The sequence below is a fragment of the Dryocola boscaweniae genome (genome assembly GCF_025215095.1).
Classification (GTDB): Bacteria; Pseudomonadota; Gammaproteobacteria; order Enterobacterales; family Enterobacteriaceae; genus Dryocola; species Dryocola boscaweniae.
Window position 1 is genome coordinate 172345 of record NZ_JALHAP010000081.1, and the last position, 57671, is coordinate 230015.

48 protein-coding genes (2 of these 48 only partly in view) are annotated in these 57671 nt (G+C 51.7%); 32 read left to right on the forward strand and 16 right to left on the reverse strand.

The features are described 5' to 3' along the window. A protein-coding gene (gene gorA / locus MUA00_RS16380; protein WP_271124092.1) for a glutathione-disulfide reductase crosses the window boundary here: on the reverse strand, nt 1–1008 show its 5' portion. 345 nt of this gene lie to the left of the window's left edge; 1008 of the gene's 1353 nt are visible here — the first part of the coding sequence; it begins with the start codon at nt 1006–1008; its stop codon lies beyond the left edge, outside the window. 324 nt (nt 1009–1332) lie between these two features. Between gorA and MUA00_RS16385 the strand changes: the two genes are divergently transcribed. Then, nucleotides 1333–1938, forward strand: a complete 606-nt coding sequence (locus MUA00_RS16385; protein ID WP_271124255.1) for a bactofilin family protein — start codon at nt 1333–1335, stop codon at nt 1936–1938. 5 nt (nt 1939–1943) lie between these two features. On the opposite strand, the gene MUA00_RS16390 is transcribed toward MUA00_RS16385, so the two are convergent. Then, entirely contained in the window at nt 1944–2786 is an 843-nt protein-coding gene (locus tag MUA00_RS16390; RefSeq protein WP_271124093.1) for a 23S rRNA (adenine(2030)-N(6))-methyltransferase RlmJ, read from the reverse strand. Between the two features lie 169 nt (nt 2787–2955). On the opposite strand from MUA00_RS16390, the gene prlC reads away from it, so the two are divergent. After that, a complete protein-coding gene (gene prlC, locus MUA00_RS16395; RefSeq protein ID WP_271124094.1) occupies nt 2956–4998 on the forward strand; it encodes an oligopeptidase A in 2043 nt (680 codons plus the stop codon). Nucleotides 4999–5006: 8 nt separating this feature from the next. Beyond that, nucleotides 5007–5771, forward strand: a complete 765-nt coding sequence (gene rsmJ / locus MUA00_RS16400) for a 16S rRNA (guanine(1516)-N(2))-methyltransferase RsmJ (RefSeq protein ID WP_271124095.1) — start codon at nt 5007–5009, stop codon at nt 5769–5771. Nucleotides 5772–5888: 117 nt separating this feature from the next. On the opposite strand, the gene uspA is transcribed toward rsmJ, so the two are convergent. After that, nucleotides 5889–6326, reverse strand: a complete 438-nt coding sequence (uspA, locus tag MUA00_RS16405) for a universal stress protein UspA (RefSeq protein WP_121265023.1) — start codon at nt 6324–6326, stop codon at nt 5889–5891. Between the two features lie 331 nt (nt 6327–6657). Here uspA and uspB point away from each other — a divergent pair, with 331 nt between their 5' ends. Beyond that, complete coding sequence (gene uspB, locus MUA00_RS16410) at nt 6658–6993, forward strand: universal stress protein UspB (RefSeq protein ID WP_121265025.1); 336 nt, start codon at nt 6658–6660, stop codon at nt 6991–6993. Between the two features lie 217 nt (nt 6994–7210). Here the strand turns inward: uspB and pitA are convergent, their stop codons facing one another. Beyond that, a complete protein-coding gene (gene pitA, locus MUA00_RS16415) occupies nt 7211–8713 on the reverse strand; it encodes an inorganic phosphate transporter PitA (protein ID WP_271124096.1) in 1503 nt (500 codons plus the stop codon). A gap of 229 nt (nt 8714–8942) precedes the next feature. Between pitA and MUA00_RS16420 the strand changes: the two genes are divergently transcribed. After that, the gene (locus tag MUA00_RS16420; protein ID WP_271124097.1) at nt 8943–10145 is read left to right on the forward strand and encodes a BaiN/RdsA family NAD(P)/FAD-dependent oxidoreductase; all 1203 of its coding nucleotides are present in this window, start codon (nt 8943–8945) and stop codon (nt 10143–10145) included. A 71-nt stretch (nt 10146–10216) separates the two neighbouring features. Here the strand turns inward: MUA00_RS16420 and MUA00_RS16425 are convergent, their stop codons facing one another. From MUA00_RS16425 to tssF, 7 genes are read right to left on the reverse strand one after another with little or no spacing between them, the layout of a single operon-like run. Further along, nucleotides 10217–10708 (reverse strand): DcrB-related protein, encoded by a 492-nt coding sequence (locus tag MUA00_RS16425; protein ID WP_271124098.1) that lies wholly within the window; start codon nt 10706–10708, stop codon nt 10217–10219. A gap of 20 nt (nt 10709–10728) precedes the next feature. Then, nucleotides 10729–12528: an OmpA family protein gene (locus MUA00_RS16430; protein ID WP_271124099.1), complete on the reverse strand. Its 1800-nt coding sequence runs from the start codon at nt 12526–12528 to the stop codon at nt 10729–10731. Further along, nucleotides 12522–13868, reverse strand: coding sequence for a GlcNAc-transferase family protein (locus MUA00_RS16435; protein ID WP_271124100.1), 1347 nt, complete (start codon nt 13866–13868; stop codon nt 12522–12524). Before MUA00_RS16435 ends, MUA00_RS16430 begins: the two co-directional genes overlap by 7 nt. A 24-nt stretch (nt 13869–13892) precedes the next feature. Next, nucleotides 13893–14882 (reverse strand): fimbrial protein, encoded by a 990-nt coding sequence (locus MUA00_RS16440; RefSeq protein ID WP_271124101.1) that lies wholly within the window; start codon nt 14880–14882, stop codon nt 13893–13895. Between the two features lie 3 nt (nt 14883–14885). Then, nucleotides 14886–15971, reverse strand: coding sequence for a type VI secretion system protein TssA (locus MUA00_RS16445; RefSeq protein WP_271124102.1), 1086 nt, complete (start codon nt 15969–15971; stop codon nt 14886–14888). A 54-nt stretch (nt 15972–16025) separates the two neighbouring features. Next, on the reverse strand, nt 16026–17054 hold the full coding sequence (tssG, locus tag MUA00_RS16450; RefSeq protein ID WP_271124103.1) for a type VI secretion system baseplate subunit TssG: 1029 nt from the start codon (nt 17052–17054) through the stop codon (nt 16026–16028). Next, nucleotides 17051–18931, reverse strand: a complete 1881-nt coding sequence (gene tssF, locus MUA00_RS16455; protein WP_271124104.1) for a type VI secretion system baseplate subunit TssF — start codon at nt 18929–18931, stop codon at nt 17051–17053. The genes tssG and tssF overlap by 4 nt, the downstream gene beginning before the upstream one ends. Nucleotides 18932–19291: 360 nt before the next feature. On the opposite strand from tssF, the gene tssH reads away from it, so the two are divergent. The 21 genes from tssH to MUA00_RS16560 all read left to right on the forward strand — a co-directional run bounded on the left by tssH (nt 19292) and on the right by MUA00_RS16560 (nt 47176). Next, nucleotides 19292–21988: a type VI secretion system ATPase TssH gene (gene tssH / locus MUA00_RS16460; protein ID WP_271124105.1), complete on the forward strand. Its 2697-nt coding sequence runs from the start codon at nt 19292–19294 to the stop codon at nt 21986–21988. Nucleotides 21989–22065: 77 nt separating this feature from the next. After that, nucleotides 22066–22605: a fimbrial protein gene (locus MUA00_RS16465; RefSeq protein ID WP_271124256.1), complete on the forward strand. Its 540-nt coding sequence runs from the start codon at nt 22066–22068 to the stop codon at nt 22603–22605. Nucleotides 22606–22730: 125 nt separating this feature from the next. Beyond that, nucleotides 22731–23483, forward strand: a complete 753-nt coding sequence (locus tag MUA00_RS16470; protein ID WP_408639721.1) for a fimbrial biogenesis chaperone — start codon at nt 22731–22733, stop codon at nt 23481–23483. Between the two features lie 93 nt (nt 23484–23576). Next, nucleotides 23577–26195, forward strand: coding sequence for a fimbria/pilus outer membrane usher protein (locus MUA00_RS16475; RefSeq protein ID WP_271130468.1), 2619 nt, complete (start codon nt 23577–23579; stop codon nt 26193–26195). An 11-nt stretch (nt 26196–26206) separates the two neighbouring features. Continuing rightward, entirely contained in the window at nt 26207–26773 is a 567-nt protein-coding gene (locus MUA00_RS16480; RefSeq protein ID WP_456298739.1) for a fimbrial protein, read from the forward strand. 95 nt (nt 26774–26868) lie between these two features. Continuing rightward, entirely contained in the window at nt 26869–27390 is a 522-nt protein-coding gene (gene tssB / locus MUA00_RS16485) for a type VI secretion system contractile sheath small subunit (protein ID WP_271124109.1), read from the forward strand. 21 nt (nt 27391–27411) lie between these two features. Further along, nucleotides 27412–28911, forward strand: coding sequence for a type VI secretion system contractile sheath large subunit (tssC, locus tag MUA00_RS16490; protein ID WP_271124110.1), 1500 nt, complete (start codon nt 27412–27414; stop codon nt 28909–28911). 179 nt (nt 28912–29090) lie between these two features. After that, nucleotides 29091–29576: an Hcp family type VI secretion system effector gene (locus MUA00_RS16495; RefSeq protein WP_271124111.1), complete on the forward strand. Its 486-nt coding sequence runs from the start codon at nt 29091–29093 to the stop codon at nt 29574–29576. A gap of 137 nt (nt 29577–29713) precedes the next feature. After that, nucleotides 29714–30250, forward strand: coding sequence for a type VI secretion system lipoprotein TssJ (gene tssJ / locus MUA00_RS16500; protein ID WP_271124112.1), 537 nt, complete (start codon nt 29714–29716; stop codon nt 30248–30250). Between the two features lie 3 nt (nt 30251–30253). Further along, the gene (tssK, locus tag MUA00_RS16505; RefSeq protein ID WP_271124113.1) at nt 30254–31600 is read left to right on the forward strand and encodes a type VI secretion system baseplate subunit TssK; all 1347 of its coding nucleotides are present in this window, start codon (nt 30254–30256) and stop codon (nt 31598–31600) included. Then, complete coding sequence (gene tssL / locus MUA00_RS16510) at nt 31600–32955, forward strand: type VI secretion system protein TssL, long form (protein WP_271124114.1); 1356 nt, start codon at nt 31600–31602, stop codon at nt 32953–32955. Before tssK ends, tssL begins: the two co-directional genes overlap by 1 nt. Nucleotides 32956–33002: 47 nt before the next feature. After that, complete coding sequence (tssM, locus tag MUA00_RS16515; protein WP_271124115.1) at nt 33003–36809, forward strand: type VI secretion system membrane subunit TssM; 3807 nt, start codon at nt 33003–33005, stop codon at nt 36807–36809. Between the two features lie 29 nt (nt 36810–36838). After that, the gene (locus tag MUA00_RS16520; RefSeq protein WP_271124116.1) at nt 36839–37528 is read left to right on the forward strand and encodes a T6SS protein Cts1T; all 690 of its coding nucleotides are present in this window, start codon (nt 36839–36841) and stop codon (nt 37526–37528) included. A 60-nt stretch (nt 37529–37588) separates the two neighbouring features. Beyond that, nucleotides 37589–39796, forward strand: coding sequence for a type VI secretion system Vgr family protein (locus tag MUA00_RS16525; RefSeq protein WP_271124257.1), 2208 nt, complete (start codon nt 37589–37591; stop codon nt 39794–39796). A gap of 90 nt (nt 39797–39886) precedes the next feature. Next, a complete protein-coding gene (locus MUA00_RS16530; RefSeq protein WP_271124117.1) occupies nt 39887–40153 on the forward strand; it encodes a PAAR domain-containing protein in 267 nt (88 codons plus the stop codon). Nucleotide 40154: 1 nt separating this feature from the next. Further along, on the forward strand, nt 40155–40997 hold the full coding sequence (locus tag MUA00_RS16535) for a TagK domain-containing protein (RefSeq protein ID WP_271130469.1): 843 nt from the start codon (nt 40155–40157) through the stop codon (nt 40995–40997). A gap of 17 nt (nt 40998–41014) precedes the next feature. After that, nucleotides 41015–41812, forward strand: coding sequence for a type VI secretion system accessory protein TagJ (locus MUA00_RS16540; RefSeq protein WP_271124119.1), 798 nt, complete (start codon nt 41015–41017; stop codon nt 41810–41812). Next, the gene (locus MUA00_RS16545) at nt 41799–42302 is read left to right on the forward strand and encodes a type VI secretion system baseplate subunit TssE (RefSeq protein WP_271124120.1); all 504 of its coding nucleotides are present in this window, start codon (nt 41799–41801) and stop codon (nt 42300–42302) included. Before MUA00_RS16540 ends, MUA00_RS16545 begins: the two co-directional genes overlap by 14 nt. Before the next feature lie 604 nt (nt 42303–42906). Further along, nucleotides 42907–43515: a helix-turn-helix domain-containing protein gene (locus MUA00_RS16550; protein ID WP_271124121.1), complete on the forward strand. Its 609-nt coding sequence runs from the start codon at nt 42907–42909 to the stop codon at nt 43513–43515. Nucleotides 43516–43675: 160 nt separating this feature from the next. Beyond that, complete coding sequence (locus tag MUA00_RS16555) at nt 43676–46492, forward strand: autotransporter outer membrane beta-barrel domain-containing protein (protein ID WP_271124122.1); 2817 nt, start codon at nt 43676–43678, stop codon at nt 46490–46492. A gap of 63 nt (nt 46493–46555) precedes the next feature. Next, complete coding sequence (locus tag MUA00_RS16560) at nt 46556–47176, forward strand: helix-turn-helix transcriptional regulator (protein ID WP_271130470.1); 621 nt, start codon at nt 46556–46558, stop codon at nt 47174–47176. A gap of 74 nt (nt 47177–47250) precedes the next feature. Here the strand turns inward: MUA00_RS16560 and MUA00_RS16565 are convergent, their stop codons facing one another. After that, on the reverse strand, nt 47251–48300 hold the full coding sequence (locus tag MUA00_RS16565) for an AI-2E family transporter (protein ID WP_271124124.1): 1050 nt from the start codon (nt 48298–48300) through the stop codon (nt 47251–47253). Between the two features lie 143 nt (nt 48301–48443). On the opposite strand from MUA00_RS16565, the gene MUA00_RS16570 reads away from it, so the two are divergent. Next, complete coding sequence (locus MUA00_RS16570; RefSeq protein WP_271124125.1) at nt 48444–49664, forward strand: MFS transporter; 1221 nt, start codon at nt 48444–48446, stop codon at nt 49662–49664. Here the strand turns inward: MUA00_RS16570 and MUA00_RS16575 are convergent, their stop codons facing one another. Both MUA00_RS16575 and MUA00_RS16580 read right to left on the reverse strand, forming a co-directional pair. Beyond that, complete coding sequence (locus MUA00_RS16575) at nt 49665–50237, reverse strand: DcrB family lipoprotein (RefSeq protein ID WP_271124126.1); 573 nt, start codon at nt 50235–50237, stop codon at nt 49665–49667. A 72-nt stretch (nt 50238–50309) separates the two neighbouring features. After that, a complete protein-coding gene (locus MUA00_RS16580; protein WP_271124127.1) occupies nt 50310–50975 on the reverse strand; it encodes a 7-cyano-7-deazaguanine/7-aminomethyl-7-deazaguanine transporter in 666 nt (221 codons plus the stop codon). 177 nt (nt 50976–51152) lie between these two features. Between MUA00_RS16580 and tusA the strand changes: the two genes are divergently transcribed. From tusA to MUA00_RS16600, 4 genes are all read left to right on the forward strand, one after another. Beyond that, the gene (tusA, locus tag MUA00_RS16585) at nt 51153–51398 is read left to right on the forward strand and encodes a sulfurtransferase TusA (protein ID WP_271124128.1); all 246 of its coding nucleotides are present in this window, start codon (nt 51153–51155) and stop codon (nt 51396–51398) included. 195 nt (nt 51399–51593) lie between these two features. Beyond that, nucleotides 51594–52577 carry a TRAP transporter substrate-binding protein gene (locus MUA00_RS16590; RefSeq protein WP_271124129.1) on the forward strand — a complete coding sequence of 328 codons (984 nt, stop codon included), beginning with the start codon at nt 51594–51596 and terminating at the stop codon, nt 52575–52577. A gap of 31 nt (nt 52578–52608) precedes the next feature. Further along, nucleotides 52609–53118 (forward strand): TRAP transporter small permease, encoded by a 510-nt coding sequence (locus MUA00_RS16595; RefSeq protein WP_271124130.1) that lies wholly within the window; start codon nt 52609–52611, stop codon nt 53116–53118. Nucleotides 53119–53135: 17 nt separating this feature from the next. Continuing rightward, a complete protein-coding gene (locus tag MUA00_RS16600; protein ID WP_271124131.1) occupies nt 53136–54422 on the forward strand; it encodes a TRAP transporter large permease in 1287 nt (428 codons plus the stop codon). A gap of 136 nt (nt 54423–54558) precedes the next feature. Here the strand turns inward: MUA00_RS16600 and zntA are convergent, their stop codons facing one another. Continuing rightward, complete coding sequence (gene zntA / locus MUA00_RS16605) at nt 54559–56760, reverse strand: Zn(II)/Cd(II)/Pb(II) translocating P-type ATPase ZntA (protein ID WP_271124132.1); 2202 nt, start codon at nt 56758–56760, stop codon at nt 54559–54561. Nucleotides 56761–56843: 83 nt separating this feature from the next. Continuing rightward, on the reverse strand, nt 56844–57470 hold the full coding sequence (locus tag MUA00_RS16610; protein ID WP_271124133.1) for a lysoplasmalogenase: 627 nt from the start codon (nt 57468–57470) through the stop codon (nt 56844–56846). Nucleotides 57471–57641: 171 nt separating this feature from the next. Between MUA00_RS16610 and MUA00_RS16615 the strand changes: the two genes are divergently transcribed. Beyond that, on the forward strand, nt 57642–57671 hold the beginning of the coding sequence (locus MUA00_RS16615) for a DUF2500 domain-containing protein (RefSeq protein WP_271124134.1). Its footprint extends 336 nt past the window's final position; the window shows 30 of its 366 coding nt (coding positions 1–30); its start codon is at nt 57642–57644; its stop codon lies beyond the right edge, outside the window.

Consider the following 57671-nt stretch of genomic DNA (forward strand, 5'->3'; position numbering starts at 1 on the left):
GAAGTCCAGATGCTCGTCCGGCTTATTGTTAAACAAGCGCTCGGACAGACGGCGGCCCGCAGCAACGGCGACAGGCGTCAGTTCCACCGCCCCGGTGTTATCGCCCACGGCGTAAATACCGGATACGTTGGTATTCTGGAATTTATCGACTTCAATGTAACCTTTGGCGTTGGTTTTCACGCCTGTAACAGCAAGGTTTAAATTATCCGTCGCAGGTTCGCGGCCAATCGCCCAGATCAGGCAATCTACCGTTTCTGAACGGCCATCTTCCAGATGCAGAGTCAGGCTGCCATCGGTATTTTTTTCAAGTGCTTTTGGCACCGCCTGGGTGTGCAGCGTAGGCCCTTCGGTGTCAATAACTTCCAGTAACGTTTCAACGATCAACGGGTCGAAAGTACGCAGCGGCGCGTGTTTACGCACGAACAGGTGGGTTTCAGAACCCAGCGCGTTGACCACGCCTGCGATTTCCACGGCGATATAACCCGCGCCAACCACGGCAACGCGTTTTGGCAGCGCTGGCAGCGCGAAGAAGCCGTCGGAATCAATGCCGTGCTCCACGCCTGGAATGTTCGGATGGCCTGGACGGCCGCCGGTGGCGATAAGAATATGGTCAGCGGTAATGGTTTCGCCATTCACTTCCACAGTGTGCGCATCAACAAATTTGGCAAAACCGCGGATCACGTCGACGTTGTTTTTGCCCAGCACGTTGTCATAAGAGGTATGGATACGGTCGATGTACGCGGTACGGCTGGCAATCAATTTATCCCAGTCGAAGTTATTCACCGTGGTATCAAACCCGTAATCAGGACCGTAGTTATGAATGGCTTCGGCGATTTGCGCCGCGTGCCACATGACCTTCTTCGGAACGCAGCCTACGTTCACGCAGGTACCGCCCAAATCTTTTGCCTCAATCAATGCGCATTTTTTCCCATACATTGCCGCACGGTTGATAGAGGCGATACCGCCGCTGCCGCCGCCAATGGCGAGGTAGTCATAATGTTTGGTCATCTGCAGGTTTCCATGAGTGAGAAAAATAATTGCCAGGATTGTAACGCGTTAGCTCACAAAGCCGCAAAGGGTGCTTCTATGGCTGTGATAGGGCGAGACTATTTCGAGGAAATATCTCAAATTAGGCCCTGAGAGATAGCGATTATATTGCGGTTGTATATAAACTGCTCATTCAGGACGTTTAGCGGCAGCAAAGGAAGGGGAAGCCTTATTTCCGTATCACCTATGAATGATCACCAAACCAAAAAAGATACTCTCTTATGGGGTGTCTGGCTGATCTGGGCTATTACGCTTGCCTGTTACGTATTCCATTGGTCAGCGGTGATGCTTATTACCGTCGTATCGCTATTTCCTGTCGTCTTACTTCGCCAGATAAAAATCAAACAAGGAAAGAATATGTTTAAAAAGAAAAATCAGGAGCTCGTTGGAAATAATATGTCTACTAACGCCTTAACAGAACACTCAGCCCCGGCGGCAGAAAGCGATAAGCATGTCGCTCCCCAATCTGCCCGTCGTTGTACGGTCGTGGCGCAGGGCACTCTTTTTACCGGCAACATTAATCTCGAAGGCGATATTCACGTTTATGGGAAAATCCTCGGCAATATCAACCTTACGAATGGCATATTGCACGTGATGCGCGATGGATTTATTGAAGGCGAATTTACCGCGCCCAATATTATTATTAACGGAAATGTTCAGGGAACCTGTATCGGCGAGAAAATAGAAATCCTCGAACACGGCGAAATGAATGGCTTGAGCCGCAGCGCTGCCTTCTCGATTCGCCCCGGCGGATGTTTTATCGGGCACTCAGAACGCCTGCCCGAGGCGCAGAGAGAAAAGGAACCAGAGCACATTTTTAAAATGAAGAAGAACCAGCAGGATATGGCCGTAGAAGACGCCACGGTTATCGCGCTGGTTCAGGGCGAATAGCGGATTTATTCTGGCACGATCCAACTCAGTGTCGTTGAACCGGTGCCTGCCGGGACCAGCGTTTTGTGCAGCCATGGCAGCACGTTTGCCATTTGCTGCTCAAGCTTCCACGGTGGGTTGATGACTATCATGCCCGAAGCCGTCATGCCGCGCTGATCGCTATCCGGACGCACCGCGAGTTCAATTTGCAGGATGCGACGAATGCCGGTTTCTTCCAGCTCACGAATCATGCGTTTAATTTGCTGGCGCAGCACAACCGGATACCACAGCGCATAGGTGCCGGTGGCGAAACGTTTGTAACCTTCGCTAATGCCTTTCACCACGTCCTGGTAGTCGGTTTTAATCTCATACGGCGGATCGATAAGAATCAGGCCACGACGGGACGCCGGCGGCAGTTTGGATTTTAACTGCATATAGCCGTCGGCGCGTTCAACGCGGGCACGATTGTCTTTCTGGAACTCAGAGCGCAACAGCGGAAAATCAGAAGGGTGCAGCTCGGTGAGTTGCAGGCTGTCTTGCTCGCGTAGCAGATGGCGCGCAATCAGCGGCGAACCCGGGTAGTAGCGCAACTGGCCGCTTTGGTTGAATGCTTTAACGGCGCTGATGTACGGCTCCAGCTCTTCCGGCAAATCGTCCTGCTGCCAGATGCGGGCGATGCCTTCGAGATATTCACCGGTGCGTTCGGCGTGTTCGCCGCTCAGTTTGTATCGGCCTGCGCCTGCGTGAGTATCGAGATAGAGGAACGGTTTCTCTTTCTCTTTTAAGGATTCAAGGATCAGGCTTTGAACGGTGTGTTTCAGTACGTCGGCGTGATTGCCGGCGTGAAAGCTGTGGCGATAACTGAGCATGGCTTGCAGGGTTTCCAAAAGACTAAGAAGGACTACGTAATCTGCACAGTATACAGCCTTATGCTTATCGCCTGGCATTGAAATTAACTACACTAAGCCTCATGTTAGTTAGATTGCCTTTGTAGCGCTAGCGGAGCGCTCAACTTATCGGATACCAGGAATCGCGCATATGACCAATCCATTGTTGACCCCTTTCGATCTGCCTCCTTTTTCCAGTCTGCTTCCTGAACACGTTGTCCCGGCCGTACAAAAAGCGTTGGATGATTGCCGCGAGAAAGTAGAAAGCGTTGTGGCGCAGGGCGCGCCTTACCGTTGGGAGAATCTCTGCCAGCCGCTGGCGGAAGTGGACGATCGCCTGGGCCGTATCTTTTCGCCGGTAAGCCATCTCAATTCCGTGCAGAACAGCCCGGAACTGCGCGAAGCTTACGAACAAACGTTGCCGCTGCTTTCTGAATACAGCACATGGGTTGGTCAGCACGAAGGTTTATATCAGGCATATCGTGATTTGCGCGACGGCGCTTACTACGCGGATCTGAGCGTTGCGGAGAAAAAAGCCGTTGATAACGCGCTGCGTGATTTCGAGCTTTCCGGTATCGGCCTGCCGAAAGAGAAACAAAAGCGTTATGGCGAAATCGCCGCGCGCCTGTCCGAGCTGGGTTCCACCTATAGCAACAACGTGCTCGACGCGACCATGGGCTGGACGAAGCTTATCACCGACGAAGCGCAACTTTCTGGCATGCCGGAAAGCGCGCTGGCGGCGGCGCGCGCCCAGGCAGAAGCAAAAGAGCAACAGGGCTGGCTGCTGACGCTGGATATCCCAAGCTATTTGCCAGTGCTCACTTACTGTGACAACCGCGAACTGCGTGAAGAGATGTACCGCGCTTATTCAACTCGCGCTTCCGATCAGGGGCCAAATGCGGGCAAGTGGGACAACACGCCGGTAATGGAAGAAATTCTGGCGCTGCGCCACGAGCTGGCAGAACTGCTGGGCTTTGGCAACTACGCGGAAAAATCGCTGGCGACCAAAATGGCGGAAAACCCGCAGCAGGTGCTGGAGTTCCTGACCGACCTTGCGAAACGTGCGCGTCCGCAAGGGGAAGCCGAACTGGCGCAACTGCGTGCGTTTGCGAAGAAAGAATTCGGCGTTGATGAGCTGGAACCGTGGGACCTCACTTACTACAGCGAGAAGCAAAAACAGCACCTGTACAGCATCAGCGACGAGCAACTGCGTCCTTACTTCCCGGAAAACCGTGTCGTGGCGGGCCTGTTCGAAGTGGTGAAACGTATTTACGGCATCACCGCCAAAGAGCGAAAAGATATCGACGTCTGGCATCAGGACGTGCGTTTCTTTGATCTATATGACGAAAAAGGCTCCCTGCGCGGCAGCTTCTACCTCGACCTGTATGCCCGTGAAAATAAACGCGGCGGAGCGTGGATGGACGACTGCGTCGGCCAGATGCGTAAAGCGGACGGCACGCTGCAAAAGCCTGTCGCTTACCTGACCTGTAACTTTAACCGTCCGGTGAATGGCAAACCTGCGCTGTTTACCCATGACGAAGTGATCACCCTGTTCCATGAGTTCGGCCACGGCCTGCACCATATGCTGACGCAGGTTGAAACGGCGGGCGTTTCCGGCATTAACGGCGTGCCGTGGGATGCTGTCGAGCTGCCAAGCCAGTTCATGGAAAACTGGTGCTGGGAGCCGGACGCGCTGGCGTTTATCTCCGGCCACTTCGAAACCGGCGAACCGCTGCCAAAAGAGCTGCTGGATAAAATGCTGGCGGCGAAGAATTATCAGGCGGCGCTATTTATTCTGCGTCAGTTAGAGTTCGGCCTGTTCGACTTCCGTCTGCATGCGGAGTTTAACCCTGAGCAGGGCGCGAAGGTGCTCGAAACTCTGGCGGAAATTAAAAAACAGGTCGCCGTGGTGCCAGGACCTAAGTGGGGGCGTTTCCCACACGCTTTCAGCCATATTTTTGCAGGCGGTTACGCGGCGGGTTACTACAGCTATCTATGGGCAGACGTGCTGGCGGCGGATGCCTATTCCCGCTTCGAAGAAGAAGGGATCTTTAACCGCGAAACCGGGCAGTCCTTCCTGGATAACATCCTGACCCGTGGCGGTTCTGAAGAGCCTATGGAATTGTTCAAACGCTTCCGTGGACGCGAGCCACAACTGGATGCCATGCTTGCCCATTACGGCATTAAGGGCTGAACTATTTCGTGAAAATCTGTTTATTAACTGAAACAGGCGCCGATTCCGGCGCCTTATCTCTTTTGAGCGCACGCTGGGGGCTTACGCATGACGAAGATGCGCTGATGGCGCTGGTGCTAACCCCTGAACATCTGGAACTACGCAAACGCGATGAGCCAAAACTTGGCGGCATTTTTGTCGATTTTGTCTCAGGTGCGATGGCGCATCGCCGTAAATTCGGCGGCGGGCGAGGTGAAGCGGTAGCAAAAGCCGTGGGGATCAAAAGCGGCTATCTGCCAAACGTAGTAGATGCGACGGCAGGGCTTGGGCGCGATGCTTTCGTGCTGGCGTCTGTTGGCTGCCGGGTGCGGATGTTAGAGCGTAACCCGGTAGTCGCCGCACTGCTTGATGACGGCCTGCGCCGTGGCTATCAGGATGTGGAAATCGGCGGCTGGTTGCAGGAGCGCTTACAGCTTATTCACGCTTCAAGCCTTACCGCGCTAAGCGATATCACACCGCGCCCGGAAGTGGTTTATCTCGACCCGATGTTCCCGCATAAGCAGAAAAGCGCGCTGGTGAAAAAAGAGATGCGAGTATTTCAGTCGCTGGTGGGGCCGGATGAGGACGCGGACGGACTGCTCGAACCCGCCCGTCGCCTTGCAACAAAACGAGTTGTAGTGAAGCGTCCGGATTACGCCCCCCCGCTTGGCGGCGTGGAAACCCATAATGCCGTTGTGACCAAAGGCCACCGTTTTGATATTTATTCCGGGACGGCAGACACAACGCTGGAGTAAAGAAATCTGTAGGGCGGATAAGCTTGCGTCATCCGCCGCTATTTTAGAAGGGCCGGCATTGTCAGGTGGATAGCGTTATCGCTTATCCACCCTACGATTTACCGAACAAAATTAAGCTTAATCTTCGTCTTCATCGCGCAGCGGCACAATCAGCATATCGATATGAACGGTGTTGATTAGCTGGCGTGCAGAAGACATCAGTTTGCTCCAGAAATCCTGGTGGTGTCCGCAAACCACCAAATCCATATCGTATTTTTTAATGGCGTCTACCAGAACCTGGCCCAGATCGCCGCTGCCGCTTAAGGTTTCGGTAATCGGATAACCGGCGCCGGTAGAGAGTTCGCTCAGCGCATGGTGAGTCTCTTCAGAGATGCGCTTTTGCATATCCCCCAGGTTAACGTCAATCAAGCCGGTGTAGAGATCGGAGTAATTTACATCGACATGAATCAGGGAAACCTTCGCGTTGTAAGGGCGGGCCATTGAAACTGCTTTTTCCACCAGCACCTTGCTCTCCGGAGAGAGATCTACCGCGATCAGAATGTGTTTGTAAGCCATAATGTTACTCCTTCCATAAGATGATCCCGTGCGTATTCGGATTCCAGCGTAAGGACTTCATATTGTAGATGATATTTCTACCCTATCCCGAATGATAAAAACCGTCAATGCGCCACCCTTTTAAACATTCAAGCCAAAAATGATGGCCGCTGCATTGATAATGATTAACGTAGTGGCGAAAAAATTAACGGATCTCCTACACTATTAAATAAGCCGTTCCGGAAAGCTTGTGTAAACCGGTGGCTTTTCTGATTGCTGAACTTTCTGTTGAAGTTTTCGGGGTGAGCGGTTGTCCTGGAGCGATGCTCTGTGGCTACGCCGGGAGGGGAACATGATCAGCACCGTTGCTCTATTTTGGGCGCTATGTGTAGTCTGTCTGGTGAATATGGCGCGTTACTACTCGTCATTACGTGCTTTGTTAGTGGTGCTTCGTGGATGCGATCCGCTGTTGTATCAGTATGTCGACGGCGGTGGGTTTTTCACGGCACATGGTCAACCCAGCAAACAGATTCGCCTGGTGCGCTACATTTACGCCCAGCGCTATCTGGATCACCACGACGATGAGTTTATCCGCCGCTGTGAGAGGCTTCGCCGTCAGTTTATGCTGACCAGCGCTCTGTGCGGATTAGTGGTCATCAGTCTTATCGGATTGATGATTTGGCACTAGGGTTTAAAAGCGATACATAAAAAAGCGGGCCAGTAAACTGACCCGCTTTTGTTTTATCTATTGTAGAGGTTTTGCGGTGGATGGCGCTTTCGCTTATCCACCCTACGATATTAGCAATTTTGTAGGTCGGGTAAGCGTTAGCGCCACCCGACATCAAACCCTTATTCGTAGGTCGGGTAAGGCGTCAGCCGCCACCCGACATACAGCCATCACAACATTAGATAAAGTGCAGTGAAATCCAGTACAGCGTGCCCGACAACAAAATCGAGACCGGCAGGGTGAAGACCCAGGCCATCAGGATATTTGTTACCGTCTTACGCTGCAGACCGCCGCCATCAACGACCATCGTCCCCGCAACGGAGGAAGAGAGCACGTGGGTCGTGGAAACCGGCATCCCGGTGTAGCTGGCAATACCGATGGAAACGGCGGCCGTCATCTGCGCGGACATACCCTGCGCATACGTCATGCCTTTCTTGCCAATCTTCTCACCAATGGTGGTCGCCACACGACGCCAGCCAATCATCGTACCGATGCCGAGCGCCAGAGCGACCGCCATGATAATCCAGATTGGCGCATACTCGATGGTATACAGCAGGTCGGTTTTCAGCTCTTTTAAGAAGCGTTTATCGTCCGGTGTGGTTTCCGGAAGACCAGCCGCTTTCTCTGCGGTATCGGAGATGCACAGCAGCAGACGACGCATGTGGCTGCGCTGTTCCACGCTCAGCTTATCGTAGCTGTCGATATTGCCCAGCAGCTCTTTGGCACGCTGTACGGCAACCATGGCGCGGCTTGCATCGCAGTGAAACTCTGCCGGTTTATCCTGGCCCTGAACTTCTTCCGGGGTAGGGATCGCCGGGTTGAGATCAACCACGTGTTTAATCGCATCGCCATGCTGCGCGTAGTATTGCTCAAGATGCGTGATGGCATCGCGAGTTCGGGCAATATCGTAGCCAGAAGCATTCATATTGACCACAAAGCCCGCGGGCGCCACGCCAATCAATACCAGCATGATCAGGCCAATGCCTTTCTGACCGTCGTTTGCGCCGTGGGAGAAACTCACGCCGATGGCGGAAAGAATCAGGGCGATACGCGTCCAGAATGGCGGTTTTTTCTTGCCGTCTTTTTTCTCGCGCTCAGCCGGCGTGAGGTGGATACGGCGACGCTTCTTGGTGCCGCTCCAGTAGCGACGTAGCAAAAAGATAAGGCCGCCCGCAATCACCAGACCCACGATTGGGGAGAGGATCAACGACATGAATATCCCAATGACTTTCGGGATATTGAGCGCATCGACCACGGAAGTACCGGTCATCAATGCGTTGGTCAAACCGATACCAATAATGGCACCGATAAGCGTATGGGAGCTGGAGGCCGGCAGACCAAAATACCAGGTGCCGAGGTTCCAGATAATAGCGGCCAGTAACATAGAGAACACCATGGCGAGGCCATGTGCGGACCCTACGTTCAACAGCAGGTCTGTTGGCAACATATGCACAATCGCATACGCCACGCTCAACCCGCCGAGCAGAACGCCGAGGAAGTTAAATACCGCAGCCATTGCCACCGCTAGTTGCGATCGCATTGCGCGGGTATAGATGACGGTTGCCACTGCGTTTGCAGTGTCATGGAAGCCGTTGATCGCTTCGTAGAAGAGAACAAATGCCAGAGCAAGTAATAACAAAAGCCCCGTATGCATATCGAGGCCGGCAAACAAATGTAGCATAGACGTTACGCCATTTTGAGGACATGAACGCGGCGCATTATGTAAGACAACGGCTTAATGCGCCAAGTGAAATATAGACTTTTCTTGATGCTTATCGTGTCGGCCTTAAACAAGGAAAAGATTTACATTTTGTTTTTCAATCACCTGCAATTGTTAATGCGCTTTAAGCTGGTGCGACCAGCGTTCGATCTTTACAATTCCCACCCTTAAGCATAGACGGGAGTCGGTCGTGGAAAAGTTTGATGCCATTATTATTGGTGCGGGTGCAGCCGGAATGTTTTGCGCGGCGATGGCCGGGCAGGCGGGCGGCCGCGTGTTACTTATCGATAATGGTAAAAAACCTGGCCGCAAGATCCTCATGTCTGGCGGGGGGCGTTGCAACTTTACTAACCTTTATACCGAGCCCGCAGCGTATCTGAGCCAAAACCCGCATTTTTGTAAATCTGCTCTGGCGCGCTATACCCAGTGGGATTTTATTGACATGGTCGGTAAACACGGTATTGCCTGGCATGAGAAAACCCTCGGCCAGTTGTTCTGCGACGACTCGGCGCAGCAAATCGTCGATATGCTGGTTGCGGAATGTGAGAAAGGCCAGGTCGCAATGCGCCTGCGTAGCGAGGTGCTGGGTATCGAGCGCACCGAAGAAGGATTTACTCTTAAGCTTAATGGCGAGGACGTTCAAACGGGGAAACTGGTGATCGCCTCCGGCGGCTTGTCTATGCCCGGGCTGGGCGCGACGCCGTTCGGCTACAGGGTTGCGGAACAATTTGGTTTGAAAGTGCTGCCAACGCGCGCGGGGCTTGTGCCTTTTACCCTGCATAAGCCGTTGCTGGAACAGCTTCAGGTGCTTTCGGGCGTTTCTGTTCCTTCCGTTATTACTGCGGAAAACGGCGTTAGCTTCCGTGAAAATCTGCTCTTTACCCACCGCGGCCTTTCTGGCCCCGCCGTGCTGCAGCTTTCAAGCTACTGGCAGCCGGGCGAGTTTGTTAGCGTTAACTTACTTCCGGACACCGATCTGGACGTATTTATTAACGAACAGCGTACAGCGCATCCGAATCAAAGCCTGAAAAATACGCTGGCTATGGTTCTGCCAAAACGCCTGGTTGAATGTTTACAGCAGCTCGCACAAATCCCCGATGTCACGCTTAAACAGCTTAATGGCCGCCAGCAAAGTGAGCTCCTTGAAACGCTGCAAAACTGGCGAGTTCAACCCAACGGCACCGAAGGTTACCGTACTGCGGAGGTGACGCTGGGCGGCGTGGATACGAACGAGTTAAGTTCACGCACCATGGAGGCCAAAAAAGTGCCGGGTCTCTACTTTATTGGCGAAGTGATGGATGTTACCGGTTGGCTGGGCGGCTACAACTTCCAGTGGGCGTGGAGTTCCGCCTGGGCTTGTGCGCAGGCTTTGGGGAATAGTGTCCAGAAATAATAAAGCGTGCCCGTAAACCGTAAAGCCGTGAACAGGCCTCAACCGAGGCCTGTTCACGGAAAAATACTCTGTCAGGGCTCAATATTTAACGAAGCTTCCTTCGGTACAAAGCTATTAATAATGCGCACGTAGTGTTTGCGCTGCGCTTCGGTAAAATCATTATTCGCCGCTAACGTAAAGACCACCAGCTTTCTTGAGTCGGGATTTAGCTGCGGGTGCCAGGGCAGGGTGATAATAGACAACACTTGTTTAACCCAGCCGCCGTCTTCGAGAAATTTATTGGCGGTTTGCAGCACCGGTAATTTCGCCGGGCCAATTTCATGCTTGAGATTTTTTCCTTCCACCTCAAAACCCGGCACAAAACGTTTCATTTTTTCCCACTGTTTTTCGCAAAAGTCATCTACGGTCTGATCTTTTTCCAGCGTGGCGCGGTTAATCATAATGTTATACGGATTGTTATCTTCGTCCCTGTAACGAAGAATATTGATGGACTGATCTTCCTGTGGGGTGATCGTCAGAAAGCTGCCTTCATTAATGGGGTATGTCACTGGTTGTTTGCTCATAATAAAATATCTCTTAATCCTTATTTGCCTTGCGTAGATAACGGAATGATTTCAACACGACGGTTTTGTGCACGTCCTTCCTGGGTATCGTTATTGGCTATCGGGCGTGAATTGCCCGCGCCTTCGATAATAAAATTGTCGACCGGTAAACCAGTGTGCTTAACCAGCCAGTCGCGAATGATCCGCGCGCGTTCGGTGGACAGTGCCCGGTTTACCGCTTCGGAGCCTGTGTTGTCAGAGTGGCCAATGATGAGAAATAGCTGCTCCGGTGCATGAACTATCTCCGAAACGATTTCCTTGAGTATTTCTTCGCTACCGGGCGCCAGGCTGCTGCTGCCTTTTTTAAACAGCGGCGCCGCGCCAGCCAGCCCATACCGCTTTGCCTTTGTCGCCTCGCTTTCTCTGACAAACATCCCGAAAGATTTCCGCTGGGTCAGCAGATTGAGCATGGTGTGGCTGAAGACGTAAGCGCCCCCTGCCAGACAAGCGAGCAGAGCCAGTATCGCGGCGATTTTCGGCCAGCGTCTGCGGGCCGGTTTTGGCGCTATGGGCGGTAGCGGCAGGGGGGATTGAGCTGATTCTGCGGTCATGAGCGGGGGAAGCTGGACGCTCGGCAACGGCGGCAGGGCAATCGAACCGGAAAGCCCCGGGAGAATGCCGTACTTTTCTGCAAGCCACCGGGACCAGGCTCCGTGACGGGTGAACCCTTGCCCATGATCGGCAATCGCCACGTCTGTAAGACTGAGTTGAGTACCGTCAAACAAGTTTTGCAGGGCGCTCATAATGCGGTTTTCGGCAAGCCAGGAAACAAGCATGCCGATGAGGGCGTGCCGCTGAATAGCGTGGATATCTTTGCTGTTATCGCGGGCTTTCAGCGTGCTAAGAAGACCGATGAGCCTGGTTTCCAGTTCTGATGGCGAAACCGGCGTGGCCGTCAGGTTTCCGCTCCAGATAGCCTGGTCAGGATCGTGCGAAGAGCGCTCCAGGCTCAGGCGTGTATACAGTCCCAGCATGCATGGCAGGCTTTCGGGTAAACGTGTGGAGGAAAGGGCGTACTGCCATGCGGCGATTTGTTCAATTAAAATCCCGTTTTTTTCAAATCCATCGGCAAGCAGCGGGAAAAAGGCAAGTATCCCTGCCTCGGTATGCTGCTCTCTGACATGAGCGATTCGTTTGGCAAGCGACGTGGCGTGCGTAGCGATAACCCAGACAATACCGTTGCCGTTACCTGTGGAAAGGTTGTTCTGGTTAAACCATTTACCGGCGAATGGACCAATAATAAATACTATAAGCCGTGGAGAAGCCGTCCGGGCTTCAGATTGTGGTACGGCTTCAAATTCTGATGGCTCAGAGTGAGCATCTTCCTGAGAAAAATAGCGTTCATGGCTCGCGGCGCGCAGCGAAAGCAATTCTTCAGTTTGCCCCTCCTGCTGTATCAACAGCGTTAGCAGTTGCCTGGCGCATCGGAAAAGCGTTTTACTGTTGGCATGCAGCAAAGGTTCGATTTGTGCGGCTAATGGCAGGTTATCTTCACTCGTGTTGTAGCCATAAAAGTAATGCACCAGAGAATAGCGTTGCCAGGATAAAGCATTATTCTGCTGCCTGTCGGTGAGCCTGATATCGAAATAGCGACACAGAGCCCGACACAGCGTCTCGCTCTCTTCCTGCGTGTGATCCTCTGCGATCAACTCTTTATGAAGCCGCTCTATAAGCGAGGTTAGCTTTAACTGAAAATCCGCCGGAGAAGGAATGATGCCGTCAAAAGAGATCAGGGTATCAATGCCGATTAGACGGCTAAAAATGGTTTCACTTTTCACCATCTTTTCTCCGTCACCGTTCCCCAGCCTGTGGTCGTTGACCACGGACAGATGCGAACGACTTCCGGCTTAACGGTGGAAGCCGTTTTAAATTCGAGAGGAATAACCCAGCCACCGTCCTGTGACCGGGATATAAAAGTTTCCAGTTCTTGCAGCGTAAACATGCGCTTGTACAGCAGCGTGTTTTGCTGGTTGTAAACGCTGAGATTCAGGCTGCTGGTTTCCGCTTCGCTGGGAAAATATTCCGCCTGCTTAAGCGTGATAGATTTTTTATACCAGGCATACTGGCGGCCGATCCAATCAGCTTCATCGGCGGGCGGATCGGCAAAAAAGGCCTGGAGGCTGGGCGCCATGACTTCAGGTAAGACCGTACCGTTTTTCAGGTGGATACCCGCCTGGTATTCAAACTGCCTTAAGGTTCGCTCATTGCCCAGCGTATAAGGCGCGAGGACGGCGGCGCTCTGCGCTTCCAGCCCCAGCAGCGTTCTGACGCGCTTTTTAGAAACGTTATCTCTTTCCCACCAGGCTTTTTCGACAGCGCCCTGTTCTTTAGCGCTATTGTCGTGATCGCTCCAAACTTTACGGTGCTCTTTGCGCTGGTAAAAATGCCACAGCAGCGGCTTATGCGGATGAAAAATATCGTATCCGTGGCTGAACGCTCGTACCGTCATGGCGATTTCTTCCCCGGCAAAGAAAATATGGGGATCGTTGGGGATATCCTTCACAAAGCGAGAAGTGGTGAAAATAAACCCGCCTGCGAGATAGCTACCGCGCACCGGCTCCGGTGACTCAAAGGGCGCGGAGCCAAACATGGGGATCCCCTGTTGGTTAAATTCCCGAAAGATTAAGCGACTGACGTAGGTTTTCTTGCTGGCCTCTTCATCCTCTCCCGGACAATAAGGCGGCGGATAAGACGAAAGAATAGGCAGCGGAGAACGGCTTTGTAACGAATGCAGCATCGCTATCATTTCGCTATCCCAACAGGAAATAAAGCGGCAGTGGGAGTCGATTTGCAGGAAATAGCGTTCCTCTTCGAACAGGGTTTCCGACAGGCTGCGCGCCCAGCAGGCTCCCTGACTGGCATAATAATGCACGCTGATGATATCGATCCTGGCCTGACGGTAGTTAAACCGATGGACCTCCCTTCCGGCGACTATCCGGCAGTCGACCGGCTCCAGTCCGGCCTGTTCGAATACGCGCAGGTCTTCGTCATCCTGCCAGCAGACAGCAATATGCAGATTTTCAGGATGAACAGCATGGCGCAGCATATCCCGCAGCGTGGGGATTAACTCGGGATCGCGATAGCTGGCCATACTGATAAAAATAGTCGCCAGGTTGTCCATATTTTTAGTCCCTTAAAAAGTACGTTATTGAATATCAAAAACGATTTCTGCTTTGGCGTGGAATATCCCGCCGGCAGGAGATGGCTGGTTAGCTGGAATAAGCTTTGCGTTCCATGCAAATTCAGCCGGCCCCTGGCTGGTAATACTGGTTTTTTGTTCTGAGGTGCTGCCGTCTACCTTCATGGCTCTGCCGGCGCCATCGGTGATTTGAATGCCCAGCCTGTCTTTATTGCCCGCGGCGTCTTCAACGCGAATATAAGAGGCGTCTGATGAAGGGGTAGTCGTGACGATTGACGCTTTGGCAGAATAAGAGCCGTAGTCGCTTTTACAGACGATGGCAAAATCCAGATTGCGGACAACGCCGGCGCTCAGCAGCGAAGGCGTGACGTTATTAAAATCGACGGTTTTTGTGCCGTCGGTGGTGCAGGCTGGCGTGCTGATAACTTTTATTTCGCCAATCGAAAGTTTCATGATGTAGGATGCCGGATCCTCCGTCCTCAGGTAGTTATAGGCAATCTCCGCAGCGGGCAGGACGGTATCGCCCTGCGGATTATTCAGCCGCAGGATGTCTTCGGTTTTAAAAAACTGGACGCGATAAAAAGAACCTGCCAGAAAGTCAAACGTCCCGCTTTGTTCCCCATTTTTAAAAGATAGATAGCTGGTGGAAGGAAAATTGCCGAAAGCTTCACTGTTATTCCAGAGTATCTTGATGCCGATCCCGGGAATATTGGTCTGGTAGATTTTGGTCGAACTATTCTGGCCGATCAGGTTTAAGACGCGTTTACCGTATTCCGTACCGGCAAGGCAGTCATCATAGCCAATGTTCTGGCCCGCGGTCGGGCTGTCGTACTGGGCAACGGGATTCGAGGTATCGACCGGCGCATCGGCGGCAATACGAATAACCTGCGAAGGAATAGTGACGGTGGTTGGTGCGCCGCGGGCAAGTGTACAGGCGGCCTCAGCGCCGTGCGAAAAAATAAATGCGGATGCCATAGCGACAAAGATCCTTAACATAATTTATTCCTTCTCTTGATTTAGCATGGCGATGATTTCAGGGGGATACATTTTTATAAGGTCGGCAAAATTTTTGCCGATGCTCTCTTCGGCATATCGCAGCACCGGAACCAGCGGGCTGCTGGGTTCCGTCATGGCGAACCAGCTACGAACCTCCTGCAAACGCTGCAGCGCATCCGCGCGGCTACCAATGCCGCGCTGCGTTTCCGGCACGTTGCAAAGGGGGACGGGCGCCATCACGATACTGGCGGAATCAACTGTTGCAGGCGCTGCGTCAACAGCAGGCAGACTGATTTCTTCTCCGGCCCGATCGGCGGGAGCATTGTGAAGCGGCGCGTTAGCGACGGGAGGCAGAGTGCCGAACTCGCTGGAGAAAAGGCCCAACAGGCTATCCAGTACGCTAAGCTCGGGTGCTTCGTGAACCAACGCCTGACGGAGCGTTTTCTTTATTTCCTGTAGAAAATGGCGCGCCTGGGTAAGCGGGGCTATGTCGTCCCGGGCGTTGAGATGCCATTCATGCAGCAGTGCCGCAACGGCCGCCTCCGAAAGCGCTCCTTCTTCACGCGGGACAACGTGCGCCTTTTCAAACTCCTTCAGGGTTATCTGCAATCCCGATGCTTTGGGAAGCGGCTGGTTACGCAGGTCGGCCAGCAGGCCATTCGCGTCTTCCAGTTCGGCAAACGCGTTAGCGCGCAGCATGGGGGTAAACTCCCCTTCATCAAGAAGCTGAGGATGCAGGTCGTTCGGCCAGGCGTGTAATAAAGCATGAAGAGCTTCTATACCTTCGGATAAGGCGAGGAGGCCGACTTTACGCAGCCGACAGCGCATCAGGATAATCATCACCCTGATATCCTTGCTCTTTTGCAGCAGCGTCAGGCATTCGCGCTCGGTTTCGGCCCAGTTAACGGGTTCCGCCGCTTCAAAAAAACTGCCGTATTCGACATCAAGCCGTGGCTGGAGCCGGGACTGCAGCATAATAAAGGCGAGATCGTAATCGAGGCTTTCACCGCACGGAGCGTCGCCTGCAATAGGCTGCATCAGGTGCTGGTAATACTCTGAACAGGTCAGTCTGTATGTTGTTTCGGTCATAAAGGTTTACTTTTCATCAATGGGTGGCGGCTTAGTGGCTCAGAAAGAGGGCCGCTAACGATGGTACATTTCGGGTTCAAAGCTCATACCGAAGACCGGCCTGTCGCATTTTTCCCGCTCAAGCCAACTGGCGTAACCAAGCTGGTGGCTGCCGTCCAGGCAGGCCAGAGGCACCTGATCGGCGGCCAGCACCAGTTGTATATCCCAGGCGTATTCAAAGCCGATAAAGCTGCGGACCAGTTCGCGCAGCACCGTCATGTCGTTGCCCCACGGGCTAAATAACATGTATTGCGCAAGCGTCAGCGGGCCTGCCAACAGTTTGAATTTGTGCTGCCGGTCCAGCACGGTATTGCCGAGAATGGCACCGTCGCCCAGCAGGCTGGCGTAGCGATCGTCCCCAAGGGCGGTTTGATCCTTCTCATCCAGAAAAATCCATTGCAGCTCAAACTCTTCCATACGTACCGGCACGTTGAAGTAATACTGCATGGCCCCCAGCAAACCGTCTGGATTACGGGCTTCACGCACCAGATGGGCGGAAGTAGCAAGGCGAGCGTGTACCGGCAGCGGCGTGGGATCTAACTCCGCGGGATCAAGCCCGACCAGGCTGCCGACGTAAAACGAAAAGCGCTCGTCGTCTTTACGATCCAGTGAGGCGGTGTCCTGCGACAAAAACCAGGCGCGATAAAACAGGCTGAGCGCCCGGTGATGGAAAATGTCCACGAAGTCGATGAGAGTGCGATCGTGCTGTTCGTAGCGCGAATGGGCCAACTCGGAAAGGTGGAGCGGCATCGCTCCCTGCGCGCCCCAGATGCCTAAGCCAAAAAGTTGAATTTTGAGTTTATCGCCCTGTCGGCTGATGTGTGATATCTCGCGCGGCGAGAACGCCATGCTGGAAATCTGGCCTAATCTAAAGCGCTCCTGTGCGGGCAGCGTCGCTTTACCGGGGGCGGGAAGAGAAGGCGTGCGGGCGGCAATGGCTCGCATTATGCTGATAAAGCCGGCTTCCCAGGGAGTATCAGGATCGTACCAGCTATCCAGGCCTGCTGGCAGCGCTTCGCGTTGGGGTATATCTGAACGGTTCATAGCACTCCCCGCCTGCCCGGACGGACTTTCCAGCGAGCTATCAATCCGCGCTGCATCGAATGCAGCTCTGTTTCGGTGAAAATATTGATGGCGGCGTGGCGCGCCAGATAGTTTTCCATTATCAGGCCGAAAAGGTACGGACTAATGCCTGAAAAACCTTCTTCATCCACGGTCAGGCTACAGCAAACGCCACGCCCGTATATCAGTAGCCCATCTTCCGCAAGGCGGCGAACAACGGGTTCAGTTTTACAGCCCACCAGGCTGTTAATTTGCGCCACAGATTCCAGATCGGCTGCGGTAGTGAACAGCCGCAGCATATTGCGCAGGGATTCACCGCCCTGAGCATGTTCCATCTCAGACAGGGGAAGATAGTTGAAGCTTAACTGGCGAATCAGCCGCCATGAGGATTCCCCTACCGCAAACGGCGGGCGCGGTGCGCTGGGCGAAGTCACAAAGCGGGCGCCGTGGATGGGCACAGAATCCGACATGCTGAGATCGAGGCTATTCGTGCTGGCCAACAGGCGTGGCAAATCGCGATTGGTGACCATAGTATCCACCAGAAGGTAGCGGATATTCTCGCCGTATGGCGCCTCTTGCTGATCGACGAGCGAGATGAATATTTCGGTTTCGCTATACGGGGTTCTGGTGTCGTATTTACGCCTGGTCGCGGCTTTTGCCCTGACTTCTCTCTTGACGGAAAAATAACGGCCAAAATTACCGGAATCGCTGTGACGAGTTTGATAGAGCGGATTAAACGTCAGCTCTTCGCTTGTTTCTGCCTGTAGCCCCAGCACCTTATTAACGGAAAAAACTTCGTAATCGAGCGGCCGGCTACGGTCAGGAACAATATGAAAATTATTTAATGCCCGATTGACTTCAATTCTGTCGACCCGCTTTGGAAAGAGATTAATTACCGGCGTGCAAAACAGCAAAAAGCGTGACGCATCCAGATGTGGGATAAGATCCTGCGGCAGTTTATCCAGCAGAATAATTATTTCCACTTCGTTGGTGTGGTTTTTTTCCAGAGCGGCGGCGAGTTGAGTCAGCGTGAAAAAGTAAAATCGCTCGCGGCAGCAAATATATTCCTGAATTAATGTATGCCCATGAAACATATTCCATTGCAGCGGTAACAGGCTTTGGTCCGGCGCCAGACCTTCAAATTTAAGCGACTGCTGGCTGATGACATGATGCTGAGATTTTTCCCCGGCCGCACTGCGGATAATTGTTGCTATGTGGCTGCCGTGAAGCAGCTCAAAAGTATGGGATACGATGCGTTCATCGCCCTGAATATAAAAAGGCAGCTCATCCAGCCCCTTTAGCGCTGAGAAAACAAGGTCGCCCTGTAACTTTAATTTGATGCGCACAGCGCCTTTCAGGCGAGAGTGGTGGAGGCGATAGTTTTCAAGGTTAGGAATATCGGGAGGAACAGAAGTTAGCCTGGCTTCTACTATTTCCAGCGGCCACAACGTTACTTCCTGGTTATTTCGGAACTCGCAGCGAGTCATCTCACCCGGTAGAATTTTGCTGTAAAAAGCGCTCTTTTTAGGGATCGTATAGCCATTGGTTAGATCCCCTTCGCTCAAATTAGGCTGCAGTTGCACGACGCCCATCGAAGGCGTTGGCGAGTTATAGTTTGGATAAACGATATCCAGTAGTCGCTGGGTAAATTTCGGGAATTCGGCATCGAGTTTTATCTGCGTTCTGGCGGATAAAAAGCAGAACGCCTCAATGAGACGCTCAACATAGGGGTCGGCAACTTCTATGCCGTGCATGCCCAGACGACCAGCAATTTTGGGGTGCCGCTCGGCAAACTCTCGCGCCATTTCCCTGACGAAAGTCAGCTCCCGATTGTAATAATCTAAAAAATCATGTTCCATTTGGCACCCTGTAATTATAATCGCGCGAAGGACCTGGATTGGGTCAATAAATATCAGAATCGGACCTTTTGCGGATTTTTCACTGCGCTGTTTTCCTTAACTCTGCATTGCCGATTCTAAAATTAAAAATAAAATTTACGATGCTGGTATTTATAGTATTTGTGACTTTAGGAATGCCTTGCGGGCAGTTGTCTTAAAAGCCATCAGGCATCGGATTGAGAGTTTTTATTTCTATTTTTATTAACTACTATGGCCCTAAATTAGCATTGCGGTAGATATGATTTATCGTAAGGCTAATAGAGTGCTCCACTATGGGACAGTGGATGAAAATGGAATAATTAAAACAGGGCGAGTTTTATCGTGGCCATAACGAGAAAAAACCTATTTGGCAAGTTAAACATTATCTTGTTCAAAAGCATCGAAAGTGCCACCACGCTGTGTAAATTACGTGGTAATCCCTATGTTGAACTGGTGCACTGGTTAAATCAGATTTATCAGCAGCAGGATAGCGACCTGAAACATATTATTCGACATTTTGAAATCGATGTTGAAATGCTTGAGCGTGATTTTGCTCAGGCATTAACTCGTCTGCCTGCCAATGCAAGTTCTATTTCTGACTTCTCATACCATGTCGAACTGGCAATTGAACGTGCATGGGTATATTCCAGCCTGGAATGCCACAATACCTGTATCCGCAGTGGCCATTTATTAATTGCGCTACTGACCACGACAGAGCTACGCCGCACGCTGTTCGCTATTTCTCCAGCATTTGAAAAACTTCCTTTGGAGCATTTGAGTAAAGATCTTGGCTATATCATTCGTGAATCTGCTGAAGAAAGTGAATTAGCCTGCGATGCTTCTCTTCATGGCGAAACCGGGATACCGGGAGAGGCCAGCAATGCGCTTGGCACAGCTCAGAGCGGCGGGCTTTCGCAATACTCTACGGATCTCACGGCGCTTGCGCGCGAAGGGAAAATCGATCCGGTTCTGGGGCGTGATAAAGAGATAAACACGATGGTGGATATCCTGCTGCGTCGCCGCCAGAACAACCCTTTGCTGACCGGGGAAGCCGGTGTCGGTAAGACAGCCGTGGTTGAAGGGCTGGCGCTGGCCATTGCGGCGGGTGAAGTCCCTCCTTCGCTTGCAAGGGTGCGTTTACTTTCGCTTGATGTCGTGGCGCTCTCGGCGGGCGCCAGCATGAAGGGCGAGTTTGAAGCGCGCTTAAAAGCGGTGCTGGAAGAAGCGGTTAATTCAGCCGATCCGGTAGTGCTGTTTATCGATGAGGTTCATACGCTGGTGGGGGCGGGCGGCAATGCCGGCACCGGTGATGCCGCAAATCTGATGAAGCCAATGCTGGCGCGGGGTCAGCTACGTACTATCGGAGCTACAACCTGGAGTGAATTTAAACGCCATATTGAAAAAGACCCGGCATTGACGCGACGTTTTCAGGTTTTACAGGTGGAAGAGCCTTCAGAAGAGCTAGCTATCGCCATGCTTCGCGGCCTGCTGCCGGTTCTGGAAAAACATCACGGCGTCTGGATTATGGATGAAGCGTTACGTGCGGCGGTGCGTTTATCCCATCGCTATATCCCTTCACGCCAGTTGCCGGATAAAGCCATCAGCCTGCTGGATACCGCCTGTGCCAGAGTTGCCGTTGCCCAGCACGCGCCGCCTGCCGAGCTACAGATGCTGAAATTCCGCAGCCAGTCGGCGCAGACCGAGCTGTCGCTGCTTGAAAAAGCGATTGGTTTCGGTAAAGAAAGCGGTGGCAGCGTGAAAGATATTGAAGCCTCGATTGCCGAACATGCGCAGGAGGCGGAGCAGCTTGATCGCCGCTGGACGCAGGAGTGTGAGTTGGTAGCCAGCATCGTTGATACCCGCCAGCAGTTGCTTGCCGCCACGGCTGAAGATCCCCAAATGCCAGAGACGGAAAAAATCGCCTTTTTGCAGGCCCGGCTGAACGAGCTGGAAACGGCATTAAGCGAAACCCGTCATGAACAACCGCTGGTGCAGGCGGAAGTGAATGCCGGTGTAGTCGCCTCAATCGTCGCGAGCTGGACCGGTATTCCGGTAGGACAGGTGGTGAAAGATGATATCAGCGCCGTCATGGAGCTGCCGCAGCGTCTTTCCGAGCGCGTTATTGGTCAAGGGTATGCACTGAGCTGCCTGAGCCAAAGCATACAGACCGCACGGGCAGGACTTGCCGATCCGCAAAAACCATTCGGCGTCTTCATGCTGGTGGGCCCGTCAGGCGTGGGGAAAACCGAAACGGCACTGGCCATCGCCAGCCAGCTTTATGGCGGCGAGCATAATCTCATCACCATTAATATGAGTGAATATCAGGAAGCCCATACGATTTCATCGCTGAAAGGCTCTCCGCCGGGCTATGTCGGCTATGGCGAAGGCGGCGTGTTAACCGAAGCGGTTCGGCGCAAGCCTTACAGCGTGATCCTGCTTGATGAAGTGGAAAAAGCGCACGCTGACGTGCATGAATTGTTCTTCCAGGTTTTTGATAAGGGTTCAATGGAAGACGGCGAAGGTCGCCATATTGACTTTCGTAATACCATTATTTTATTAACCAGCAACGCTGGCAGTGAAATAATCAGTAGCGCCTGCGCCGATCCGGAAACAGCGCCGGATGCTGAAGCTTTACAGGCAATTTTACAACCGGCTCTTCTGCGCGTATTCCCGGCTGCATTTTTGGGAAGAGTCACTGTGGTTCCTTATTTTCCACTAGAACGAGAATCGCTCCAGCATATTGTCAATATTCATTTTCAGCGTATTGCTGAACGGGCAAAGGCACATCATAACATTCGTCTGACTTTCAGCGATGAGGTGATGCAGCACGTAGTGGATCAGTGCCCGGTAGCAGAGACAGGGGCAAGAATGCTGATCCGTTTTATTGAGAAGAATATTCTACCGAAGATTGGTGCTGCGATTTTAAACAGGACCAGTTCACCAGAAACCGGCAATACAATAGTAGCAATGCGTGTAATGAAAAGTCAGGAAAAAGGAAGTGGGATTGTTATACAAACGGAGGAATTACCGACGGAATAATTCAGAAGGGATGTAAATAATACGGAAGTATCTCAATTGTTATATTTAATACGAATAACAGAATATAGGGAATTATGATGCATAAATTCAAATTGACGCTTTGTGCTTTGCTGCTAACTACCGCATCGGCTTCTGCTCTGGCTGCCGATGAGACTCAGGGAACGGTAACCTTTAACGGTGAGCTGTACGCTGAAACCTGTTCTATTGCCAGCGACTCTGTTGATGTTCAGGTTACGCTGCCTAAAGTATCCATTCAGACTCTTAAGGCCAGCGCAGATGCTGCTGGTTCTAAAGGCTTCGATCTGAATGTTGAAAACTGCCCGGTGGGGATTACTCAGGTTGCCGCGCATTTTGAAGCTATCAGCAGCAGCGGTGTGAATAGCGCAACGGGTAACCTGACTAACCAGTATCAGGGCGCAAGCGCAAAAGCCTCGAACGTTGAAGTTCGTCTGTATAACTCTGACGAGAAACAGTTGAAACTGGGTGAAACAGGCGCGCCGGCTCAGGTGAGTAACGGTAAAGCGACGATGCGTTACTACGGTGGTTATTACGCTACGGCGGCAACTACCGCAGGTCTGGTTTATGCGCAGGCGCGTTATACGCTGGCATATCCATAATAAACCAACCTGTTTCGGGTTGGGTGAAGGGGCGGTTTTATCGCCCCTTATTAAAAAATAATTTGTCTGCCTTTTAGCAGCGGAATTTTTACGCGTAGGTTTTTGCTATGAAATGTCAACGTGCAATATTTTTAAAATTAACAAACGCCCTTATTTTTCTGGCTTTATCAACACAGATAGCTTTTGCCGGCATGACGATTTCCGGTACGCGTATTATTTTTCCTGGCAACGAGCGTGAACAAACAGTAAGAACAACGAATAAAAGTAATTTACCGTTGCTGGTACAGGTCTGGACCGATGACGGCAGTAAAAATGAAGATATAAATAAGATGAAGGTGCCTTTCACCGTTACTCCACCGGTTTATCGCGTGGAGCCGGGCAAGGGCCAAAGCATAAGGCTTATTTATAATGGCATGACTCTGCCACAGGACAGGGAATCGGTCTTTTGGTTTAATTTGCTGGAAATTCCGCCGGTTAAGGAAACGGCAAAAGAAACCGATCGTCTGGAGCTGGCTTTCAGAACAAGAATTAAAATTTTCTATCGTCCATCGCAGCTCAAGAGCAGCAGCGCTCAGGAAGTCGAGCGGCTGAGCTGGGAGGTTATCGATGCTGGAAAAGGCGTAAAAGTAACAAACCCAACGCCCTATTATTTTTCATTTGATTCAGCATCGTTAACGTCCGGAACGGCTAAGCATCAGTTAAACGTCGATATGGTCGCGCCGTTTGAGAGCAAAATATTTACGTTAGCAGCTAAAGCGACCGTGGGCATTGTAAACAGAGTAGATATTCGGCTTATTAATGATTACGGCAGCGTGGTCGAACACCAGCTCGTTTATTCGCAAGGTAAAAGGTTAACCCTAAATAACCATAATAAATAGTCGTCAGCGGATAGCGAAAGATTATTCGCAAGATGCGACATGAGTATTTGTTGCAATTGGAAATGCGCCGGCTGTGTCCAGGGAGTCAGGAACGTGAAACCGAAAGAAATTAAAAAATATGTCCGAAGCGTTCAACGCGGATCTCAATTAGCGTTTGCTGTCCGCCATATTCTGGTTGCTTCTTTAGGTGCCAGCTTTTCTGTGCTTGCCCAGGGAAACAGCGAGTTCCTGATTCCTGCAGCTAAACAAGCTTCACATCCTGAAACCGTGAAATTTAACAGCGAATTTATTCACGGTCTTAGCGTTGACGTATCGCAGTATTTCCAGGGAAACCCGAGTCCGGCAGGTAAATTTGTAATACAGGTTTTCGTGAATGGCGAAAACCGCGGTCGGCATGAAGTGTTGTTTACGCCTGTTGAAGGAAGCGTAAGCGCGCAGCCTTGCTTTATACGTGAGGAACTGTCCCGTTTCGGTATTAAGGTTGCGGACGCGCCGGAGCCTGATGAGTCCGGAAAAGAGCAATGTGCGGTAATTGAACGGTGGATAACTGGCGCTGAAGCCAGCTATCAGGCAGGAGATTTTAATCTCGATCTGACGGTGCCGCAGGCTTATCTGGTGCGGCATCCGCGAGGATATACCGATCCGGCTTCGTGGGACTCAGGGGTGACCGCGGCTCTGCTGGATTACAACAGTAACTTCTACGCTCAGCAGACGTCTGACCGTTTTAGCAGCGCTGATGGGCGTTCATTGAGCGGAAACCTCGGGCTGCTGGCCGGATTTAACTTCTATGACTGGCGGCTGCGTAAACGTATTAATACTCACTGGACCAGCGGTTCGCCAGCCCATACCCAGAGCCTTTTCACCCGACTTCAGCGGGATATTTCTGTACTGAGAAGCCAACTGACGCTGGGTGACAGCACAACCAGCGGCGACCTGTTTGACAGCCTGACCGTACGAGGTATCCAGCTACAGTCCGATGACCGCATGCTGCCGGACGGATTGCGTAACTATACGCCTTTAATACGAGGCATCGCGGAGACGAACGCCAGAGTGCAGGTGTCCCAGCGAGGCCAGACCATCTATGAAACTACCGTCCCCCCCGGGCCATTTGAACTAAGTGATGTTGGTGCGATGGGCTACGGCGGCGATTTACAGCTCACTATTACTGAGGCGGATGGCCGTGAAAGAAACCAGATTATCCCTTTCTCCGCGCCTCCTATGCTGCTGCATGACGGGGTTTCTCGTTTCGGCATCACGGTTGGAAAGCTCAAGGATAAATCTTTAGTTGAGGAGCCGGGCATGGCTCAGGGCTTCTACCAGTATGGCCTCGGCAATCTGTATACGCTGTATGGGGGAGGACAGTTTTCGGATAGCTATGCGGCGCTGGGTCTGGGGCATGCGTTTAACACGCGGTTAGGCGGGATTTCGATGGATGTTACCCGCGCGCGCAGCGAGCTGAAGAATGGCGAAACGTCCACCGGCAACAGCTTTAACATCGGTTATAGCAAATATCTGGACGCAACGGCGACGGATTTGACGCTTGCCGCTTATCGCTATTCGTCAAAAGGTTTTTATAGCCTGAGGGACGCAACTCTCGATCGCTACGGCTCAAATGATGACGCCTATCGGGTGGATTACCGCACAAGGCAGCGTTTTACGCTTAGCGTCGGCCAGTCGCTGTGGAATGGCGGAAGGCTGAATTTTTCCGGCAACTTTTATAACTACTGGGACGATCGTTCTTCTTCCCGGCAGTTTATGCTGACGTATAACAAATCCGAGCGTTATTTTTCCTGGTCGGCTTCGGTTTCCCGCACGTTTAACAGCGACGGCGAGGATATCAACAGCATGATGCTCACCGTGAGCGTGCCTCTTGGCCAAAGCACCATGGTTGAAAAGCCATTGTTCAGCACGCTCTACACTTCCGTTACGCATGACTCTGACGGTAGCAGCACGGCGCAGGCCAATATGATCGGTAGCCAGGGAGCGCAGAACGAGTTGAGTTACGGTGTGGGCAGCAGCGTTAATAAGACGAAGAACGATACTACCCTCGCCACCATTAATGGCAATGTGAACTACAACTCCTCCTTAGGGCAGTTTGGTTCTACTGCATCGCTGAGCAATAAATCCAGCCAACTGTCATTCTCCGCGAACGGCAGTCTGGTGGCACACGATGGCGGCATAACCCTGGGACCGCGCCTTGGCGACTACCCGTTTGCGATAGTCAATGCGCAGGGCGCGGAAGGCGCCAAAATGCTCAACGGATATGGTTCAAAAATTGACGCTAACGGCTATGCCATCGTGCCGTCTCTGACGCCGTATCGTGAGAACACCGTCGCGGTTAATACCGTCGGTCTTCCGGCTACGGTGGACGTCCTGGAAAATGAAAGTACCGTCATTCCCCGTATGGGAGCCGCCGTAAAGGTGAACGTGAAAACGCTGGTCGGTGATCCGATTGTGCTGACCGTGCGTGATGGGCAGGGCAATTATTTGCCGATTGGCACGGATATTCTCGGCGAGAATAATACCAGCCTCGGTATTGTTGGGCAGGGCGGTATGGCTTTTATTCGCGGCTGGAATGCGGCTAAAAATAATCTGTACGTTAAAAATTCATCCGGAGCGCGTATTTGCACTATTTATGCAAGCTCAGATATTTCTAACAAAATTATGCGAGCATTTGGTTCCGTCATCCAGGTAGAGGTTACATGTCATTAATTAACGCAATCATGCCGGGTATAAAATATTTCCGCGCAGCTTTACTTACGGCAATGGTCGGTAGCCAGGTATTATCAACCGCTTCCGCCTGCGTAACCGACTGTTCAATAGAAGTTAATTTTACCGGCAATTATACCGATGAAACCTGCAATGTAATAATTGATAATGCTGGCAATGATGCGGTGATTTCTTTACCGCAGCGGGCTACCCGTCTTTTAAAGCAAAATGGCAGCGAGACCGGGAGTACCCCGTTTGATATTACACTGAAAGATTGCCCGGCCAGCCGTACGGTAAGCGTGTTTTTCAACAGCAGTTTCTCCAGTGCGGATACCGCTACCGGCAATTTGCTCAATACTACCGGCGCCAATTTTGCGCAGCATGTGCAGATCAGGCTACGTAAAGAAAATAATTCGCAGGTCATTATTGATGATGCAATAACGGGGCAGGACTATATTATTTCTTCTGCCGCTGATCCATTAACTCACCGGTTTACAGCGAGTTATTATGCAAACGGGGACTCAACCGTCACCGCAGGAAAAGTCCATGCGGCGGCCGGCGTCGAGCTTGTTTATAAATAACAGAGGGAAGGACGATATTATTTATTATCTGAAAGCTAAGCATCGGACTAGCGACAAATTTATTCATAAGCATTTATTAAAGAGCATTTAATCCTATGAGCAAAAGTAATTCGCAGAAATTTATTGCGCGTAATCGCGCGCCGCGCGTACAGATTGAATATGACGTGGAAATTTATGGCAGTGAAAAGAAAATTGAACTGCCGTTTGTTATGGGCGTTCTGGCGGATTTATCCGGCAAGCCTCTGGAGCCGCTTCCTCCTCTGGCTGACAGGAAGTTCCTGAGTATTGATATCGATAACTTTGATGAGCGCATGAAGGCGATGCAGCCGCGTGTAGCCTTTGCCGTGCCTAACACCTTAACGGGTGAAGGTCAGTTGATGGTCGATATGACGTTTGAAAGCATCGACGATTTTTCTCCGGATGCGATTGCCCGCAAAGTGGATTCCTTATCACAGTTGCTTGAAGCCCGTACCCAGCTTGCCAATCTTCAGACTTACATGGACGGCAAAGCCGGAGCAGAAAGCCTGGTGATGGAAGTATTAAAAGATAAAACGCTACTGAGTACGCTGGCCAGCGCGCCTAAGCCTGAGCAGATTGATACTGAAGCCGCGTCCTGAAAGTGATCCAGAGAGAAAATTATGGCTACGCAAACACAAACAAGTAAACAGGCCGCAGTACAGGTCGAAACGCAAAGTGATTTCAACGACTTATTAACTCGTGAGTTTAAGCCGAAATCCGACCAGGCAAAAACCGCGGTCGAAATGGCGGTAAGAACGCTTGCCGAGCAGGCTTTATCAACCTCAATAACGATGGCTGACGATGCCTATAAAAATATCGCGGCTATTATTGCTGAAATTGATCATAAGCTTTCAGAGCAAATTAACCTGATCCTTCATCATGACGAGTTTCAGCGTCTGGAAAGCGCCTGGCGCGGTTTACATTATCTTGTGAACAACACGGAAACGGACGAGAAGCTGAAGCTGCGTTTTATGGATATCTCCAAGGATGACCTGCGACGCAACATGAGGCGCTATAAAGGCATCGCCTGGGATCAAAGCCCGCTGTTTAAACAAATCTATGAAGAAGAATATGGTCAACTGGGCGGCGAGCCGTATGGCTGTCTGGTTGCCGATTATCACTTTGATCACAGCGCGCCCGACGTAGACCTGCTTTCCTCAATAGGTAAAGTGGCCGCCTCTGCCCATATGCCGTTTATCACCGGCGCATCGCCGTCCGTGATGCAGATGGATTCCTGGCAGGAGCTGGCTAACCCGCGCGATCTGACCAAAATCTTCACCCAAAATCTGGAGTACGCGGCCTGGAATTCACTCCGCCAATCGGAAGATTCACGTTATATCGGCCTGGCGATGCCGCGTTTCCTTGCGCGCCTGCCGTATGGCGTTCGCACAAATCCGGTAGATAACTTCAACTTTGAAGAGGTCACCGATGGCGCGGATCACAGCAAATTTGTCTGGTCTAACGCCGCTTATGCGATGGCGGTAAATATAAACCGCTCATTCAAACATTATGGCTGGTGCACCATGATCCGCGGCGTGGAAAGCGGTGGGGTGGTAGAAAATCTTCCTTGCCATACTTTCCCGACCGATGACGGCGGCGTGGATATGAAATGCCCAACGGAAATTGCCATTTCCGATCGCCGTGAGGCCGAGCTGGCAAAAAACGGCTTTATTCCGCTGGTCCATCGTAAAAACACCGATTACGCGGCGTTTATTGGCGCACAGTCGCTGCAGAAACCGGCGGAATATTACGATCCGGACGCAACGGCGAACGCCAATCTTTCTGCCCGCTTACCTTATTTGTTTGCCTGTTCACGCTTTGCCCATTATCTGAAGTGCATCGTGCGCGACAAGATTGGTTCTTTCAAAGAGCGTGAAGATATGCAGCGCTGGCTGAATAACTGGGTGATGAATTATGTGGATGGCGATCCGGCGAACTCATCTCAGGAAACTAAAGCGCGTCGTCCACTGGCCGCCGCAGAAGTGGTTGTTGAAGATATCGAAGGTAATCCGGGTTATTACCAGGCGAAATTCTTCCTGCGCCCGCATTTCCAGTTGGAAGGGTTAACCGTCTCTCTGCGTATGGTTGCCAAATTACCTTCACTGAAAGGTGTTGCCTGATTCCGGAAAAAATAAATTAATAATTTATTTTTTCTTAAAAGATACGGCTGCGCCGGGTTTCCGCGCGCACTGTAAAAGCCAGAGGTTATTTTTATTTGTTTCGAATAAAAACTCTGTCTTTATTTCGTTCGTTACAAACGGTGTAACGTACTTCAATGAGAGCTGATAAAGGAAATAGTATGGCTCAGGATATGTTTATTAAAATTGATGGCATCGAAGGTGAATCTCTGGATGCTTCCCATAAAAATGAAATTGAAGTGCTTTCATGGCGCTGGGCCAGCAGTCAGCATGCAAATATGCATAGCGGTTCAGGCGGTGGTTCCGGTAAAGCAACGGTAGAAGATTTCTGCTTTGAACACTATGTAGATAAAGCCAGTACTAACCTGCTGAGCTACTGTCTGTCTGGTAAGCACATTAAAGACGTTCAGTTTGTGGTGCGTAAAGCTGGCGGCGATCCGCTGGAATATCTGACCGTTAAATTCACCGACGTCATCATTACTCGCGTTGAAACCGCAGGTTCAGTCGAAGATGAAACCCGTCCGCGTGAGAAAGTCACCTTCGCCTTCACTAAGCTCACTCAGGATTATGTGATGCAGAATGCTGAAGGCGCCAAATCTGGTGTTATTTCTACCAGTTACGACGTTAAAGCAAACCTGCGCAGCTAATACTGTCTGAGTAAGCTAACGGAGTTTTACCGCTTCGGCGGTAAAACTCCTGTCAGGTCGCGCGCATTAATTTTATGGCGAATATCGTCAAGCCAATGTGAAAAATTCAAAACATTGTTGAAGGCCCTGGTGGTGATATGTTTCTGCGAAAAGGATTAAAAAAATATTGTTCCGGCATGCTGGCAGGGATCGGGGCAATATTATTATCGGTATTGATTAGCGCATGCAGCAGCCATCATCCACTCCAGCCTGAGCCTGGTGAAATAAAGTTAAATCTGTTTGCCGCCAGAGATATTAATCCAAATAAAATGGGCCAGCCGGCGCCACTGAATTTGTTTATCTATACCGTTAAAGAACCGGATGCTTTTACTAACGCCGACTTTTTCGACATCGTAGATGGAAGCCGTAAAAATATGCAAAACGCAGCCTCAAAAATTTATGAGGCGATTTTACAGCCGGGTGAATCACGAACCCTGTTCATCAGTCTGAGTAGCGATATAAAAACGTTGGGGTTTGTAGGCGCCTATCGCAATCTCAACGATGCACGGTGGATAGTCACCTGGAATGTACCTGATAAGAAACAATCATGGTGGCAAAAATTTTTTAGCGAGGATTCGCTTGAGTTAAATGCTTATTTCCAAAAAACAGCAATTACAATTAAAAAAATGGATTAAACCATGAGAACAAATAAAGTCGTCTGGAGTGAAGGGCTATTTCTGCGCCCGCAGCTTTTTCAACAGCAAGAGCGCTATTTTGAATATTATGCTCATAAACGAGCTTCAACGCTCAGCCCCTTTTTTTGGGGATTTTCCCAGTATGAAATCGACAGGGAAGCGCTCACTTACGGCAAGTTAGTTCTGCGTACCGCGCGCGGGGTATTACCGGATGGCACACCATTCGATGTTCCCGACCATGCCGATCTGCCAGAGCCGCTGACCATTTTGCCCGAACATCTGGGAAAAATGATCTATCTGGCGGTTCCTTTGCGGCTGGATAACAGCGATGAAACGATATTTAGCCAGCACGATGCCAGCTCGCTGGCGCGTTTTAGCGCCCAGGAAGCCGAGCTTTGTGACACTAACGCCATTCGTCAGGGGCCGAAGCCGGTACAGCTCGCCAAGCTCCGCCTGAAGCTGGTTTCTCAGGCGGAGATGACCGAATCGTGGATAGGATTACCGTTAACCCGCGTTAAGGCCATTCAGCCGGACGGGAGCGTGCTGCTGCACCTGGAGGATTATATTCCGCCGGTGACTGGCTATGCGGCTAATCCCCTGCTCAGCGAATGGCTTACGCACCTCAATGGTCTGGTCAAAATGCGCGCCGAGATGCTGGCGAATCGTCTCTCCTCATCAGACGGCAAAGCCAGCGCCAGCGCGGAAGTGGTGGATTATTTGCTGCTGCAAATTTTCAATAAATACGAGCCCATTCTCGACCATCTGCGTCATATCCCTGAGCTACCGCCGATTATTCTGTATGAAGAGCTGGCCAAGCTGGCAGGCGAGCTGTCGACGTTTGTGCGCACTAAAACGCGCCGTCCGAAAAGCGCGCCAGGATACGACCATGCCAGACTTTATCCCTCTATTCGTCCACTGGTGGATGATGTTCATGATTTGCTGAATCAGATTCTGGTACGAGCGGGTCAGCTTATTGAGCTGCATGCGAAAGGTAACGGCGTCTGGTCGGCTTCGGTGCTGCCGAATGAGCTGCGTTCGTTTTCCAATCTGGTGCTGGCGGTTCATGCGCAGTTGCCGATGGACGTGCTGCAGCAGCAGTTCCAGGCACAGGCCAAAATCAGCGCGCCTCAGCAGCTACACGAACTGGTGCGTTCACATTTGCCAGGCCTGGTGCTGCAAAGCTTACCGGTGCCGCCGCGGCAAATTCCTTACAGCACGGGCTATGTCTATTTCGAGCTGCTTAAAAATGGGCCTTTCTGGGACAAAATTTCCGCCACCGGCGCGCTGGCGCTGCACGTTGCAGGTGAGTTTCCTGGTCTGAAAATGGAACTCTGGGGAATCAGGATCTGATGAAAGACGATATCGGTCAGCAGGTAATAACGCCTTCAGACTCTGTCCGTGACGATGCCAATTCACCGCAGGCGCAGGGAAAGTTTCTGCTTGATGAGCAAGGGGATTGGGTGCTGGAGCCTGTCAGCCAGAGCGGCGTGCCTACAGGTAACGATCAGCCATTCAGAAATGAGAGGCTGCTTCAGAGCGAGAGCGTTCAACAGCGCATGCTAAAGGTGCTCGCGGCGGAAAATCCGTTGCTGGAGGCCGCTCAGCCTCTTCTGCGTGCGCTCAGCGATATGCCGGAGCAGATCGTGGACATTGCGCACGTCGAGATCCTGAAAAATACGCTGAAGAGCCAGATTAACCTGTTCAGCGTCGTTTGCGACGAAGTGAATATCCCCTGGAAAAAGATGGCGATCGTTCGCTACTGCATCTGTACCGCTCTCGACGAGGCGGCGCACACCGCGCCCTGGGGGCTGGAATCCGGCTGGTCGCAGAGTAACCTACTGAACCATTTTGAAGGCGATAACGATGGCGGGAATAAGTTCTTCCTGCTTATCGGCCGCCTTTCGATGAATCCCAGTGAATTCGCCGATGTGCTGGAGGTGCTCCTGCGCATTCTGGGGCTGGGCTTCGAAGGCCGCTACAGCATCATTGAAGATGGCGATCGTCAGCTTACAAAAATCCGTCGGCGCCTGTTAACCATTATTCAGAGTACACGCGATACCACGCAGCCGGTTTTATCTCCGCATGGCCTGCAGCCGCACGGGCCGGTGCAGCGCGAGCGGTTAATTATTCCGGTCAGGCTAACCGCGCTGTGCGCGGGCGTGCTGGTGATGGCGGCTTTTATCTGGTGCAAATACTGGCTATCGCTACGCGGCGAATTTACTGCCAATAACATCTATGCGATGCAGAAAATCAATGTCGCCAGGCCGCCGGTAAAGATGCGTCTCAGGCTGGCCGTTTTGCTACGTAACGAAATACAGCAGCAGCTCCTGAGCGTTGATGAGACGCAGAAGCTAAGCAAGGTGGTGCTAAAGGGCGACTCGCTGTTTCTGTCCGGTTCGACCAGCGTTCAGCCCGCCATGGTGAACGTTATCGAACGTGTGGCCCGTGAAGTTCGCCGTGTGAATGGGGATGTGGTCATTGTCGGTCATACAGACTCCACGCCGATTAACAGACCTGGACTGCCGAATAACGTTGTGCTGTCGGAAAAACGCGCGGCGGAAGTGGCCAGGTATTTTCTCGCGGCAGGCCTGGCTGAGAGCAAGGTCAAAGTCGAGGGCGTCGGCAACAGCCAGCCCCTGGCATCAGATGCGACAGCTCAGGGACGGGCGAAGAATCGCCGCGTAGAGTTTTTTGTTACGTATTAATGAGAGCGACAATGTCTTATTTAAATAGAGTCTTCGCGGCGCGGTTTATGAAGACGCTGCTGATTGTGTGCTGTATTGCGCTATTGATTGCCGCTATCTGGTTTCTGGGGCCCTTTTTCGGCTTTGGTGAAACGCGTCCTTTACTGAGCATTGAGTCGCGCATCATTTTCATTCTGCTGGCGGTACTTTACCTGGTCAGCTTCTGGCTACGCTGGCCGTTCTTTATCGTGGCGATGGCAACGCTGTGCGTGCTTATCTGGGTGCCTGGTCCCTTCCTGCTGATAGGGGAAAAATACCCGTTAGCGTCGGTCAGCGTCAGGTTGTTCATTATCGCTTTTATTCTTTTCATCGCGCTGCTGTATGGCCTGTGGCGAATGCTGCTGGCGCTAAAAGATAACCCGGCTTTACTCGACAGGTTTATTCGTAATAAAGAGCCCGCGCCGGAAAATAACAGTTCCGAGGTTGCCTCGGTTATTGCTAACGCGGTGAATTACGTCAATAAAAATCGCAGCGACCTTTCTTTTTTCCAGCGCGTGATTCTGGCTCGTAAGCCGCTCAATGTGCTGCCCTGGTACATGATTCTGGGCACGGAAGATGCCGGGAAGACGTCCGCTATCCTGGGCTCAGGACAACATTTCCCACTGCCCGAACAGTTAATTCAGGTAGGTAAGCAGGGACAGCCGACGCGTAACTGCGAATGCTGGTTTGCCAATGATGCGGTTTATATCGATACCGCCGGCAAATATGTTAGCGAGCCTGAACAACATCTCAGCGAATGGCGCGCGCTGCTCAGGGCGTTGAAAAAACATCGGCCCGTTAAAGCCATAAACGGCGCCGTGGTGGCGTTTTCCGCCGCCGATATTATGGGATGCAGCAAAGCGGAACTGTTTGAACTTGCCTCCAGTATGCGTGCCAGAGTGGATGATTTACGCCAGACGCTGGGCGTGCGTTTTCCGGTTTACGTACTGGTCACTAAGCTCGATCAGTTGCCTGGTTTTGCGGAATATTTCAGGATCTTGACCGAGCAGGAGCGTGAACAGGTCTGGGGCGTAACCTTTCCGTATGTCGAGGCGATGAAAGCGTCAGTCTCTGAACTGCATAGCCAGATACAGAAAGAGTTTGCCCTGCTGGAGCAGCGTATTGAGCGGGATATGATTGTCCGCCAGCAGGAAGAGTATGACAACCGGGATCGCAAGAAGATGTACGCGCTGCCGCAGGATTTTCAGATGCTCTCCGGCCTGGTTGCGAAAGTGGTGCACAATATCTTTTTCGCTTCCCGCTACGATGAAACGCAAAGCTACACCACCCTGCGCGGCATTTATTTTTCAAGTAGCCATCAGCCCGTGGATTTTAGCCTGCTGAGTAACCAGAGCATTATCCGTAAGTGGTCTAACTACGTCGAGAATAAGACCCCGGAGGTGACCGCGTCTCTCACGGCACAACCGGGCGACCGCGATTTTCTTGTTAATGACGTTTCCTACGGCAGGCAGTATTTCCTCAAGCAGCTTTTCAGCGAGGTTATCGTCAAGGATGTCGGTTTGGCGCGCCACAATCTGGCTAACGAATCGAAGTACCGTTTGCAGCGTTTTCTGGGACATACGCTGTGCATCGCTTTGGCCTTTATCCTGCTTAATGGTTTTTATCATAGCTATCACAATAACGGCCAATATCTGGACGCAACGGACAGCAAAGTTATCGCGCTGGATAGTGAGGTCAGCCGCTTTGTTAAAACATCTAATGACAGCCTCCTTCCGCGCCTGCTGAGACTTTCGCAACATCTGCCCGAATACGGCGTGCTGGACGTATTTAACCCGACACTGGAATGGCGCTATGGGCTGTATACCGGTACCGATGTCGTGAATGCCTCCGATTCGCTATACCAGTTCTTTCTGCAGCGGCTGCTGCTGGCGCAAATTGAACAACAGGCCACTCAGGCGCTGCAAAAAGCGATTGATAGCGATAGCTCAGAGCAGGTTTTCGACCGCCTGAAGCTTTATCTACAGGTCTTCGGTCAGGGAGTCTTTGACCGGCAATACATGATTAACAGTATTGCCCGCCTCTGGGAAACCAACGGCAAGCTCCAGGCTTATGAGGAGCGGCAGATTTTTATCGCTCATCTGACAAACCTCTTCGCATCTTCCGACTGGCGGCGCTTTGGCCAGGCGGCAGATGATGGTCTGGTGAAATACGCGCGGACGATGCTGAAACGCGAAGATGTGGCCAGTCGTCTGTATGGGCGCATTAAGGACTCTCTGATAAAGGACATGCCGGCTGATTTGACGCTGAGCGAAATGGCCGGCACTCAGGGGAGTGAACTGTTTTCGCTGAACAATGAGGACAGCGAAACGGTTATTCCCGGGATCTTTACCCGCGCAGGCTATTACGAGCTGTTTAAAAAAAAAATGGAACCCGACCTGATGCGACTGGAGCGTGAGGACGCCTGGGTTACGGGCATGGACAACGCTGGCGGCACAGAGCATAAAGCCGCGAAGCCTCAGGTGAAGGTGACCGGTGAGGGCGTGCTGGTGAACCCGATACAGCAGCAAATACTGGCGCTCTATCTGGATGAGTACACCCGGCACTGGCAGACGTTTCTGCGTAATATTCGCATTAAAACGGGTCTTCTGACGCAGGACTATGGCAATCCCGGCGTAGCGGCGGATATCTATATATTGAGGACGCTGGCCGCGTCAAATTCTCCTCTTGCAAATCTGGTGCAGCGCGCGGTCGCCGAGACCACGCTGGTGGAAAAGGAAAGCAGGTCGCTGCTGGAGAATGTCAGTAATAAAGGGCGCATTTTAAATGCGGTAGAGAAAGTGAGTCTTGCCTGGGCCGCAATGGAAAAAAAGCTGCTCCGGGAAGGCGTGGATAACCATTTTGCGCCTCTGCGCGAATTTGTGACCGGCAGTCGCGAGGCAATATCCGATGTTAGTCCGACTGCGTCTGGCACCGGGCTGAGCAAGCTCATGGGGGCGCTCAATGAGCAGTACACTCTGTTCGTCATTTATAACGATGCGCTAAAGAACGGCGGTTCGCTGACGTTGTCCGACTCGGCTCAGAAGCTGAGCGCCGAATCGCAAATGTGGCCCGATCCCGTGCGCCATTTGATAAGCCCGCTGCTGAACGCCGCCTATGGCAGGGCAAGCAGGGAAAGCATTGCCAAAAGCAACGAAGGCATTGATGAAAACCTGGGACGTATCTGCCGCGCGACGCTGGAAGGACGCTATCCCTTTGCTCAAAGCCAGCGGGAAGTGGCGCTGACGGACTTTGAACGCTTTTTTGCCGCGGGCGGTCTGGTCGATGAGTACTATAAAAAAAATCTGGCGGATAAAGTCGACACCTCTTCTTATCCATGGCGTTACAAAGGCGATGCGCAAGACGGCAATGCGGGCTCGCTGGAGGTATTCGAACACGCTGCGAAAATCCGCAATGTGTTTTTCCAGGCTGAAGGTGGGCGCAAGCTATCGCTCACGTTTGACGTTTCGGTGCCCTATATGGAACCGACCATCACCCAGTTAAATATGAATTTTGATGGAACATCAGTGAATTATATTCACTGGCCGGTATCGCCGGTTTCCTTAACCTGGCCTGCCTCGCGCCGCGCTTCGAGAATTTCTGTCAACGCCACGCCGCGCACTACTTCCGGTACATCAGCCGCCATATTCACCGGGCCGTGGTCGCTATTTCGCTGGCTGGATAATGCAGACGATGTTGTTGCCACTGACTCAGATGAAACCTTCCTGGTCTATTACCTGGATAAACGCAGGGTAGATATTGAAATCAGCGGGGTGACTTTCGAAGGCGCGCTTGCTGTGGATCTACTGAAAGATTTCCGCTGCCCTGCCGCTTCTTAAAAAATGATGACCATACGCGAGGGAGAGCTATGTCGTTACGCCTGTATTTACTTGTCGATGATTCGCGAGCCGGTCTTTTTAAAACCGGAAGCAAAAGGCGGCGGGAAGTGTACTCCTTAGTGACCCAAAAGATACTAAAAAATATGGATTCCTCGATGCCTGATGATTATTTGCCGGAGAGTTATCCGTGGTGCTTTGTTATTTCTTTCGGCGCGTTGCGGGGTAAATGTTATGCCGGCGCATTTATGGTTCATCGCAATAGCCAGGGAGAAAAGTCGCTTATCGTGGTGTACAGCGAACGCTCTTATCAATGGTTGAAAAAAAATATGCGTACCGAGTTTCCGCTGACGTTCTGGATGGCGCGGATCTTAAACAATACGCAGAAAAGTGATTTTACCCAACATAACTGGAAACCATTGCGGCAATGGTTAAAAGCACTAAAACGGGCCTATTCCCCTTTCTGGGAATCCTTTGCTCTTACGCCCGCTTATCGGTTTAAAAATCATTCTCAGGCATTACTCAGGGAGGGTTCACAGGAGGATTATTGCATTCGGAATAGTGATGGTGTCGAGGTTATGCCGTGGACAAACTGGCCTGACTGTTTACAGCAGGAGGCTGGTATCTGGATCTGGCGGCAAAGCCGGCACAGGAAAATATTGGATTCGCAGAGAATTCCGTTACGACGCGCTGAGGCTGAACCGCCTGCCGCTTCATTCTAAGATATTCACAACGCATCAGGTGATTATATGTCACGTACTATTAAATTAAGTAGCCCGGCCATGCCGCTTCTACTTGGAGAGCCGGCGTTGGTAATCTCAAAGCTGGATGGGGAAGAGTCGTTCTCTTCGCTGTATTCCTACGTGATTACTGCTAAAACGCCTGCTAATCCCCACATTCCCTGGCAGGCTGCCTCAAATGTCGATTTAAAATCTTTAATCGGCAAAGAGATGACTGTCGAAATCGAACTGGATGGTAATGGGTTAGGGGATATTAATTCGGTTGGACAGGGCGCCAGGGAAATTTCTGGTATTGTGCAGCGGGCCCGTTATATCGGCCGCGATGCTAACCAGGCGCTGTATGAAATTATTATTCGCCCCTGGCTGCATCTGGCGGAACTTACCGCCGACTTCAAAATATTCCAACAAAAAAGCGTGGTGGATATTATTGAGGAAGTGCTGGGCGATTATAATTTCCCCTTTGAAAAGCGGCTGGCGGGACGTTATCCCCTGCTGGACTTCCAGGTTCAATACGGTGAAACCGATTTCAGCTTCATTGAACGTCTAATGGAAGAATGGGGTATTTACTGGTTTTTCGAACACGGCGGGAAAAATCATAAATTAATCCTCGTTGATAACGTTGGTGCTCATAAGCCTTTCCACAGTGAAGCCTATCACGTTATCCACTACGCCTCCGATCGTCCGAAGATGGATGAGGAATATATCAGCCAGTTCCATTTCCAGGAGACGATTACCTCCGGCAAATGGGTCACCAACGATTATGACTTTACTAAATCGCGCGCCGATATCATGGCGCTGGACAGTAAACCGCGGAAGACCAGCTTTAACCAGATGGAGATTTTCCACTGGCCGGGTGATTACGAACAGCCGGACATCGGCGAACAATTGGCGCGCGTACGCATGGAAGAGCGCGGCGCGCTGGGTTCACGCTGTGAAGGCTCAGGCGAATTACGCGGTATTGCCTGCGGTTGCGCTTTCGAACTGGTGAACTATCCCGTTGAGAAAGTGAACCGTGAATATATGGTAATACGCAGCCACCTGCTGGTTGAAGAGGTAGATCAACTGGCCGGGCAGGATGAATTCCGTTACCGCTGTGATTTTACCGTTCAGCCGACAACCAAAATCTACCGTCATCCACTTTCGGTACCGAAGCCAAAAACCAGCGGGCCGCAGACCGCTATCGTGGTGGGGCCGCCGGGCGAAGAGATTTGGACGGATGAATATGGTCGCGTGAAAGTGCGCTTCCTTTGGGATCGTTATGGCCAGAACCGTGAGACAGATTCTTGCTGGCTGCGTGTGAGCCAGGCCTGGGCCGGGAATAACTTTGGCGGGATCTATATTCCGCGTATCGGTCACGAAGTTATTGTGGACTTTATTAATGGCGATCCAGACAGGCCGTTAATCACCGGCAGTCTGTACAACAACGTCACTATGCCTCCCTGGGATCTACCGGTAAACGCGACGCAAAGCGGGCTGATCAGCCGCACCGTTGGCGGAGGGCGCAGCAACTTTAACGGCATTCGTTTCGAAGATAAGCCTGGTATTGAACAGTATTGGGAACAGGCGGAACGCAGTATGAGCCGCTTAACCAAGGAAAACGAAACTCAGACTATTGGTATGAACTCTGATATTAACGTGGGCCTGTCGCGCAACCTGTTTGTTGGGGCGAATTACATGTCAGACGTGATCGGTAACAGCAGCGCAATGATTGGTGCAGCTTTAGGGATTCAGGTAGGGGGGAGTCAGAGCGATAACGTTGCCGGTGCTAAGGGGATCAATGTCGGCGGGGCGTTTATGACCAGCGTAGGTGGTTATCATTCCATTTCCGTTGGAGGCGCGAGCACCATGGTGGCCGGAGGCGCGATGACGCTGACTGCCGGCGGCGAGCTGGTGATAGCGGCCAAGAAAATCAAAATCATCGGCTCCGACCAGGTCACCATTGAGGGAGGGGTGGTAAATATTAATCCGGGTGATTGCGGCAGTAACTGTGGCGGCGGCGGCGGCGGCGGTGGAATGATCGGCCTGCCGGGAATGCCTGCAATTTCTACACTGTTTGGCGTGGTTATTCCGCTACCGCCGTTGCCAGTGCCAACGGAGACACCAACGGTGACGCCAACGGAGACACCAACGGTGACGCCGACGGAGACACCAACGGTGACGCCGACGGAGACGCCAACGGTGACGCCAACGGAGACGCCAACGGAGACGCCAACGGAAACCCCAACGGGAAGTGCAAACCCAGAACCGTAAAAGCAAATAACCCGGCGATGAAGTCAGCTCATCGCTGAAATAAGCGCCGGGCCATCAATTTTTCTAAGGGCTATGTAAAGGAGAAAAACAATGCAAAACGCAGGACGAGTCGGTGATATCACCACGCACGGCGGTGCGATATGCACCGGATCTGGCGACGTATTTATCAATGGCCTACCCGCGGCAATGGCCGCTGCGAGTATTGCTCCCTGCGCTCTGGGGCATGGTGCGGCACCCATAGCGACAGGTTCTTGCTCGGTCTTTATCAACGGATTTCCTGCGGCTCGACTCGGTGATGTAACCGGCTGTGGTGCGGTTGTAGCTATGGGTTCATGTGATGTTTATATAGGTTCATAAAGTGAACATTCATTTTGAATGGCCCGTATCTCGCCAGCCGGTTGCGCTTGCCAGCGGTTTGACTGCAGATAATGCTGCCGTTTTGGATGTTATTAGTGGGGTCTTCGGACCCTACGACAGCACCTCTGGGCATGATGTCGTGGCATTTTACTGGCATATGGCCAGGCCCGTAATGCAGAATTTATGCGCCAGTCACGTATGCCGCCTGGAGGGGGTCGAACTGCAGTACGGTAGCGTACATCCTTTACGTCATGAAAATAACATTCAGGCAGGCCACTTTAAGCTGGTGATAAGCAGTAGTGGCGCGGGCGAACTCGCTGAACAAGCGTTCTATCATCTTATCTATCCTGACGGCTCGTGGGACAAAGCAAACAAGCTTCCTGAGGTTGAGGATATTCTCCCCAATGGCGGAAGTTATATTAACGACCTGCATTATTTTAACGAAGTGGTGCTGGCGCAGGATAAAAGCGACGATATTTTAAAAACGCTGGAAGTGGAATATAAGCGTTTTTTAATCTGGCAAGAGCTGGATGGCGGGCATTACCAGAGAATGAACCACCAGGAAAATCACATCATCAAAAAAGATTGTCGTTTTGATCGCATCAGAGAGCAAATTAAAGATAAAACTTTATCCGAATGCATTGTCGATCGGACTTTCCTCATGGAGAAAGTATGGGCAGAGCTGGAGACGGGCGAACTTCCGGACGATCTCTTCGCCGAAGAGGAAAAAATAGACATTCTCAAAACGCTTTCACCTGAACATATCGTTGCGAAAGGTAAATATAAAGTCCCTGAACTGGTGTTTCAGGACTTTTATAAAGTGGGACTGGATTCTTATTATTAACCGAAGGAGCAGGAATCATGCAGGATTTTACTTCCCTTAACCAGATGCTGAAAACAGCATCGCTGGATGAAATCTTCGAACAGGTACAGGGGCAGGTTAAAGCGCACCCGCAGAGTCTGAAAGCAAGAGAAGTACTGTTTAAATTATATTGCGTTGAAGGCCAGTGGGATAAAGCGCTTCTCCAGCTTGAGACTCTGGCGATGTTAGATGAGGGGTTAAAAAAGCGCACGGAGCTGTACAAAAACCTCGTATTCAGCGAAATACAGCGCGCTCAGGTGCTGGCTGGCGAGCGTCAGGCGGCGACTTTACAGGGTGAAACACCGCCGTGGATGAAGTCCTTACATCTGGCAAACGTTCTGCACTACGAGGGAAAAATCGAAGAGGCGGAAAAGTCCCGCCTTGAAGCGTTTGAACTGGCGCAGGAAAGCCCGGGGCGAAGCGATACGCTGGGAGAATTTTCATGGATTGCTGACAGCGATGGCCGTCTGGGGCCCGTTTGCGAATTTATCTGTGCCGGTGGCTATCGCTGGCTGCCCTTTTCTGACTTACAGCAGCTAACGGTTTCTAAGCCGGAAGATCTTTTGGATCTCTTGTGGGTTCCTGCCACCGCTAAAGCAGGCGACGAGATTTATCATGGCTATATACCGGCGCGTTATCCTGTCAGCGAGGCGGACGATCGGGACAGCAAACTCGGCATGAAAACGGAATGGGCGTCATTGTCTGGTACTTTTTCTCCAGCAAGGGGACGAAAGGTACTGATTACTGACCGGAACGAGCATTCAGTTATGGAAGCGGGCGACATTGTTTTCGGATAATTTAGCGGGGAAAAAACGGCAATATCTTCCTGATTTACTGGAACGTTTGCAGGATGATGAGCCGAAAAGCCCGCACGATCGCGCTAAGCCTGTTGATGTAAAAGGCATGCGCAGGCTGGTGCAAAAAGATATTGCCGACTTGATCAATCACACCAATATTGAGGACTCTCTGGAAGAGCATCGCCATAAGCTCATCATGGCATCAGTGCTCAATTACGGCGTTCCGGCTCTCATCGGCACTCAGGAAAATCATCGTAACTGGAACGTCATTGAGAAAACGATTCGTGAGGCGATTTTGCGTTTTGAACCGCGCATCATACCCGAAACTTTACTTGTGCGTTCATTGCAGGAAAGAGACAGCGAGGTACGGCATGCGATCGTTCTTTTTGAGATCCGGGGGCTGATTTACTGGCAGCCCAGGCCTGTCGATTTATGTATGAGCGGTCGTTACGACTTTGAGTCTGAAAAAGTTGACTTAACGCTGCTGTAAGTCAAATGCTGGGATGCCCATGTTTGCGTGTGTACTGTATTTGGGATAGTTGACCGGGCTTTTTTCCTGGCTATTTATCCCAAAATAAGGCGGCATTTTTTATTCCATATAACACATTTAAGATTATTCTGATTTTTGTTTTCATTTTGTTCCATTTTTAACCGTGTGTATGGAGTAAAAAGCTACCTAAATTTAATAAAGTGGTTTATTCTTTTGCAATTTGTTGATTTTTCAATAAATTTGATCGTTTTATATATTGGTTATAGACTGAACCCGGTTGAGCACAAGGAAGCGAGATTATAAGAACAAGGGAATATTTAATCTCTTCTTATATTTTAGTGCTTATTTAAATTTAGTCCCGATCTCTGTTTTGTTTCAACTGGAGATCGATTTTTTCACCTACACCTTATGTTAGCTTATCCATTCACATCTGTCAGGGAGCGACAAATTTAAGATAGCATTATATAAGAATAAAGATATATAAGTTCTGAATGGCTTAGCTTATCGTAAGTTGTTTCTATTCCTTTGTCTTTTCTGACAGGCGTTTTGTCACGTCTGGAGGTAATTGCTATTGATTGAAAAACGCAATACATGGGTGTGAAATATGTTAAACATATTATTAATGGATGCTAACTATTATCAAATATCGGGATTGAGCTTCTTAATCTTCAATCAGCTTACCGGCGATCGCCCTGGTGAGTTTTGTTTTTTACTACCGTCTGAAGAAAAAAACCGCGATATTGCTAATGTTATTTTCCATAATGACATGGTAACGATTAATCTTTTCAACAAAAGGTGTATTCACAGTGCTAATGAAGCAGGTCGAAAGGCGACGGAAAAATTAACTATTCATGTACCGTTTTTGTCCAGAAGCCAAACCCTCAATGATATCTCGATGAAGATCGGTAAGATATTGGCAATAGCCAGTGCTGATTATCATCTGTTTCTTAATAAAGAGGAGGCGTTCTGGAATTTTGGTTTAAAAAAATATGCTCAACTTTCGGTTACTGAAAATGACGTGATGATCCTGATTGGCTGTGGATACAACAGTACAGATATATCAAAAATCCTCAACCGCTCACGAAAAACAATAAGCACGCATTATCGTAACGCCAGTCGGAAAATGGGCGCAGCAAATCGGGCAGAGTTCTACCGCTATGCTTCGTTTATCGCTAAATGTGGGTGCGATGAACGAAACACTCTGTGTTTGTAAACGATTTACTTAAAAGGAATTAGTTATGAATAATGGTTTTAATAAATGGAGTGCTGGCACGCTGTCCATATCATCAATATTTTTCGCCATGAGTACTTATGCCTGGTCGGCAAATAACGACACTATTATTGCAAATGGTACAGTTCGGACCTTAGATAATATGACGTTTGAAAATGATACTAACGGGACATTTATTATTCAGGCGAAAAATAGTGCTGATTTTACTGCGACCCGGTTGCTGCTTAACAGTTCAGGAAACCGCGGCGGCGGCGTATGGATAGATAATGCTAAATTTACCGCGCAGGATTTAAAAATTAACGTCAGCGGGAATTCAGGCAGCGGTATTTATCTGGCCAACAATAGTGAAGCCATGCTGAATAATATTCAAATCGCTGCGCAAAATAATGCTCTGGGGCTGGATCTGGATGGCACGTGGTCCACGGCGCAGGGCAGGGCAATCGCCCGGGCCAGTGACAGCATTATCGCCACAGCCGGGGGAGATGCCATCAGGGTGATGGCGGGCGATTTGGCGCTGAATAATGTAACGGCGGCTACCCTGGGCAATTACAGCTATGCATTAAATGCGAATACTGATGCAAAAATTGACGTAGAGGGCGGAAGTTTCTCCACTCAAGGCGAATACAGCGATGCGGTATGGATCGTCTCACAAGAGTCCTCGGCAACGTTGAACAACGCAGTTATTACGACTCAAGGGAGACGCTCCACTGCGGTGAATGCGCAAAAAGGAACGGCAAACGTCGCCAACAGCATCCTTGAAACCCAGGGGGAGAACGCCTATGGCCTGTATACCGAGAATCAGATTCAGGGCGATCGCCTGTCGATTACAACTTCCGGTACCAGCGGCGCAGGTCTGTTCACGGCGTTGGGCGGCACTGGTACGCTGACTAATAGCACGATTATGACACATGGCGAGCTGGCGCCCGGCCTGCTGGCCTATCCCGGCTCACGCATTAACGCAGATAACGTGCAGATAGAAACCACGGGTAAAGAGAGCTTTGGGCTGTGGGGACGCGCGGGCACGCTTAATATCAGTAACAGTCTTGTCAGCACTGCGGGTGAAGAGGCAAGCGGGCTGTATGTCAACGGATATTCCTCTACCGCGGCGACTGGCAATAGCGTATCTCTGGATAAGGTAACGCTCAAAAGCGAACAGGCTCAGGCGATTAACGTCAGCACGGCAGCCCTGTCGCTGGAGGTGAAAGATTCCGCTCTTAGCGGTGGAAATGGCCAGCTTATGACCGTCAGTCATTACGAAGATACGATCGATCCAGCCAATAACCTTTATAGCGACGTGGCCTTCAATGCCGCAAACAGTTCGTTAAACGGCGATATCTCCGTGAGCGATCCGGGCAATATCGTAAAGGTTAACCTTACCTCCGGCTCAGTGCTTAACGGTGCGGCAAACAACGTGACATCGTTGGCGCTTGATGACAGCAGCCACTGGAATATAAATAACAATTCCGTTGTTGGACAGTTAACGAATAACGGCACGGTAGCTTTTTCCAGCCAGAACAGGTTCGACACTCTTACCGTGACGGGAGATTACGCGGGAAACGGTGGGGCGCTGGTGATGAATAGCGTGCTGGGGAGCGATTCCTCTCCGGCGAACAGGGTGATTATTGGCGGTGACGTGCTGGAAGGAACCACTAACATTTCCATTAATAATCTCGGCGGCCATGGCGCGCAGACCGTTGAGGGAATAAAGATTGTTGATGTCGGCGGCACTTCCCTGGGCCGCTTTGTCAAAATGGATCGCATTATTGCCGGTGCTTACGATTACGATCTCATTAAACAAGGAGAGAGCTGGTATCTGACCAGCAGCCTGGCTAACTCCGATACCGCTCCAGAACCTACGCCAGATTCTGTACCTGCGCCAACGCCCGCCCCTGCGCCTGTTCCCGTCCCGGCCCCAGGTCTGGTTCCCGCTCCGGCTCCAGATGTAGTTCCTGTCCGTCAACCGAAAGCGCCTCCGGCAGTCCGTCCGGAAGCTGCAAGCTACACGGCTAACCTGGCGGCGGCGAATACCCTGTTTATGATGAGCCTGCACGATCGCCTGGGGGAAACGCAGTTTATTAATATGCTAACGGGTCAGAAGGAAGTGACCAGCCTGTGGTTACGTCAGATTGGCGCGCACAATGTCTGGCGTGACGCCAGCGGGCAGTTGAAAACCCAGAGCAACCGCTATATAGCCCAGATTGGCGGCGATGTTGCGCGCTGGAGCACGGATGGACAGGACCGCTGGCATGTCGGTTTCATGGCCGGTTATGGGAATAATCACAGCAATTCTCATAACCGGCTAAGCGGCTATAGTTCGCGAGGTTCCGTTGATGGCTACAGCATAGGGGGCTATGCCACCTGGTATGCAAATAAGGAAAATCATACCGGCGCCTGGCTCGATAGCTGGCTGCAGTATAGCTGGTTTAACAACGAGGTTAAGGGGGAGATGCTGACGGCCGAAAGCTACAAATCTCATGGGATTACGGCTTCTCTGGAAAGCGGGTATACCTGGAAAGCTGGACAGTTTCTGGGCAGCCGCGGCTCGGTAAACGAATGGTTTATTCAGCCAAAGGCACAGGCGGTATGGATGGGCGTCAGGGCTGATAATCACCATGAAGCGAACGGAACCCGGGTTAGCGATGATGGCCAGGGAAACGTGATGACCCGACTGGGCATTAGAACTTTCCTGAAAAGCCATCATGAGCGCGATAAGAACAAACAACGCGAATTCCAGCCATATATTGAGCTGAGCTGGTTGCACAACACTCGTGATTTTGCGGCCCGGCTGGATGATGCTCGCGTCAGCCAGAGCGGGGCATCAAATCTGGGGGAGGTTAAAGTTGGGCTGGAAGGACAAATAAACCCGCGTTTGAATCTTTGGGGCAATGTCAGCGTGCAAATGGGAGACACCGGTTATAACGATAGCGCCGCTATGATTGGGATGAAATACAACTTCTAAGTTACGTTGTCAGACCGGCCCGGCCGGTCTGACAATTCAGACTGGGATATTCTGAGATTCGCTATGAAAATTTTTGCGAGGGATTGCTTTTATCGTCAGGGAGTAATGGCGTTATTAGATAAAATGAGTTTTGATTACACAGAGCAAGGCATCTGGGTCTCTGATAAGGTCTTTCTCCCCTTTTTTATTTTCCCCAAAAACAACGTGCTCGCTATTTATAATAACATCATTAAGCAGCGTATCCGTTCACCGGCCATGGTGTTTTGCGCCCGGCAGACAATTCCTTTTTTTCAGGATATTTACTTTGCTGAAAAATTCTATTTTGTTTCGCTGGATGCTGCTTGTGACACGGTAGAAAAAGAGATTAAGGATTCCATTAATTATTATCTAACCGAAAGACCTTCTGAAAAGGTTGCCCTGTGCCCTTATCAACGCTTGACCAGCAGAGAAATTGAAGTAGTCCAGTATCTGTTACAAGGGCATAAACCGTCATTAATATCGAAGAATATAAATATATCTTATAGGTATATCAGTATGTATAAACGTTCAGCAATGTGTAAGTTACAAGTAGAAACTTTTACTGAGCTTTATTGTAAGGTTAAATTACTGGAGCGTGTATTACTCAACGAATCATACAAAGTAGAAGGGTGTATAGTTACAGAAGCGATCCTGGAAAATAAGTAATACGCCGCAGAGAAATTAATTCCTGCGGCGATGTGGCTGCGGGTAAGAGGATATCGCCGATGAGCGCCGGGAAACTAACCCGGCAACCGGCTTTTGGGTCGCCCCGGACCGAGCAGAATCGCCAGTTTGGCGCCGCCTTTGGTAGTTTCCATGAGAATTTTACACACGCTGGTTAGCGGTACGGAAAGCAGCATGCCGACCGGGCCGAGCAGCCAGCCCCAGAACAGCAACGAGAGGAACACCACAAAAGTGGACATCCCAAGCCCGCGTCCCATCATGCGCGGTTCGACGATATTTCCCAGCACCATATGCACGGCGAGAAACAGCGCGCCGACCATAACCATTTCGTAGGTGCCGTTAAATAAGAACGCCTGAATCATTGGCGGGATAGCGGAAATCACCGAGCCGATGTTGGGAATATAATTCAGCAGGAAACCTAATACCCCCCACATCAGCGCAAACTGTACGCCCAGCAGCACAAGCCCCGCCCAGATAATAGCTCCGGTCCACAGGCTGATAAGCGTTTTAAGCGCCAGATAGTGAGTCACGCCTTTAAGCGCCCGGTGCATGCCGGCAATGTGAATTTGCGGATTAGCGAGGGCGAAACGCAGCTTATAGGGGACGTGGCGTACTTCGAACAGCATAAAGACCACGGTCATGACTAACAGTAAAATGCTCGCCATCGCGCCGGAAAGGCTGGTCATTAACGTGGTGGCGAAAGACATAACTTTTTCGGAGTCCAGACGCTGCAGCATACGCTCAGGCGAAAGCCTGAGATGCATGAAGGGGATCATCCTTTCAAGCTCCAGCACCTTCTGCGTCAGCATTTTGTTGTATTTCGGCAGCATAGCCAGAAACTCATTCATTGACGCCGCGAGCACGCCAATCAGCAGCGTGAGCATAATCAGCATCGCGAAGACCACTATAGAAATGGCCAGCGGGCGGCGTACGCCGCGACGAATAAACCAGGTGACGAGCGGGTTGAGCACAATGGCGAAAAACAGCGCCATCAGAAGCTGCACGATAATGTCCGCCGCCGCATGAATTCCCGCAAGAATGATCACGAGGGCGGAGAGTTTCATAAGAATGTGTAGCCCGGCTTTATCGGGTTCTGGGGAGGGCATGGAGAATTCCTTTCTGTTATCGATCTTCATAGTGTAGTGCTTCGTTTGTTTCTCACGCACGGGCGATATCTGAAAGTCCGTAGCTGAAATCCTGGCCCGGACCTGTTTATACTGGGGAACGGCTGTTTTTTAAGTGAATACTGATGCCAGACCTCGCTCCTCAACCCGCATTAAGCGGTTTCCGTCTCAATCTGCAGATTGTCTCCGTTGTGATGTTTAATTTCGCAAGCTATATGACCATTGGCCTGCCGCTTGCGGTTTTACCGGGCTATGTCCATGACATTATGGGATTTAGCGCCTTCTGGGCAGGTTTAGTCATTAGCCTGCAATATTTTGCCACGTTATTAAGTCGACCGCATGCGGGGCGCTATGCAGATTTACTCGGGCCGAAAAAAATTGTCGTGTTCGGGCTGTGCGGTTGTTTTCTTAGCGGCGTCAGCTATTTGCTGGCGGCGCTGGGTAGCGGCTGGCCGATGGTGAGTTTAATTTTGCTCTGCCTTGGGCGTGTGATTCTGGGGATCGGACAAAGTTTTGCCGGGACTGGCTCAACGCTTTGGGGAGTTGGGGTGGTTGGCTCCTTACATATCGGACGCGTCATTTCCTGGAACGGGATCGTTACTTACGGCGCGATGGCGATTGGCGCGCCGCTTGGCGTGCTGTTTTATCATATGGGCGGGCTGAAGCTTCTGGCGGGAATTATTATGGCCGTGGCGCTGCTCGCTATTGTGCTTGCGCTTCCTCGTCCGGCGGTAAAAGCCAGTAAAGGAAAGCCGTTGCCGTTTCGGGCGGTGCTTGGCCGCGTTTGGCTCTATGGTATGGCGCTTGCGCTGGCATCCGCAGGTTTTGGCGTTATCGCCACGTTTATCACGCTTTTTTACGACGCCAAAGGCTGGGACGGCGCGGCGTTTGCGCTTACGCTGTTTAGCTGCGCGTTTGTTGGTACTCGCTTACTTTTCCCAAACGGCATTAACCGTCTGGGTGGATTGAATGTAGCGATGCTCTGCTTTGTGGTGGAGATTATCGGGCTGCTGCTGGTGGGTTTTGCGGGCGAGCCGTGGATGGCGAAAGCCGGTACTTTTCTGACTGGCGCAGGCTTCTCGCTGGTGTTCCCGGCGTTGGGCGTGGTGGCGGTGAAAGTCGTGCCGCAGCAAAATCAGGGCAGCGCGTTAGCTACCTATACCGTGTTTATGGATTTATCTCTGGGCATAACCGGACCGCTTGCCGGCCTGTTGATGGCTTACGCCGGTGTGCCAGTGATTTATCTGGCGGCGGCTGTGCTGGTATTTATCGCGCTGCTTCTTGCCGGGCTGCTAAAAAAACGGCCCCCGGCTGAACAACCGGAGGCCGCGGCATTATCAGAGTAATTATTTGATGGTGATGGTATTGATGATGTTCTCAGCGGCAGTTTGCGCCTGTTGCTGATTATCCGCAGGCAGCGTTATCTGCATGGTCAGCAATTTATCATCCACTTTGCTCAGGATAACCGATGAGTATGCGGTCTGGCCTTTTGCAGAGATAACGGTGTCGAGCTGTTGCAGGTTATGGCCTTTAATCTCAATAGATTTGTTGGTCACTACCTGAAGCTGCGGGTCGCGCGCGCGCTGCTGGTCTTCCAGGCGTTTTGCCAGAGCTTCTAAATCATCGGTGGTGTTATCGCCGACAATCACGATGACCGCTTTCTGGCCGGTGGCATCGGAATAGACATGCATATTATTCGTTTGCGTGCCCACTTTACCGCTTTGATCGGTCATATCCGGCGGCAGTGCGAAACTCACCTTGCCGTCAAGCAGGCTAACCGGCTGCGCGTTGGCGTTGCCTTCTGCTGCAGCCCCTTCTGCTGCAGCCCCTTCGGCTGGCGTTTTGGTGTCGTTGTTGTCGCAGGCGGCAAGACCGAGCACCAGCAGGCCGATACCGACATATTTAACCAGGTTACGCATGACTTCATCCTTTACGTTAACAAGCCGTTGAGGGCAATCTCAGCATCTTAGCACAAGATAATTCAAGGACGGTCAACCGGGCTGCAAGCTCGACATTTCAGATTTGTCTGCCAGGCGTTTCAGCAACATATTGAGCAGCACGCCATACATTGGCAGGAAGAAAACGATGCTGATTAATACCTTAAAGCAGTAATCGACGATGGCTATCTCAACCCAGTGCTGCGCCATAAACGCGTCCGGGCTGCGCCAGAAGGCGATGAAAAAGAAGGAGAGCGTATCGCTGACATTGCCGAAAAGCGTCGAGGCCGTCGGCGCAAGCCACCAGCGCTTGTTCTGGCGCAGGCGGTTAAACACGTGAACATCGAGGATCTGCCCCAGCGCGTAAGCCATAAAGCTCGCGGTGGCAATGCGGGCGACAAACAGATTGAAGTGAGTCAGCGCCTCAAAGCCCTGCCAACTGCCCATATAAAACAGGGCCGAAATAGCATAGGAAATCACCAGCGCAGGGAGCATTACCGCGAAGATAATGCGCCGCGCGAGCGGAGCGCCAAAAATCCGCACCGTCAGATCGGTCGCCAGGAAGATAAACGGGAAGCTGAATGCACCCCAGGTTGTGTGGAATCCGAAGACCGAAACCGGGAGTTGCACCAGATAATTGCTGGAGGTGATCACCAGCAAATGGAATAGCGATAGCCAGAACAGCGCTTTCATGCGCCGTTGAGTTTGGAACTGCGTCATATTTTAGCCTTTTTAATAAATGGGGTGAGGGAACCCAGTAACCGCTTTTTAAAAGCCGGGGGATAATACTGCTTTAGCCCCGCTTTGCAACGGTTAATTTTAACGCAATCGTTCACGTCCCTTGCACGAGAATTTACCGGGCGTAAACTAGCGCGGTTTTTAAAATTCGAGACTGCCATGACTGATTTATTCGCCAACCCGGACCATACACTTGACGCCTTAGGCCTGCGCTGCCCCGAACCGGTAATGATGGTGCGTAAAACCGTGCGTAATATGCAGCCTGGCGAGACGCTGCTGGTGATTGCCGACGATCCCGCCACCACGCGTGACATCCCCGGTTTTTGCCGCTTTATGGAACATGAGCTGATTGCTCTGCAAGTAGAATCATTGCCTTATCGCTATCTGCTGCGTAAAGGCCAGTAGCCTACATATCCCTGTGTGCCCCGCACAGGGCTTCTGAACCTGCTTTGCACCTCTTCTGAACCTCAATTTCATTTTTTGCTGCTTTTGTGAACTGCTTCACCACCGCTTTTCTCCATCCAGGCTAATTTCTAATCGACAAAATAAAACATTGTTTTACTTCTTACCTACCTTACCTCAATCTGCTGGAGCGACACGATGAAGAAGACCTTTATGCCTGCTTTCGCTGGCCTGTGCCTGTCTGCCGCGTCACTGCTGTTTGCGCAGGCGAGTTATGCGCAAGTAATTAAAGCCGCCGATGTTCACCCCGAAGGCTATCCCAACGTCGTCGCTGTGCAACATATGGGGGAAAAGCTGAAGCAGCAAACCAACGGGGAGCTTGAGATTAAAGTCTTCCCAAGCGGCGTGCTCGGCGATGAAAAACAGATGATTGAGCAGGCGCAGATGGGGGCGATCGACATGATTCGTGTCTCCATGGCGCCGGTTGCCGCCATCCTGCCGGATGTAGAAGTCTTTACCTTGCCGTATGTGTTCCGCGATGAAGATCATATGCACAAAGTGATCGATGGCGATCTGGGTAAAGAAATTGGCGACAAACTCACCTCCAATCCCAAATCCCGCCTGGTGTTCCTCGGCTGGATGGATTCCGGCACGCGTAACCTGATTACCAAAAACCCGGTCGTGAAGGCGGAAGATTTACACGGCATGAAAATCCGCGTGCAGGGCAGCCCGGTCGCGCTTGCTACGCTTAAAGACATGGGGGCTAACTCCGTGGCGATGGGCGTGAGCGAAGTGTACAGCGGCATGCAAACCGGGGTTATCGACGGCGCGGAAAACAATCCGCCAACGTTTATCGCCCACAACTACATGCCGGTCGCTAAAAACTACACCCTGAGCGGCCACTTTATCACGCCGGAAATGCTGCTTTACTCCAAAGTAAAATGGGACAAGCTGAGCGCTGACGACCAGCAAAAAATCCTCAAACTTGCCCGCGAAGCGCAGATGGAACAGCGAGAGCTATGGAACGCTTATAACAAACAGGCGCTGGAAAAAATGAAGGCAGGGGGCGTGCAATTCCACGAAATCGACAAGGCCTGGTTTGTGAAAGCGACCGAGCCGGTTCGCAAAGAATACGGCGAGAAGCATCAGAGTCTGATGAAAGCCATCGCTGACGTCCAGTAAACCCTGCGGCTAACGATTTCGTGGAGGGCATATGTCCCAAAGCTACTCAAACTGGATGGATAAAGTTTACCTGGCGGCGATGATCGTCGCCGGTTTCTCTTTGCTTATCATGACCGTCATTATTCCGATCGGGATTTTCTCGCGGTATGTGCTCAACCGTGGGGAATCCTGGCCGGAGCCGGTGGCAATAATCTGCATGGTGACATTTACGTTTATCGGCGCGGCGGTGAGCTATCGCGCCGGTTCCCACATCGCGGTAAATATGCTGACGGACCGTCTGCCGCAGGCGCTGCAAACGCTCTGCGCACGCGTTGTCGATCTGCTGATGCTGCTGATTTCATTCGTAATGTTTTACTACAGCTACTTTCTGTGTGCGGATTTATGGCAGCAGCCTGTGGCGGAGTTTCCTGTACTGACGTCGGGGCAAACCTACCTGCCGTTGCCGATTGGCGCGGTGTTGCTGATTTTGTTTGTTATTGAGCGATTGCTGTTTGGTTCTCAGGAGAACCGTCCGGTGGTGCTGCTTGGTAATCACGGTTAAAGCCTGGGGACTCCAACATGGACGCATTTATCTTATTAGCCACGCTCGGCGTGCTGCTGGCGGTCGGGATGCCCGTCGCTTTTGCCGTAGGCCTCAGCGCTATGGTCGGGGCGCTGTGGATTGATTTGCCGCTCGAAGCAATCATGATTCAAATCACCAGCGGGGTGAACAAATTCACGCTGCTTGCGATCCCGTTCTTTATTCTGGCTGGCGCAATCATGGCGGAAGGCGGCATTGCGCGCCGTCTGGTGAATTTTGCCTATATTTTTGTGGGATTTATTCGCGGCGGCCTGTCGCTTGTGAATATCGTTGCCTCTACTTTCTTCGGCGCGATTTCAGGATCGTCGGTGGCGGATACTGCGTCGATCGGCAGCGTAATGATCCCGGAAATGGAGAAAAAAGGTTATCCGCGCGAATACGCGGCGGCGGTCACCGCAAGCGGATCGGTACAGGCGATTTTGATCCCGCCAAGCCATAACTCGGTGATTTATTCGCTGGCGGCAGGGGGTACGGTTTCTATCGCCACGCTGTTTATCGCCGGCGTGCTGCCGGGGCTGCTGCTGAGCTTTTGTTTGATGGCAATGTGCCTGGGATTCGCTCATAAACGCGGCTACCCGAAAGGCGAGCGTATTCCCTTTAAGCAGGCCCTGAAAATATTCTTTGATGCTTTATGGGGCTTGATGACAGTGGTCATCATCCTTGGCGGTATTCTGACCGGCGTATTCACCGCCACGGAATCTGCAGCGGTGGCCTGCGTCTGGGCGTTCTTCGTCACTATGTTTATCTACCGCGATTATAAATGGAACGAATTGCCGAAGCTGATGTTCCGCACCGTGAAAACCGTCTCTATCGTGATGATTTTGATTGGCTTTGCGGCGGCTTTTGGCGCGGTGATGACCTATATGCAGCTCCCGGCGCGTATCACCGAGTTCTTCACGTCGCTGTCCGATAACAAGTACGTGATCCTGATGTACCTGAACGTCATGCTGCTGCTGATCGGCACGCTGATGGACATGGCGCCGATCATTTTGATCCTGACTCCGGTGCTGCTGCCGGTGACCAACTCGCTGGGCATCGATCCGGTGCATTTCGGGATGATCATGATGGTGAACCTGGGTATCGGCCTGATCACCCCGCCGGTTGGCTCGGTGCTGTTTGTCGCAAGCGCGGTCAGCAAACAAAAAATAGAGGTGGTGGTGCGGGCCATGCTGCCGTTCTACTTCATGTTGCTGGTGGTGCTGGCGATGGTGACCTACATCCCGTGGGTTTCTTTGTGGCTACCGCATGCTCTGGGGATGAACTAAACCCGGCGGATGACGCTTCGCTTATCCGCCCTACTTAACGAGGTTAACTCTCTTTGTCGTAGGTCGGATAAGCGAAGCGTCATCCGACAAAAAAAACCGTCAAGTTGGGGCCGGAAGGTTCAGCGTCATCCAGCTGTTATTTTTTCCGCAGTAGCCTCAGCGCATTCGCCGTAACCAGAGCTGTAGCTCCCGAATCGGCGAGCACAGCCAGCCACAGGCCGGTCAGCCCCATCAGCGTTGTGATCAGGAATATCCCTTTTAACCCCAGCGCTATCGTGATGTTCTGACGAATATTACTGTGCGTTGCTCGTGCCAGGCCAATCATGCTCGCAAGTTCCGTCAGGCGATTGTGCGTCAGCGCCGCATCGGCGGTTTCCAGCGCAACGTCGGTCCCGCTGCCCATGGCAATGCCGATGGTCGCAGCTTTCATTGCCGGGGCATCGTTGATGCCGTCGCCAACCATCGCCAGCGGTTGCTGCGCGTTCAATGCGTTCACGGCCTTAACTTTGTCGGCCGGCAGCAGACTGGCGCGATAATGTATGCCTAATTCATCAGCGATGGCGGCGGCAGCACGAGGGTTATCGCCCGTCAGCATCACGCCCTGCACGCCGATATTTTTCAGGGCCGTAATCGCTTCTTTAGCATCGCTGCGCAGCGTATCGCGCATGGCGATAATACCCAGCAGCTTACCGTGCCCGACAATGACAATGACCGTCTGGCCTTTCGCTTCCAGATGGGTGATGCGCTGTTGCCAGCTTTCATTCAGCACGGCTGCGGGAAGTTTGCCTGGCGAGCTAAGCAACAGCGTTTCGCCATTGATTGTTGCTTCTACGCCAATGCCGGCCAGCGCACGATGCGATTCGGTTGTGGTCAGAGTAAGCTTCCGCAGTTGCGCTTCATGCACGATGGCCTGAGCAAGCGGGTGCGACGAGCCCTGTTCGACGGCGGCAGCCAACTCCAGCAGAGCATTCTCGTTCAGTGAATCAGCCGCTTCAATTGCGGTAACCTGCGGCTTTCCTGCCGTCAGCGTGCCGGTTTTATCGAAGGCTATCTGTTGGACCCGGCCAAGGCGTTCCAGCGCCGCGCCGCCTTTGATCAATGCGCCGTGACGAGCGGCGGCGGCGAGGCCTGAGGTTATTGCGGCCGGAGTCGAAATCACCAGCGCGCACGGGCAGCCAATCAGCAGCAGCGCCAGCCCTTTATAAATCCATTCGCTCCAGCTTTGCCCGAACAACAGAGGTGGAATAACGGCGGCAAGCAGCGCTATCGCCATAATAATCGGCGTATAGATACGGCTGAAGCGGTCGATAAAGCGTTCGATAGGCGCGCGGCGTTCGTCCGCTTCTTCGATTAAACGCAGAATGCGATCTATAGCGCTGTCGCCCGGCTCGGAGATCACTTCGAGTTGAACAAGCCTGTCAACGCTGGTGCTGCCCGCCGGGACTTTCTCGTTTTGGCTACGCTCCACCGGCACCGATTCGCCGGTTAAAGCGCTTTCATCGAAGCTGGCGCTTTCGCTGAGCAGGCGACCATCCGCCGGTAAGCGGCCGCCAGCAGAGACTTCAATCACATCGCCGGGACGAAGATCGCCCAGCGCGACGTTTTCTCTTTCGCCGTTGCGAATGCGTGTTGCGACTTCGGGCTTGAGCGCCATCAGAGCACTTACCCCGCGTCTGGCGCGGCTTGCAGCATAGGATTCAAGACGTTCGCCAACAAGGAACAGCAGCAGCACCATGGCTGCTTCGGCCGTTGCGCCGATAAAAAGCGCGCCAGCCGCGGCGACGCTCATCAGCGTTTCGATGGCGAACCAGTTACCGCTGCGAATCAGGTGCACGGCCTGATGAGCAATGGGCCACAGGCCGACCAGCGTGGTGGCAATAAACGCCATGTTGCCAAACGGATGGTTGAATTGTTCCAGCCCCCAGCTTACCGCCATCATGATGGCCAGAGTGATAAGCGGTAAGTTTTCACGCCAGCCAGAACTGGAAATAACTGCCGGCGCGGCGCTGTCGCGCAGGCTATATCCGGCGGCTTTTACTGCTTTCTCGACTTCCTGACGAATATCCCGTGGCGCGGTAACAAGCAGTTTTTCTGTCGCAAACAGGACCTGCACGTGTTGTATGTCAGGGATTTGTTTTACTGCGTTTTCGACTTTGCGTGCACAGGCTGCGCAGTCCATGCCTGAGACCTGCCAGCTATAGCGCTCGCCTTTCTCCAGGACAACCTCGGGCTGGGGCACGGCAGAACATTGCTCGTCATTGCAGCAGGAAGGCGCTTCGGCTGGCAACGGGCTTAACTTTGCCCTGGCAAACTGCGGGGGTTTTTTAGCGTTGAGCATACGCCCTCCTGGGTAATGATAATATTCTCATTACCGATGTTACACTCTGGAGCTTACTCCAGAGTCAAGAGGGAATATGCGGCTTAGATGTACAGCGCGCGGACAATCATAAAGTGTCCGGCAAAATAGCAGGCGGCGGCAATGGCGCTGTCGCCGGTAAAGCGGCGGCGATAGTGGCTAATCAACCAGACAATATTGCCCAGCAAGAGAAGCGTCGCGCCGACAAAACCCGAGAGGCTGTTGCTTGTCGGGCGGAAGAAATACAGCTCGCCTGCCAGCCACACCATCACAAGCGTCATGCCGATAAAAGTCATGATTGGCCAACGGAATATTTCCAGCCGCGTCCAGATAATCGCCACCAGGATCGCCCCGATAACGAGCAAGGCCAGCGGCAACGGCCAGAAGAAAGAGAGCGTCATCTGGCTGGCGAAATAGAGGGCATACAGTAGATGCGAAAGGAAGAAAGCGCCGATGGCGTATAGCATGCGCTGTGTCGGCAGCAGCATAAGCGCATCGCCCGTAAGCGTTGCCAGCAAACCGGCGAGGATCAGATACCCCGTAGCCTCAAACATCGGCGCCTGCCAGGCCAGCAATAACAACAGTAACAGCGTGACCGGCTTAAATACCCAGCGTTGCCAGGCTGGACCCCGATAGGAAGCATCTACATAGAGCCATCCGGAAAAGAATACGGCGATGAAAGACCAAAGCATGGCGTGTCCCTTTTGCTTAGGGCGGGTAAGCGTTAGCGTCACCCGCCGGAATTTACATAATGTATTTTAAGCCTGTGTTCCTTACTTCAGTCTAGTGGTCAAAGTCGAGGGATGACAATGCCCGGACGTGGGAGGTATTCTTAAAAGCGCCTGACAAATCGAGATAAATCCATGAGTAAGCCGCCTGTTTTCTTTATTGCC

Bases quoted from the DNA above. Each gene is read 5' to 3' on its own strand.
- MUA00_RS16445 (WP_271124102.1), bottom strand. From the start codon at position 15,971: ATGACCGAAACAACATACAGACTGACCTGTTCAGAGTATTACCAGCAC.
- MUA00_RS16520 (WP_271124116.1), top strand. From the start codon at position 36,839: ATGTCGTTACGCCTGTATTTACTTGTCGATGATTCGCGAGCCGGTCTT.
- tssJ (WP_271124112.1), top strand. From the start codon at position 29,714: ATGTTTCTGCGAAAAGGATTAAAAAAATATTGTTCCGGCATGCTGGCA.
- MUA00_RS16550 (WP_271124121.1), top strand. From the start codon at position 42,907: ATGTTAAACATATTATTAATGGATGCTAACTATTATCAAATATCGGGA.
- MUA00_RS16425 (WP_271124098.1), bottom strand. From the start codon at position 10,708: ATGAGCAAACAACCAGTGACATACCCCATTAATGAAGGCAGCTTTCTG.
- MUA00_RS16600 (WP_271124131.1), top strand. From the start codon at position 53,136: ATGGACGCATTTATCTTATTAGCCACGCTCGGCGTGCTGCTGGCGGTC.
- MUA00_RS16565 (WP_271124124.1), bottom strand. From the start codon at position 48,300: ATGCCCTCCCCAGAACCCGATAAAGCCGGGCTACACATTCTTATGAAA.
- tssM (WP_271124115.1), top strand. From the start codon at position 33,003: ATGAAGACGCTGCTGATTGTGTGCTGTATTGCGCTATTGATTGCCGCT.
- uspA (WP_121265023.1), bottom strand. From the start codon at position 6,326: ATGGCTTACAAACACATTCTGATCGCGGTAGATCTCTCTCCGGAGAGC.
- MUA00_RS16555 (WP_271124122.1), top strand. From the start codon at position 43,676: ATGACGTTTGAAAATGATACTAACGGGACATTTATTATTCAGGCGAAA.
- MUA00_RS16430 (WP_271124099.1), bottom strand. From the start codon at position 12,528: ATGGTGAAAAGTGAAACCATTTTTAGCCGTCTAATCGGCATTGATACC.
- tssK (WP_271124113.1), top strand. From the start codon at position 30,254: ATGAGAACAAATAAAGTCGTCTGGAGTGAAGGGCTATTTCTGCGCCCG.
- MUA00_RS16560 (WP_271130470.1), top strand. From the start codon at position 46,556: ATGAAAATTTTTGCGAGGGATTGCTTTTATCGTCAGGGAGTAATGGCG.
- tssL (WP_271124114.1), top strand. From the start codon at position 31,600: ATGAAAGACGATATCGGTCAGCAGGTAATAACGCCTTCAGACTCTGTC.
- MUA00_RS16495 (WP_271124111.1), top strand. From the start codon at position 29,091: ATGGCTCAGGATATGTTTATTAAAATTGATGGCATCGAAGGTGAATCT.
- MUA00_RS16570 (WP_271124125.1), top strand. From the start codon at position 48,444: ATGCCAGACCTCGCTCCTCAACCCGCATTAAGCGGTTTCCGTCTCAAT.
- MUA00_RS16525 (WP_271124257.1), top strand. From the start codon at position 37,589: ATGCCGCTTCTACTTGGAGAGCCGGCGTTGGTAATCTCAAAGCTGGAT.
- tssC (WP_271124110.1), top strand. From the start codon at position 27,412: ATGGCTACGCAAACACAAACAAGTAAACAGGCCGCAGTACAGGTCGAA.
- MUA00_RS16480 (WP_456298739.1), top strand. From the start codon at position 26,207: ATGCCGGGTATAAAATATTTCCGCGCAGCTTTACTTACGGCAATGGTC.
- MUA00_RS16590 (WP_271124129.1), top strand. From the start codon at position 51,594: ATGAAGAAGACCTTTATGCCTGCTTTCGCTGGCCTGTGCCTGTCTGCC.
- prlC (WP_271124094.1), top strand. From the start codon at position 2,956: ATGACCAATCCATTGTTGACCCCTTTCGATCTGCCTCCTTTTTCCAGT.
- MUA00_RS16385 (WP_271124255.1), top strand. From the start codon at position 1,333: ATGCTTATTACCGTCGTATCGCTATTTCCTGTCGTCTTACTTCGCCAG.
- MUA00_RS16440 (WP_271124101.1), bottom strand. From the start codon at position 14,882: ATGTTAAGGATCTTTGTCGCTATGGCATCCGCATTTATTTTTTCGCAC.
- tssF (WP_271124104.1), bottom strand. From the start codon at position 18,931: ATGGAACATGATTTTTTAGATTATTACAATCGGGAGCTGACTTTCGTC.
- MUA00_RS16575 (WP_271124126.1), bottom strand. From the start codon at position 50,237: ATGCGTAACCTGGTTAAATATGTCGGTATCGGCCTGCTGGTGCTCGGT.
- tusA (WP_271124128.1), top strand. From the start codon at position 51,153: ATGACTGATTTATTCGCCAACCCGGACCATACACTTGACGCCTTAGGC.
- MUA00_RS16465 (WP_271124256.1), top strand. From the start codon at position 22,066: ATGCATAAATTCAAATTGACGCTTTGTGCTTTGCTGCTAACTACCGCA.
- pitA (WP_271124096.1), bottom strand. From the start codon at position 8,713: ATGCTACATTTGTTTGCCGGCCTCGATATGCATACGGGGCTTTTGTTA.
- MUA00_RS16595 (WP_271124130.1), top strand. From the start codon at position 52,609: ATGTCCCAAAGCTACTCAAACTGGATGGATAAAGTTTACCTGGCGGCG.
- MUA00_RS16540 (WP_271124119.1), top strand. From the start codon at position 41,015: ATGCAGGATTTTACTTCCCTTAACCAGATGCTGAAAACAGCATCGCTG.
- tssB (WP_271124109.1), top strand. From the start codon at position 26,869: ATGAGCAAAAGTAATTCGCAGAAATTTATTGCGCGTAATCGCGCGCCG.
- MUA00_RS16435 (WP_271124100.1), bottom strand. From the start codon at position 13,868: ATGGACAACCTGGCGACTATTTTTATCAGTATGGCCAGCTATCGCGAT.
- tssG (WP_271124103.1), bottom strand. From the start codon at position 17,054: ATGAACCGTTCAGATATACCCCAACGCGAAGCGCTGCCAGCAGGCCTG.
- zntA (WP_271124132.1), bottom strand. From the start codon at position 56,760: ATGCTCAACGCTAAAAAACCCCCGCAGTTTGCCAGGGCAAAGTTAAGC.
- MUA00_RS16530 (WP_271124117.1), top strand. From the start codon at position 39,887: ATGCAAAACGCAGGACGAGTCGGTGATATCACCACGCACGGCGGTGCG.
- MUA00_RS16610 (WP_271124133.1), bottom strand. From the start codon at position 57,470: ATGCTTTGGTCTTTCATCGCCGTATTCTTTTCCGGATGGCTCTATGTA.
- MUA00_RS16580 (WP_271124127.1), bottom strand. From the start codon at position 50,975: ATGACGCAGTTCCAAACTCAACGGCGCATGAAAGCGCTGTTCTGGCTA.
- uspB (WP_121265025.1), top strand. From the start codon at position 6,658: ATGATCAGCACCGTTGCTCTATTTTGGGCGCTATGTGTAGTCTGTCTG.
- MUA00_RS16390 (WP_271124093.1), bottom strand. From the start codon at position 2,786: ATGCTCAGTTATCGCCACAGCTTTCACGCCGGCAATCACGCCGACGTA.